This window comes from Pseudomonas sp. NPDC089752, from assembly GCF_044748725.1.
In the GTDB taxonomy this organism is placed as follows: Bacteria; Pseudomonadota; Gammaproteobacteria; order Pseudomonadales; family Pseudomonadaceae; genus Aquipseudomonas.
Genome location: NZ_JBIVGP010000002.1, coordinates 229,114 through 286,600 on the forward strand (window position 1 = coordinate 229,114; position 57,487 = coordinate 286,600).

Sequence of the window (57,487 nt, forward strand, 5' to 3'; positions counted from 1 at the left end):
TTAAAGGTGGCCCTGAGGGAAATAGCCTTGACTGGATGACGCTCGATAGCTTCATGGCAGGCTCTCCCGGTACCGCCCTGCTCTTCGCGGTGATTTGTTTTGCAGGCTTTGAGGCTACTGCGATTTTTCGTGAGGAGACGAAGAACCCGGAGCGCACCATTCCGAGGGCAACATACACCTCGATTGTGTTGCTGACCTTGTTCTACTCGGCGACTGCTGTGTGCGTGATCTGGGCGCTTGGGCCGTCAACGGTTGTGGCCCAGGCATCTGCCGATCCTATCGCCACAGGCATGGCAGCCTTCGAGATCAATTTCGGGAAAATTGGCCACGACCTGGTTGAAGTCCTCGTCTGCACGAGCATTTTTGCATGCCTTCTCTCTTGCCATAACATCCTGGCCCGGTATGTCTACTCGCTGAGTGTGGACGGCGTCTTCCCACGGGCACTGAGCTCCATCCATCCCCGCCATGAATCGCCCTACATTTCTTCCATCCTGATCAGCGTCGTCTCCATTGGCGTGGTGTGTTTCCTGCTGGCCTCGGAGCTGGATGCAACCAAGGGTTACTCCCAACTCTTGGGGGCAGCGAGCTATACCCTGCTGATCTTGCTATCGACCACATCCATCGCGGTGATGCTGTATTTCCGTCGACGCCAGAGCGCTGGCGATAGCGTGTGGAAAACAGTAGTGGCCCCGACTCTGAGTGGAGCCTGCCTCTTTGTGACCACTGGCGTGGCCACAGTCAATCTGTCCTCTCTGACAGGTAACGAGAACCTTACCGACGCCTTGCTCGGTGCGATCGCAGTCGTCGTGGCGTTCGGGATCATTTGGGCTATGAAGCTCCGCGTGACCAAGCCCCATGTCTATCGACGTATCGGTCGACAAAGCCACTGATTGCTCCTCGAAACCACTGGGCCACGCGCGAGCGTGGCTTTTTTATGAACAGACGCATCAAGCAGGTACCACCGAACGCACACGGCGCAGCGTTCCCAGACCCCGAACAGCCTGCCTTCGGTAACGCTTGATACCCACCTAGTTCAAACGCCCTCAATGCCATCGGAGCCCGAGCAGCGAGCCATGATTTCCCTCAAAAATATCGAACTCCGCCTGGGCACGAAAGTGCTGCTTCAACAGGCCAATATGTGGATTAACGCTGGAGAGAAAGCTTCACTGGTTGGGCGAAACGGTGCAGGTAAGTCGACCCTATTTTCGCTTCTCACCGGTCAGATTCGGGAGGATCAGGGCGACTTCGAGATGCCCGTAAAATGGAAGATTTCTCAGGTTTCCCAGGACATGCCGGAAACCACGGACACCGCCCTGGAGTTCGTTCTCCAAGGTGACACCGTTCTGATGCAGGCCCGCGCCGCTTTGCAACTGGCGATCGATCGAGACGATGGGATGGCAATGGCCCAGGCCTATTCCGATCTCGCGGACGCTGGCGACCATGATGCCGCCGCTCGCGCCCAGACGCTTATTCAAGGACTTGGATTCAAGCCCGGCGAGCAGGACAACCCCGTGAACAGCTTCTCAGGTGGCTGGCGAATGAGACTTCAGTTAGCTCGCGCGCTGATGTGTCCATGTGATCTTCTGCTGCTCGATGAACCCACCAACCACCTCGATCTCGATGCCCTGGTCTGGCTCGAAGCATGGCTTGGCCGGTTCGAAGGCACCATGGTGGTGATCAGCCATGATCGTGAGTTCCTCGACACAGTGACCAACGTGACAGTGCACCTTGAGCATGCCGGGCTCAATCGGTACAACGGGAACTACAGCGCCTTCGAAACCCTACGAGCCGAAAAACTTGAGCAGCAGCAAGCCGCTCACGAAAAGCAGCAAGAAAAGATGGCGCACCTGCAGAAGTACATCGATCGCTTCCGGTACAAGGCCACAAAAGCTCGCCAGGCGCAAAGCCGCATCAAGGCCTTGGAGCGTATCGAAAAGATCAGCGCCGTGGTCGCTGATGCCGAGTTCACATTCGTATTCAAAGAACCTGCAAACCTGCCCAATCCGATGCTGGCCATCGACGACGTAGATTTTGGCTACCACATCCAGGACTGTGAAAAACCCAAGGTGATTCTCACCGACGTGCGCAAATCCGTCTTGGCTGGCCAGCGCATCGGGATTCTGGGAGCGAATGGCCGGGGGAAGTCCACATTCATCAAAACCATCGCCAGGGCGCTCCAGCCACTCTCTGGAAGCATCACCGAAGGCAAAGGTCTTGCGATCGGGTATTTCGCCCAACAAGAACTGGACGTCTTGCGGGAAGAGGAGACACCGCTGACTCACATGCTCGATCTTGCCAATACGCTGGCAGCACAATCTGGCCAGGTTGTAAGGGAGCAGGAGCTGCGCAACTTCCTGGGTACCTTCAACATCAGTGGCGATATGGTGAGCCAGAAAGTCGGGACATTGAGTGGGGGTGAGAAGGCGCGCCTAGTGCTGTGCACGATCGTATGGCAGCGCCCTAACCTCCTCCTGCTGGATGAGCCCACGAACCACCTGGATCTCGCGACTCGTGAGGCGCTGTCGATCGCACTGAACCAGTTCGACGGCACCGTCATGCTGGTCAGCCATGATCGAGCGCTGTTGAATTCCGTTTGTGATGAATTCTGGCTGGTGTGCGACGGTGGCGTTGAGCCGTTCCAAGGCGACCTTGGTGACTACCATCGGTACCTGCTGAGTGAAGTCAAACAGCAGCAATTGAACACGCAAAAGATTCGGAAGGAGCCTAAAGCCCCACAGATGCACGCGAGCGATGGCCAGCAAGCGAAGCGGCTAGCGCGACTCCAAAAGGAGCTGGAAACCGTTGAGTCCAACATGACAGAGCTTCGATGGGAGAAGTCGGCACTTGAGCTCAAGCTCATCAGTGCCACTGATCTTGCTGAGCTTCAATCGATCGCACTGCTGGTTCACGACCTAGAGTCGCAAATCACCACGCTTGAAAACAATTGGCTGACCCTTGAACTCGAACGAGAAGAGCTGGGTGCAGCTTAGCCCCCTCTGTTTTTACAGTTCATCGAGGACGCAACCACTGCCGATCTGAGAGACCCGCCTGCTATGAACAGGGCATGCTACATGGTTCTGCGGCTCACCTCGACATGCGGGCGTCCCAAGAAGACCATAATCAACACCGCAAACACAGCGGTCAAAGCCTACAAGGCCAACTAGGAAGGTCTTCTTGCGCCCGACCCGGTCTGCGAACGTTCCAGCGGCGAGCATCGTGCAGTTGACCGTCAGGATGTGCCATTAGTTACCAGGTCAGCTCTATCGCTCCGCCACCGAGCTCCGAGCCAATAACCGGCACAGCGAGAATCCCCGCAGAAAAACACAGAGGCATTGCGAGGAGAGCGATGCATACGCATGCCACCATCCTTCACCCTTGTAAAAGAGTTTCCACGGGCACACCCTCCAAGCGTCGAGCAAAAAAAAGCTGGCCCACTGGAGCCAGCTAAAACGCAGCATGTAGCCTACGAATCTGTATTTGATTCGCAGGCGAGAAGATCAAGCAACAAACCCACCATCCACCACCATCGAGTGACCGGTGATGTAGCTGGCTTCATCCGATGCTAGGAACAGCACCGCAGCAGCAACCTCGTCGGAAGTACCCTTGCGGCGTGCTGGGATGGACTTTTTGTAGGCGTCTGGATCAGCAGCGCCCACGCCACGGTTCATCAGGTGAGCAGCGTTCGGCAGAATCGAGGCGGAGTTACCACGGATGTCAGTGGCAATCAGGCCAGGGCAAACGGTGTTGAAGGTGATACCCGAACCGGAGTGAGTGGTTGCCATCTGGCGGGTCAAGCCGATAACAGCAAATTTCGAGGCGGTGTAAGAAGCGCCATCAGCACGACCGACCAAGCCGCCAATCGAAGAGGTGTTGATCACCCGACCAACGCCGCGTGGAATCATGTGCTTGAGGGCAGCTTGGCAGCCGAAGAAGGTACCCTTGAGGTTGATACCGGTGATCTGATCCCATAGTTCTTCAGTGGTCTCCATGACGTCAGCGAAGCCATCAAAAACGCCCGCGTTGTTCACGATGATGTCCAACTGCCCGTACTTGTCGACAGCAGTCTGAACCAGTGCTTCGACTTGCTCCTTGGAGCGGACGTCCGTGCGGACGAACAGCACTTCGCCACCCAGTTCCTGAATTTCAGCCACTGCCTTCGCACCAGCCTCAGGCTGAATACCGCCGATGACAGTCTTGACGCCGGCCACCGCGAGATTGCGAGAAATGGCCAGACCGATACCAGTCTCACCACCGGTTACGACAGCAACTTTACCCTTCAGATCAAACATGGCTCACCTCGTGTAGATTCAGTTTTCATTTATCGATTGCACTCGATCAGCCCTGCACCGGCTCAATCAAGCTCACGGTTACAGGGTGCTACCGAGCGGCACCGGCTCCGAGAAGCCGGGTGACACAATCCTTCAGTTGGTCAGCGCACTTTGATACATCGGCGGGGTTTGTCGACACGCCCCCCAACATTCCATCAAGCAAGCTCCAGACCGCCTTGATAGCGAACTCATAGCTTGGAATTGTGAAGACTCCAGCCTTCACCCCTCGCTCCAATACCTGATAAATCAGCCGCTCATGACTGAGCAGCAGGGTTTTGAGCCGGGTTGCATCTCCGTCATCCAGACACCGCTTCTCGCGAACGGCGAGCAGATGCAGCTCCTTGTTCCGGGAGGCATGGAGAAAATACTGCTCAACGTATGCCCCGACTTGCGCGACAGGTGTGAGGGTTCCATCCACTGCCTGCTTCAACGCTGCGAACAGATTCTGTTCTGCCTCGTAAATCAGCTCGAACAGCAGCTGCTGTTTGCCATCAATATGGTTGTAGAGCGATCCAACCTGGATGCCACTCATGTCCGCAATCCTTCGCAAACTCACCGAGCCAAACCCTTCTGCGACAAACAATTTCAAAGCAGTCGCCCGGATAACCTGCGCCCTTACGACGGATTTGCTGTCTTTGCCGGAGAGATGCGACATATTCATAAGAGGCCACAACACAAGAAGAAGGCGTTGTTAAAGAGATTGCGAAATCGGGTGACCCACGAAAAGGTCACTGCGAAGCAGCACGTTTTCAGGCATAGCGTCTGCATCACACAGCGCCGCAGCGATGTCCTCACCAACGGCGATCGCAGCAGCAGGGTTCGTACCATGGCCGATACCCAGGTAAAGCCCTTTGAAGCCCTCAGGCCGACCGACATAGGGCACGCCATTCGGAGTCATCGGAACCATGCCAGTGAATACACCAGGGATACCTTGGCGAGCGGAACTGGCACCCAATCTGTTTTCCGCTGCTCTGAGGGGGAGGGTCAGCCCTGCCGAAGTCAGCAGCATCTGGCTTTGCAGACCGGCACACACCACCACTTCATCCGCTGTGATCACGCCACTCGCTGCATCGACTCCACGCACATGGTTATTGATGCCGAGGAGGCAATGGGCAGGATCAGCCTCAAGGACTCGCACGCCAGAATCTCGGCATCGTGCGGCAAGATCCCGAGCAAAATCGGACAGCATCACCGTACGTGGCCCATCCCCCGGTCTCTGATCGGGTACACCCGCCTCGTCGCCGGAGTTGTCGAGGCTTTCGCCGTAACCCAAGTCGATCGCCAAAGCGCGGGCTAACACCACTCCCCTATCGGTGAAGGGGCTGGACTGGGTTTTCCTGCAATAGGTCATTACCTGGCTCAAGCCCAGATTGGGTATGCAATCGCCGACAAAAGATTTGTCGATCAGCGTGACGCTGGCACCTAGTTTCTGAAGAAAGTAAGCCGCCGAAACCCCAATGATCCCCGCACCAACGATCGCAACCTCAAGATTCCCGTGCTTACTCACGTCACCACCTCGTTTATCAGGTGCCCTCACAGGCACGCCACTGCACCCAACTCTTAATCAACCACACCCGAAGCTCGCGAAGCATACCTTTCGTACAATTTTTTAGACCGCCCAGTCAGTATGGTAATTGTACGTCTCATTTGTCAACAGAGCGTGGAAGGTTTGCCAGGGATGAAATGGCCGGCGAGTCAGTATGTTTTCCTCACCTTGCTTTGGATGGGCATAACCGAGCATACTGAAAATACCCATCGGTCAATTTTTAAGATCGAAAGGTCAGTTTAGATGGAAGCGAGGCAGCGCTTCAGTGGAGACTGCACGCCCTTCAGGCCGGCCATCCTCCATGCGAGGCAGATTGAAAAACCTGGATTGGCCCCTGCTCATCTTTTTTTGGCACTCCTATCGGTGGTCGTTACAGAGACGAAACCGCGAGGTCTGCCACCAAACTCACACCAAGCTTCGAGGTCGGTTATGAAGAATGCGGATAAGTTTTTTATCGATGGAGCCTGGGTTGCGCCGTCTCGCGATGAGCTGATCGATGTGATCAACCCGGCCACGGAGAAAGTGGTCGCCCAGATCGCCAACGGTTCATCCGTAGACGTGGATAAAGCAGTCATAGCCGCGCAGAAGGCTTTTGAATCGTTCAGCCAGACCTCGATCGAATCGCGCCTGGAAATGCTGGAACGGATTCGCGAGGGCCTCATCAATCGCACCCCTGAAATTGCTAGATTGATCAGTGTGGAAATGGGGGCTCCCATGAGCTTTGCGCGCGATGCGCAAGCCGCTACCTGCGTTGCTCACGCCGATGCCATGATCGCAGTGCTCAAGGAGTTCAGTTTCGAACAAGTCGTGGGGAACACGCTGATCACGAAGGAGCCGATTGGTGTGGTAGGGCTCATTGCTCCCTGGAACTGGCCCCTCAACCAAGTAGTCTGCAAGGTGCTCCCTGCCATCGCCTCCGGCTGCACCATTGTGCTCAAGCCCAGTGAGGTTGCCCCGCTGGACGCCATTTTGTTCGCCGACATTCTCACCGAGGCTGGCGTCCCCCCAGGAGTGTTCAATCTGGTGAACGGCGATGGCCCGAGTGTTGGGCACGCCATCTCCACTCACCCGGGGATTCACATGGTGTCCTTCACCGGCAGCACCCGAGCCGGGATCCAAGTTGCGAAAGCGGCGGCTGACACCGTCAAACGTGTGACCCAGGAGTTAGGCGGCAAGTCCCCAAACATCATCCTCGACGACGCGGATCTGGCGACTGTGGTGAAGGCTGGTGTCGAGCACTGCTTCAGCAACAGCGGCCAGTCCTGTGATGCCCCTACCCTGATGTACGTGCCTGCTGCTCTCTACGATGAAGCGGTCTCGGTCGCAGCCAAAGCAGGCGCGGCACTCCAAGTGGGTAATCCAGACTCGGAAGATACCGATCTTGGGCCTGTAGCGAACCGTAATCAGTTCAACCGAATTCAAGAGCTCATCAAGTCCGGGATCACCCAAGGTGCCCGTGCGGTGATCGGGGGTGAGGGTCGCCCTGATGATCTGAAAGAAGGCTTCTACGTCAAACCCACCATTTTCGCGGACGCAACGCCCGACATGCGGATTGTTCAGGAGGAGATCTTTGGGCCAGTACTGGTCATCCTCCCCTACGATGACGAGAAGGCCTTGATCGATGCAGTCAACGCAGCCGACTATGGCCTGGCTGCCTACGTTCAATCAGGAAGCCTGGAACGCGCCCGCAAGGTGGCTCGCCAGCTTCGTGCAGGATCTGTCTACATCAACAGCCCAGAGTGGAACTCCCTGGTGCCATTCGGTGGCTTCCGGCAGTCCGGCAACGGTCGCGAATGCGGCGCACACGGCCTGAGTGAGTACCTTGAAATCAAAGCCAGCGTTGGGTACTTCTGACGGAGTTTCAGGGCCAGGAGCCGAGTAAAGATCAAGCAATGAGAAAGCCCCGCCTGAACAGCGGGGCTTTTTGGTGGCCTCAGTTTCGTGGAGCAATTTCGGCCAACGCACCAGGCTCTAATTTGAGCTAAACGACCTACCCTGCTCTGCCCACATCCGTCAGCGTGTTAGAGAACACAAACTCACCCAGGGCATCACGCCATGCTCCTGAATGGGCCTCAAGCGAACGTCGTGCGAACGTCTTGGCGTTTGCTGCAGTAATCGGAGTGGTGAGCGCCTGCATCGCGTTCCCCAATTCGACAAACGCCTTGCGATGCCTCACCCCGCCATTCGCCAGCAATACCCCAATGCGTGATGGTGCGCCGAATTTGAGATGTTCAATGAAAGCCGTCACGCCTTCGTTCACTTCGATACCGCGTTCGAGCAACAGCCGGGCAAGCAGCGAGATGCCCTGTTCGACCAATGTTTGCAACGAGTAGGTAACGGCGCGCGTGTGAATTCCCAGGACATCGTCCATCTCCATACGGGTGGATTCGGCAATCTCTGCGAACGTCGCGCCATGTACCCATTGGCGAACGATCTCGAAGAACCTGGACTTCGCTTGATCAGGGTTTTGGCTATCCTCCAGTCGGAATGCCACACTTACGTCCGACCTTAGCTCCCTGTCCTGCCATGCCCACTCCAGGATGGCAGTCAGCAGTTCGTCAGCTACGGGATCGACTGCAGCAGTCCAATCAACTCTGCTGGGTAGCAGGGTCTGTTCGACGAAATCCAGCAGGCGCACCTTGGCACCCGTATCTTGCAGCCAGGCGATCTTGCCATCAACTCTCAGTCCGATCAGACGCTGCGCTCTCAGCTCAAAAACAGTCCGGAGCGTGACGACGGCAGCGGCAGGTAACTGCTGGGCAGCAAAGGTATGGTCGGACAGGTCGGCAGCCAGTCTCACAAACTCGGCGTCTCCAACCTCCTCTGCCATTAACTCGATAAGCGTCGCGTCCACTCCATCGATGAGCGAATGACTGGCTGGCTGGACTTCCAGGAACTGGTTGCTGAGCACGATGCCGGTTTGTCTCAGATGCTCTTCAAGCGTAACGATCAAATTCCGCAGAGAACCCCTGACTGACTCCCCTGCACCTGCGGTGGCGACGGGTTGCACGATCCACCATTGGTCAGGATTTGCGCATAACACCAGGCCCTTGGTATTGGCGCCGGCACGACCGGCTCGACCCACCAGGTTCTTGATGTCGCGGGCAAGCATGTTCTCGGGCTGCCCGCTGCCAACGCGACGCTGCACCGAATACAGGACAAGTGAGCGGATCGGCAGGTTGACCCCCTCCGCAAGCGTGCTGGTACAGATCACCAACTGGATCTTCCGATCCCGCAATAACTCTTCCAAGACCTCCCGCGTCTCCTGAGGGATGTCTCCGTGGTGCAACACCGCGCCATTACGCAGCGCCTTCGCACCGATCCAGCTGTCACCGAACTCGCTTTCGAGATACTCGATGCGCGACCTGAGAACTTCGAGATCGGCGAAATCCACGGGCTTCGGTAATGGCAGTGGGCACTCTAGCTGTTTGATGAGCTCTTCTGCCAAGCCAATCGCACCCTGATGTCCTCGTTTATTGGCGGCAAAAATCGCCGTCGTCCCCATCGACAACACCTTGCGGGCTGCACCGACGGCCAGGGTCTTGGTGGACGTGAAGGTATAGGTGTTGGTTCGGCGTGTTTGGGGATTCCGGTACTGGAAGTTGCCTCTATCCAGAAAACCATGGATCGAGTACTGCCGCTGCTGTGCGTGTGGGTGCATGTCCAGACGCACAGACTTGTTGACCCCTGCGCCGGATGATCGCAGCACGGAGAATTCCGCGATTGCTGGCCGATAGGTGCTTCTGATGACCGTGTCATCGTCCCCTCCGAGCCAGGCGTTGATTTCCTCGATATTGGGGATGATCGCCGACATGAACACGAAGCGGATCGGGTTGACCAGGCGGGCCTTCATCCGAGCCAACAGCAGCTCAAGGCCAATGCCCCTGCCGGCGCTGTCGAGCAGATGCCCTTCGTCGCAGATGACCAGCGATATCCGCTGAGCGAAGGCTGGGTCGGCACTGAGGATTCCGGACAGCGACTCAGGTGTCGCGATCAGCGCGTTGATGTGATCAAGACCATGTACCTCGTCTCCCGACGGAATCGTGCCGCCATACGCGCACCGCGCCGCAATGCCGAGATCATTCAGATGACGAACCAGTGAGTGTCGAAGCTCCGACGCCAGCGAGCGGTACGGCACGATCATGATCGCGACGTGCGTCGGGTTTCGCTTCAGGTGCCAGTACAGCAGCGTCTCGCAGAGTGTGGTTTTGCCCGCCCCAGTTGGCATCTGTAGCGCATAGCTCTCGGAGATGCTCAGCAGCCCTTCATCGATGGCCTGAATCTGAGAGGGGAAAAACTCCCACGTTGAGGGTTTGCGATCTATGAAGGCGTTGATCAGCGGCGTCCAGAATGCATCTGCGCCATCCGGCAGCACAGCGCGGGTATTCGATGCATCGAAGCGGGCCAGAAGGCGGCTGAGTAAAGCCGCCGCCACCCATTGATCTGGCCCAACCTGCAAGGCGTTGTCCGCCTCGCTAGTGCTCGCCTCCACAATGCGTCGCAGACCAGGAAGATCACCTGTTCGCAGGTGCTCCTGCACCTGGCGTGCCGTTTGAGATACCAGCGTTTCTGGCCGCGCCAGGAAGTCATAGCATGCAGCCCATGGACTCAACGGATCTGCGGGCGGCGACGACTGCCTCATGGCCAAGCAAGCGGACGCGGGGAAATCCCCAAAATAGAACGCGGCAGCAGCAAACAATGCCGCCTCATTCTTTGAGATGCCCATCGCTTCAATTTGCTCAGCCGGCATGTCTTTCGAGAACTGGAGGAAAGCGTTTCCCAGCTGCGCCCAGTCATCGCTTGAGACCGTCGTGGAGTGAAGGCCGTCGAACAGCTCTCCGACAAGCGAAATGTAGTAATCCGTGGATCGATTGCTGATTTGAGCCAGCTCAATGGGCAACGCAGCTACTGAAAACTGGCCCAAATGCCGGGCCTTGTCTGCATCGTTGATCCAGGTCTGCAGGGAAGCTCTCATATCAACGCACCGTCGCCCGCGCAGCCTCGAAGGCCGCGTTGTAAGTGGTATAAAGATTCGGCACGGAGATCACCACAAGGGTGTACTCACTGCTGGCCGTCACCGGGGCATTGGGGAGCTCTGCAGTGAGCAGGCTTTCACAGATGACAGCGACTGCCCGGAAGCGCTGAGTCGTTGGTGGATGATCAACGGCATTGATGAAGCGGTTTAGGAGCGGGATATCGACATCTCCCAGATCCTCAAACAGCGCACGCTCGCGCAACCACACCAATGTGCTCGCAAGCCTACTGGTGCGATCTTTAGCACAGTCAGCGATAGCCGAGGCGATTGGATTTGAGGCAGCGCTGGTAGATTTGACCTTCACCTCAGAGCAAAGAACCTGGTCATCCGCACTCGCAGCAGGTCGGTTGGGCATGATGAAGTGAACGACGTCTGACTTGGGCGCTGGCTTCGTTCTGTCCTGCTTGAGCCGCCATTTCTTGGGGCCAATGGCCGGATCAGGATGCTCCTTGGTGGACTGGTAGAAGTAGCCGAGCACTTCTCCGAAATCCCCCGCCATGGTTGCCCCGGCATCGGGAAGCTTGGCAGCTAGAACATCAGCAGGCGTTACTCCATGGCGTGCTACCGCTGCCGCAAGAGCGCCGTCAGTGATGTAGCAACGGCGCAGCGGTTCGGCCATGGCTGCCTCTAGGAGTGCCACGTTCTGGGCAGTCATCCTCACCAGCACATAGGGCAGCTCCTGCTCATGAGCAAACCACGGCACCGCGTTGGCGAAGTCAAAACCGAGATCATCCATGGCTGATGGTCGTCCTAGATCAAAGCTCGGCAGCAGGCTTAGCAGTCAACCCAGTGCCTAGTTACCGATTGGTGGTTAATGGCCACTACGGTACGCCAAATAACGGGGCACATGTCAACTAGCCGCCGGCTGGCACCATCAAGGTCAGTCGTACTTGCCAAGATGCCGCTCAAGGTAGTTGACGGCCAAGGTGGCCGGGATGCAAATCAAGGCGTACATCAATCCGGTAAGGCTCAGGATCGACATGTATTGGAACGTCTCTGAACCGATGTCGTTGGCGGCGCTGATCAGTTCAGGAAGCGCAATGGTAAAGCAGAGCGACGTCGCTTGAAGGATCAACAAGGCGAAGCCGAGCAAGGGAGGTAAAGCGATCCGCAAGCCCTGCGGAATCACGATGATGCGCAACGTATCAGCACGACTGAGTCCCAGGGTCTGCGAGGCTTCGCGTTGGCCAACGGCGACAGCATTCAAGCCCGCGCGAATGATCTCGCTGGTATACGCGCCCGTACTCCAGGCCAGTGCCGCCACGGACGCGCTCAGCGAAGATAACGTCAACCCGATAGTGGGCAATCCGAAATACAGGAACTGCAGGAGGATCAAGACTGGCCCACCACGCCCCAGCTCAACCAGAACCACACAGAACCAACGGATCGACCTGACCTTGGCCTGGCCACCAATGGCCCAGATCAGACCCAGCGGGATGCCGATGATCAAGCTCAGCGCCGCGACCTGTAGGCTGATGAGGTAGCCGTCCCACAACCGTGGGAACCACTCAACCCAGTCATTGAAAGTGCCTGTCATCGTTCAATCCTCATCCGAAGCCGTGAGTCGACTGCCCGTGACACGTAGGCCATCAGGAAGCTGAGGCTGAAATAGGCCACCGCCGCCCAAGCGTAGATCTGCAGTCCTTGGTAGGTTTGCTGGGTAAGCTGGTTCGCGATCAACGCCACATCCGCCACGCCAATGGCCGACGCAATCGCCGTGTCCTTGAGCAGACCAATGGCGTAAGAACTGGCGGAAGGCAGCGATATACGCAGCACTTGAGGTGCCAGGACATACCGGTACCGCTGCCACGCTGAGAGCCCTATAACATGGCTCGCCTCACTCTGCCCTTTGGGAACCGCTTTGAGTGCCCCGCGATAGATTTCCGCCAGATTGGCTGCGGTGATGATCGACAGACCAATCACAGCAGCAGTAAACGGGCTCAACCGGATCACGTGTTGCCCAATCGCAAAGAACACCGCGAAAAGCCACACGATGGGAGGGATGGAGCGGACGATGAGAATCACCGTTGCGCCCAGGTAGGAAAGCTGCGCGTTGCGAGCCGACCGGAGTGCGCAGAGCGGAATCGCCAAAATCGCCCCGGCGATGAAAGACGCCAGGGTCAAGGCGATTGTCCATGGCAAGCCCGCGCACAGTTTCTGGATCACTGTGAGCATGTCCATTAGCGATCTCGCACAGCGGAAAGAAACTGTTGAACGCGAGGGTGCTGCGGTGACCTCATGACTTGAGCGCTTTTGCCTTGTTCGATGATCTCACCGTCGGCCATGACGATAACCCGGTTCGATACGTTCTCTGCAAACCGCATCTCATGGGTGACGACCATCATGGTCATGCCTTCATCAGCCAACTCCCGCATGACGGCAAGCACTTCCAGACCCACTTCCGGATCCAGGGCCGATGTTGGTTCATCAAAAAGCATGATCTGAGGATCCAGTGCCAGAGCACGGGAAATGGCGATGCGTTGCTGCTGGCCACCTGAGCATCGAGATGGATACAGACCAGCCTTGCTCGCCAGTCCTACTCGTTCCAGCAATTGCATGGAGCGCTCATCCGCCTCTTCTCGACTGCGCTTGAGCACTCGCCGTTGTGCCAGCGAAACGTTTTCTAGCACGCTCATGTGCGGGAATAGATTGAAAGACTGGAACACCATACCGAGTTTACGGTTCAGGCCAGCCAATTGAGCACGCGTAGCGCCGACCGAAGCATCAATCGACAAATCGCCGATGGTCACGGTGCCAGCGGTTGGAGGCTCAAGCTGATTGATGCAGCGCAGTAGCGTGCTCTTACCTGAACCACTGGGCCCGATCAGTGCAACCACCTCACCGCTTTTGAGTTCAAAATCGATGGATTTTAAAACAGTGATATCGCCAAATCGCTTACTGACTCCATCCAGCCGCAAAACAGTGTTTTGGGGAGATAAATCCAGCGCAAGCGAAGATGACGCGAAGGAAATCTCAGCGTTCATATTTTTACCCCTTTACTAAGTTTTATTGTTGGCAGGGCTGTAAAAAAAGGGCTGCTGGCACAGCCCAAAAAATGAGACTCTTTGAGAATTCTTATTACAAATTCAAATTCGAATACAGCTCAGGCCGACGGTCACGCAAGTGGCGAACTTCGCCCTTCTCGCGCGAGAGCCGAAGCCTTGAAAGATCCAGCTCAACATTGAGCAGACCTGGGACATTCAACTCGCCCTCAGCGTAGGTGCCATCAGTCACACCCAACCGGTTGTCGATAGGGCACGCAACGAATGCTTTGCCCATACAGCTCACTGGATAGTCATTGGGGATACCCAGATCCCCGACGAGTGGCGAGACGCACACATACACCTGGTTTTCTAGCGCACGAGCGTGAGCACTGAACCACTCACGCCAGGATCCACGCTCTTCTGTCAGAGCTGGAACGAAAATGACTTCGGCACCAGCGGCGACAAAGCTACGAGTGAGCTCAGGGAATTGAACGTCGTAGCAGATGAAGACACCACACTTCACGCCATCAATCTCAAAAACATCATTTAGCGAGGACGCACCCGAGGTCTGGATGGCCTTCTCCCCACGAGTGAGATGTACCTTGTGCTGGCGTTCGAACGAGCCGTCTGGCTTGAAGACAAAGGCACTGTTGAAGCCTTCGCCATTTTCTTCATGCCAGTAGGTTGCGCCGACGATGTAGATGTCATGAGCCTTGGCCAGCGCGGTCAGGCACTCAACAAAAGCTGGATACATCGGGGTCAGGACGTCCCGGTAAAAAGCCGAAACAGTCTGATTACTGACCTGGGCTGCGTCCGGACTCGTCCACAGCAGACCCATCGGCAAGAATTCAGGGAGCAGCAGTACACGGCTACCTGCCGCCTTGGCTTCAAGGACTACCGACCCAACATGCTGGGCGAAGTCTTGAAACGCTGCATAACGCCTGATCTCAAAAACGGCGACAGATACCTTCAACTGATCAAGCATCTTGTGCTTCCTTCCAAATATTGAATAGCGCCTTCTTGTCGATCTTCGACGTGGATCCCAGTGGCATTTCAGACAGTTGGATGAAGCTGACCGGAACCTTGAACTCGGCAAGTTTTGCTCGGCAGTGAGCCGTCAACTCTTCAGCGCTGACCTGCTTACCAGCCGTGGTCACAAAGTATGCGAACGGTTGCTCACCAAATTTGGGGTCTGGGATGCCGATCACCGAAGCCAGCTGGACAGCTGGATGCTCACAGATGACGTCTTCAACCTCCGCTGGAGCGATGTTCGCGCCGCCTTTGATGATGATGTCCTTGATACGACCGGTCAGGTAATAGAAGCCATCCGCATCGCGGTAGCCCAGATCGCCCGTACGGAAGAAGCCATCAACGAAGGCTGATGCAGTGAGATCTGCGGCCTTGTAATAACCGCTAGTGGTGGCCGGCGCCTTCACCCATACCTCGCCCTCTTCACCATCAGCCGCCAGTTGCCCAGAGGCGGTGACGAACTTCACCTCGACACCAGGCGCTGCTTGGCCGATAGAGCCTTCAGGCAATTCGACTTGGCGAGAGGCGTAGCTACCAAAGACCGGACGAACCTCAGTCAGCGCGTAGTAATCTTCGATTCGCTTGTTGAACCGCCGAGCGAAGCGATCCTTCAGTTCCTTCGACAGAGGTGCACCAGCAGAGATGAACAACCGCATGAAGGATAAATCGAACTGCAGGTCATTTTGCTCGGCATATTCGAGCATCATGCTGAACATGGTTGGGACACCATGGAACACCGTCACACGGTGATTCACGATGGCATTCAACACATCAGCTGGGCGGAATTTACGGAGCAAAATCACTTCCGCGCCGGCCTGCAAGGCCATCGACGCTGCGGTTGAGAGTCCATAGAGGAAACCCAACGGCAGAGCCACCAACACCTTATCTTCGGGCGTTACCCCCCAGAGCTCGATCAAGGAACGGTTTCCCGCAAACTCGGCGGCCTGGGTGTAGCGAACAGCTTTGGGAACCCCCGTGGAGCCAGAGGTGTAAACAATGAGGAAATCCGGATTGATCTCGGACGCCTCCAGTTGCGCCTCAACCGACTCTTTCTGGAGGAAACCACGGGTATCAAAAATGGTGCAGTCACGTTCGCCGACCGCATCCAACGCTGCCGATGCCAGCAGCTCATCCACAAACAGATGTTTGATCTGCGCGTGATCGATGATGTAGGCCGCCTCCGCAGCGGTCAGCACAGCATTGAGCGGGATAAAGGTGCCGCCGATTTTCGACACCGCGTAATACAGAATCATGGTCGCACTGCTATTTTCGCAGTACACGCCTACCGGGGTGTTTCGCCCAATGCCCACACTAACCAAACGCGATACCGTCTGGTTGACCTCGCGCACTAACGCCTCGTAGCTGAGAGCCTCGTTTTCAAAACGAAGGGCGACTCTTTCAACATCGCTACCGGAGAAGGCCTGAATACCGCTAAATATCATGACAAAACCTCAGAGAACGTTAGTGCCGAGCCATGGACGCTTGTTAGGCAGGCTTGCAGTGCATCATCACCTTCCACTCGCCTTCCTGCACCGACTCACCGCGCTGGTTGACCAGAGAAACTTGGAAGTTGACGATACCAACACCTGGCTTTTTCGTCTCACGCTTGGAGCCGACCTTCTGGTTCACATGGATGGTGTCGCCAATCTTGATCGGGCCACGAAGATCCCAAGTCATGCCCAGAAAGGCGATTGCAGTGCCTTCCTTGATGCCCAGGCGGCTTTCCAGACCAGTAGCGATGGCAAAGCCAGCCGGGCCGTGCAGGATGCGGCCACCGAACACGGTGGTTTTCGCGAACTCTTCGTCGGTATGGACAGGGTTATGGTCGCCGGTCAACGCGGCGAACATCACGATGTCGGCTTCAGTGATGGTGCGGCGCGGCGAGTTCCATTCCTGGCCAACTTCCAATTGATCGAAGTACAAGGCGTTTTGGCCAATCCCAGTCAGGCTCTTCGGTTCAACTGCACTATTCATTGTATTTCTCCAGATTAAAGAGCAGCGCTCTTGATGTGTTTCGCAGCGGCACCCATGGTCATGAATTGCACGCCAGGTTGTTGCATGTGCTTGATCAGCTTTTCGAGCATCTCGATGCGCGGGCCACGCCCGATGATTTCCGGGTGGCACGTCAGCGTGAATACGCCATTGACCTTATGGGCATAATCGAACTCGGCAGACCATGCCTTGTAGACATCTTCAGCCAGCCGCAACCCGGTATTTAACGGACGCGGGGAGAACTGGAAGTAGGGATAGTCGTCGAGCTCCCAGGCAACCGGAAACTCAAGTACCTGGCTCTGCTCACCGTGCGTGAATCGCTCTTCCGTGAGTACGTCGTTTTTACGGGCGTAGAACGTATTGAAGTCATTCGACATGAGGCTGCTGTCGTAGATGAGTCCGAACTCTTCGAGCAGATCGATGGTGTTGTCACTCAGATCCCATGCAGGCGAGCGGTAACCGATAGGACGCACGCCCGTGACCTTTTCCAGCACCTCAAGGCTTTGGGTCAGGAGGCGTCGCTCTTCTTCGATCGGCAGCCCCACGGGCGATTCATGAAGATAGCCGTGGCACCCAATCTCATGCCCCGCCGCCACGATGCGCTTCATCTGCTCAGGGTAGGAGGAGGCAGTGTGAGCCGGCACGAAGAAGGTCGCGGGGACTTCGCAACGCTCCAGAACCTCCAGAAGACGGGGAATGCCGACTTCAGCTCCAAATTCCCCCCTAGACAGAGGAGTCGGAGAAACCTGCTTGAAAGTGCTCATCCAGATGGCGACGCCATCAAAATCGAAGGTTAGGCATGCGATGGTCATCAGTGCTCCTCAACAGAAATCAGCAGGTTTGGCATCTCGAACGGTCTCGACCTGCCCCTGGCATCACAACCAGGGCGCCTCCCACGAGCTTCTACGAGCCTGTAACGGGCCAGCCCAGAAAAAAGACCAATCGTAATAAAAATTAGACCGCCCAGTCAGTATGCTTGAATTGGTAAGCATGTCAATAGACCCACGGGTCAGCCATCGCCCGAAAAACTCGCCTCCAAGCTCCGAACCATGGCCTTCACCTTGCGCGGCAAGACTCGCAGGTTTAGAATTAATACCGAACAGTCAGATTTTTAGCCTGACTGTACGGTCTGTCAACCATTAAAAGGTGTCGTCATGATCCAAGCTATAAATGCAGGGCCCGGTTACCCAGGCGTATCGATGTCAATCCGGGTCACCGACGGGGATCTGCTCTTCATCACCGGTCACGCTCCCGTTGACAGTGACGGCGAGGTGATCGAGGGTGACTTCGAAGCACAGGTCGTGGCGGTTTTCGAGAACCTGCGCGGCACTCTTCAGGCAGCAGGGGTGGGCTTTGAGGCCTTGGTACGCATGAACACGTACCTGACCGACGTGAATCCAGAGACCCTCGCAACCTTCAAGGCTGTGCGTAACCGCTTCGTGAACATGGACTGCCCCCCGGCCAACACGTTGCTCAAGGTGAACGGCCTGTACGACGGTCGCATCCGGATCGAAGTAGATGGCGTTGCAGTCTTGCCACGCGCTTGACCGATCGCTTGCCGCCTACCAACCAGGCGGCACTTTTAATCGAACGGCTGTACCGCCTGGCCGACCTATACGAAGGTAAAATTGACTTGGCGGTACAAAAAAAAGACAATTACCAGGCTCCGTCCAATCAGAGGCTTGGTACAGGCTGAATACAGCCCTAGGAAGCAGGAGTACCGATGATCACGTTTCGAGGGGTTGTATATCCTGCGCAGACCGACGCCATGGGCCACATGAATGTGCAGCACTACGTCGCGTCCTTTGACCAGGCCTTCTGGCACTTGGCAGAACACCTTGGATACGACACCGAGTGGCGGCTCAGCCGCAAACAGGGTTGGGCAGATGTTCATTACGAAATCGACTTTCGATCCGAACTGCACGTCGGATCCACTTTTCATATCAAGAGCACGATCGACAAGGTTGGCCGCACGTCGATGGTGACCCACCACTCTCTTTACAACAATAAAGACCAGCTCTGTGCAGAAATCGCCATGACCTCAGTCTATTTCGACCTCGAAGAGCGCAAGGCCATAGAGATACCTGACTTTATTCGTGCGTCTGCATCCTCAATGATCGAGACGCGTACTGCTTAAAAACTATTCGGTGTACCCCATGAATCTAGATCTGCGCGATCAACTCAAACAGAAAAAGCAAGCCTACGTCCAAGACGAAATTCTGTCGTCCGCAGCATCCCTCTTCGCTGAGAAGGGATTTCGAGCAATTACCATTACCGATGTTGCCGCACAGCTGGGTTACACCAAATCTGTTGTCTACTACTACTTCAAGAACAAGAACGAGATCCTGTGGCAAATCTTCAACAGGATGCACGAGAGCTACGAGGCAACCATCGACGAGATCCTGGCCCAGGAGCTCTCCGCTGAAGATGCGCTTCACCGCATCCTTCACAGCCATGCCCTTCACGTGATGAAGAAGAAGGACTGGACTGCTATCTATTTCAGAGACGAAAGCGAGCTGGAGCCCGACCAGCGCCTGCTGATGCGCAAGCGCAAGCGCGAGTACGACGCCAAGATTGAGGTCATTTACCAGCGCGGCATCGATGAGAAGAAATTCAAAGACATTCCTCCTCACATCGCGATCACGGGCTTCATGGGCATGTGCAACTGGCTGCACACCTGGTTCAACGAACAGGGGTCTCATACCCCTGAGCAGATCGCCGATTACTACTGCGACTTGATGTCGGGCGGCTACCTGAAGTAACCGCCAGCAAAGCGGAAGAAGCGCGACTCTCGTCGCGCTTTTTTTCAGTTCGATTTAGCCTGGGCAAAATCTTCAGCAAAGCTGCGGCGCTCACGCGCGTAATCAACCTGATCATCCGGGATAACACGAATACGGACTTTGCTCTGCATCTCTTCGGAAATGTGAGCGATCACACCAGGCATAGTCGAGATCACAGCCAGGCCTGTCATCTCGGCAGGAGTGAACCCCATCTGGGCCAGGATCGCGCCCATCATCCCGACTTCGTTGATGACGATCTCTGGCTTGTTGGCCTGGGTAGTGAACGCCTTGTGAACTGCCTCGTACCACTCACAGGTTTCTCCCCAAACACCCGTCTCGATTGCCAACTGTTTCAGTTGCTGAGCACGAGGGTCGGTGTACTTGAAGGCTGGGTGACCGAGACCTGGAACTCGCTCCTTACGAGCCCTCATTCCCTCTACGAGGCTCGCAGCTGCCTCACCCAGGGATGCCGCTTGCTTGGCAGCAGCAAGGGTTGCATTCAGGAAAATACCCGTCTGATCCGGCGCCAACGAGTACTCACCTGCAGACAGAACGGCGGTCGCCAGGCCAGCAACCATGCTCGGGTTGCTTGACACGCAGAAGCGCGCAGCGGCAGTCCCTGGCTTACGCAGGGAGTAGTCCAGAACAGAACACAGAACCCCTTCAATCATCTTGGCTTGGCCAACTGTGGGCAGCTTGCCGCGAATCAACAGGTAGGTGGCGTCAGCGAAGCTGAGCTTGCCAATCAGGTCGCCCAGATCATAGCCACGGATGTACACAGTGTTGTCTTGGACATCGCTGACAGCGCTGTTCCAGTACTTAGGCGTCTCGTTCATGCTGAATTCCTGGTGAATGGATCAAAGCCAAGCGCGCGGCCCGGCGTCAAATGATGGTATCCGAGCCCAAAACAACTGTCCAGCCAGTCAGTCTTTTTAACTGACCAATCGGTATGTTCTCATCAGCATTTCGTTCTGACCGGGTATCAAAGCCGCGTACGCAGCTGCAGGATTTCAGATGATCCAGGGTATAGATTGGGGCTGTTCTACCAGAGCAGTGTCGGCACACACTGGCACCTGGATGTGCCCGAGATCAGCGCAAGGCCGAACGCTCTCTGCAAATTCCCGAGCGCCCGTGACGGTATGGAAAATGTCTTGGTAGGGGCCGACAGTGATGACCCTCGGATCCTGCGCATGCGCCTCGGCATCTGGCCACGAGGCTCGTCTGTTATTCCCTTCTTTGGAAAAAAAACCACGAATCGGATCAAGGATGGCAGACACTAGTTGGTTCGCAGCCGGGGGTCGGGTCTTGGCCAGGATGTGTGAGGCACGCTCAAAGGAGAGATATCGACCTGTCATAGGTAGCCAAGCATCCGGGCCATTGCCAGGCACCTGTTCTGACTTGGGCTCTTTGGCCTCCCTGCACACCACAACAGTCGCGTAACCGAAAACCTCACCGTTCACCTCAGCCTGGTGATACCCCGTCATTGGGCGCAAATCAGCGAGTGACCTCCCCCTGAGCACCCGACCGCCTCGATTCAAGATGCTTTCGATTAGCTGTGTGGCCAACCGTTTGGGGGATATCGAAATATCCTGGTCGAATTTGGCAACCGCCAAGGTGAAGGGAGGGATATCAAGGTGGGAGACCTGGGTTGAAAACCTCACCAGCAACCCGTTCGCTCTGCGGCTTTCGGCAAACTGCTCCAGCGCCTCTACGTATTCCGGTCGACGTTCGAAAATCATCGTTCCCAATGGGGAAGCGATCACTGTCGCCCCGAGGTCAAGGGCTATGTCACGAAACTCCGCGATGCCTTGCCAAGTGATCCTGGCAGCCTCTGGAGATTGATAGAGACCGAGCCAAGTGGAGACCAATTCATCGGAAGCCGCTTGGGGAAAGTCCAGGTCATCCAGGAACACGTCCGCTTCAAACCCAAACCGCTGCAGGAAGTACGCATGCAGGAGCGCCTCGACGCCGGCTCCCACGACCGCGATACCTCTATCCCGAACACCCATCCCCATATCTTCCCTCCGCATATCGCGCGCCTCGCCTCAAGCACGAGCCCATGACGCATGTACTCGTGGGTATTATTTTAATACCTGACGGTATTTTAATCATTCCTGACCGTCAAGCTGCATCAGCAGCAGCTCATCGGACGGGGCGAGCCCAGAGGCAAGCGCTTCAAAACGCGTTGCAGGGACTGACCGAATTTGCGCTTGCACGGGAGTCAGGCACCGCGACATACTCGCAAATACCCATCGGTTATTTTTATTGACCTACCAGTACAAAAGGTACCCCCACGACAACATGGGGTCTCCGCTCTTGCACATCACAACAACAGCAATGCTCGCCTGAGGACTCATGATGTTGGGGAACGCCTCCATTCGCACCACCATTACCGCGCTGAGCTTGATCAGCATGGTCGGGCTGATCACAGCGATCAGTGCGATCAACATCCAGCAAAATGACTCAACCGGCGCGTTGACCAGTGCAGCGAGTAATGCTGCGATTGAGCGGGCGATCAAAGGACAGTTGGAGAGCACGGCAGCCGGCCAGGCAGCACAAATCGAGGGTATTTTCGGAGAGAAATACACCTCGCTTGCTCAGCTCGCGATCCAGTTCTCAGGCATTCAAACTGTTTTCAGTGCTTATGGCATCGCAGCGAATGCCTCTCGCTTTCAAGCCGACCAGGCAGTGAAAGCAACGTTCGTGGGCGATAAGGATTTGCTCGGCGTATGGGGGATCATGGAGTCCAATCAGTTGGGTGAGGACAAAGACTTCGTCAATTCGCTTCCCTATAGCTCGAACAACAAAGGGCGTTTCGCCAGCTACTGGAATCGCACCACAGGAACAGTTTCGAACGCACCCACCGATGAGCAGATGTTGGTGGATGAGAGGAAAGGTGAGAGCGGCTTACCCTTCAACTACTTCTATAGATGCCCACTGACCACAAACGCCCCATGCCTGGCACCTCCGTTCACTGCGACGCTGGCCGGCCAGGACATCTTGATGACAACACTGGCATACCCTGTACGCAGGGGCGGCATGGTGACAGGTGCGGTAGGGGTTGATGTGGCACTCACAGATCTGCAAAAGCTGGCCATGTCTGCGAAGGAAAAGCTGTACAAAGGTGCCGGTGACATTTCGATTATCACCAGCTCGGGTATTGTTGCCGCCTATACGCCCTCCCCTGCAAAGTTGGGCCAGTCCTATCAAAGCTTGGGGTTACCCGAGATCAAGCAGCTTGGTAGCAGCACAGGCTCAACCAAGTCTGAGTACGTTGAAGATGCTCATTCGGTGAAAGTGATCTCGCCAGTCAGCGTCGGCGACAACATCGCCCCCTGGTGGATCGTCCTCACGCTACCGAAAACAGTGGTACAGGCGGAAGCCCAGAAGCTCCACGAGCTCCACGAGCAACTCCAGGCCGAATCGCTCATCAAGACCTTGGTAGTCGCCGGCATCGCCACCCTCATTGGAGGGCTGTTGATGTGGCTGACGGCAACCCGAATCACCACACCCATCCGCATGGTGTCCACGATGCTGCGCGACATCGCATCGGGCGAAGGTGACCTTACGAAGCGCCTGACCTACACCAAGAAAGATGAGTTGGGTGAGGTTGCGGTCTGGTTCAACTTGTTCCTGGACAAGCTCCAGCCCATGATCAAAACGATCCGTTCGAGCATCGTCGAAACCCGCCAGACGGCGAATCAGTCTTTCAGCATTTCTCAGGACACCAGCGAAGGGATGCAGGCTCAGTTCCGCGATATTGATCAAGTCGCCGCAGCATCCAACGAGATGACCACCACGGCTCATGAGGTGGCCAGTAACGCCGCAATGGTCGCCCAGGCAGCGCAAGATGCCGAGCGATCTGCTCAGACAGGTCATGCCATGCTCAAACGCACTAACCAGGGAATCATTGACCTGACCGGTTGCCTGACGTCATCCATGAAGGACGCCAGGCAGCTTTCCGACAGCAGCGAGCAGATCGGTGATGTATTGGATGTGATCCGTGGGATTGCTCAGCAAACCAATCTGCTCGCACTCAACGCCGCCATCGAAGCAGCACGCGCAGGGGAAAGTGGTCGAGGGTTTGCAGTTGTAGCAGACGAGGTCAGAAGCCTGGCCATGAGAACCCAAGACTCGGTGGAGCAGATCCGAGTTGTCATCGAGCAACTGCAGGCCGGTGCGTTGACGGTTACCACGGCCATCCAAGACAGCCAACAGCGGGCTACAACCAGCTCGCAGCGAATGGACGAAACGGTCGTGTCGTTCAACGACATCACCCAGGCAGTATCGAGAATCCAAGACATGACTCATCAAATTGCGACTGCAGCTGAGGAGCAAAGCGCAGTAGCAGAGGACATCAACTGCAACATCAGCAACATCCGCCTGGTTACTCAGGAACTCAACGAGAAGGCGAGCAGCTCCGCGACGCTCAGTGAGCACCTCAACACCCTGGCCGATAAGCAGCATGCACTGGCTGAACAGTTTCACGTCTAAGTTAAATCTGCCGCCCTATCCAGGGCGGCAATGCGCCTGGGGACGGAGATCTCCAGAACCAGGCCACCCTTTGAGAAACCCAACTGCTGACTGCCATAGCCACTTCCATAGTCATATCAAGCCCATTCCGATGGCTAGGCCGCTTGCCCTCAAATCCACCTGCACGTAAGGATCTCTGACTTCACGCTGGGTGCAAGCCTCCTCCGCTGAAGCTCGGCCCCCACGCCCCCATGGATGCAGCAGGCCTATAGGCTCAGGCCGAAGCCAGTTCAGCACTCTACCCCAGAAGCCAACGCAGCCCTGCGAATGGGATCATGATGTGCGGAGGTGCTTGGCAGGGCCGCTGCCGGCGTTGAAAGGAAAACTCTGTACCTCGAATGCCATAAAGACACGGGTAGCTGACCACAAGGAATGGTTGCAACCAACCTCACAAGCCGTCTATTTCCCGCTGGAGGAAGATGCTGGCCTTGGGCCCGGAGAGGTTGAGGAGTGGCGTGACCCTGCTAGTTCGCTACCAGGGTCACGTGGGAGGCTAGAGCACCCTGTCAGAAGGTTTTTTCAGCACCGAAGATCACAGTACTGGAGCAGACGTCATCAAATCCGTTGAAGCTGGCACATTCCGATTTCGAAAGACTGCTATCTGCGTAAGCGATTGACCATTTGATACCCAGCAGGCTCTTGCTGAGCTTGGCAATCCACGCATTGTAGCTGTCGCGCTCGCCCCCACTGTTACTGAAGAAGTAGTTATCTTTGTAATCTACCTTTCCGTAAGTGAGGTCAAGGGTAGATTCGAACGGCAGATTCGCAGTATATCCCACGAAGCTGTAGAGATAGCTTTGATTACCGTAAAGGTCATCAGAATACCAGCCACCCACATTGAAGCCATACGCCGTCAACTTGGTGTAGTATTCTGAGTAATTTAGGCTGGACTCTCTGGGATACTCATACTTGTAATAGGCAAGATCCCAGGAGACATTTTCCATGGGCTCGAAATAGTAGCCTACATAGTAGTCAAGCTCTTGACGGGTTTTGCTGCCATTACCGAAGTCGACGTTTGACGACCAAACCCCGAGGTATGCACCGCTGGAGTGGGCAAGCGTGACGCTCCCCTGCAGGGCTGGGTCATTTTGAGTTTGCGACACCCCCCGGCTCCAATAGTTGCTGAAAGCCCCCACATTTACGCTCAGAGTAAGATCATGGCCTAGGTCGATCGCATTAGCGAAAGTCCAAGGTGCAAGAAATAGAACAGGAGCAAAATATTTTTTAGTTATTTTCACAGTTTGATCCATTGATTGAAGTGAGACAGTTTTTTGAGCGGGACAGTTTCCCAAGATCGATCTGGTGAATTTATTGTTATTTAATTGAATCAAACCTTAACAATCTGCTTAGGCCGCAATCCTCCACATATCAAAACTGCTTACTCTATGGATCCGTCCAACGTGAAATAACTGGCAGGCCTCGTGAGGCAGTCATGCTTCAGCAGTTTCCAATTACCACACTCCAAATTTTCCCGCCTATACCTGATGGCCATTAAGCAGAAAACCCTGGAGCTCGACGTTATACAGATAAACTCCACTAATCGCGGGCAGGCAACACACATGCTCGCTTTAAACAACTTGAATGCAGACACCCTAGGTTCTACCCCATTTAAATCCGCACTGAACTGTCCCACCAACGGCAAGAGAAGTTTGCTCAGTCAAGGCGGTTCGAGTGCTCGCTCAGTAGTTTTGGCAGTACCTGTCGTCGTGATGGGACTCAAAATGACAGCATTCAAAAAAATAGTCAACCGACCAGGCGGTATTTTTGACCACTCGGTATTCTTTGCGAATTCTTGTGTTAGATACAGAGCCGCGATTTGAGTAAAAAGTCATTTAAATCATGAAGATATGATGCAGGCATAGGTACAGGGCGGCAGCTCATTCGGAGAACTGAGCAGAGGCTGCTCTGGGCGATGACAGTGCTGTTGCTTCCACTCCATGGGTGAGGTTGATTAGGGATAGCCTCAACCTTGCTGATGATCGCATAGAAGCCCGCACCTCCTTTCAGGCACCGTGTGCACCGCCCCGGTCATTGCCAGCTGGGCAGTAAGTGCAGCCAGTTGAGTTGATTCGCATCTGGCAACCCCCGGAAGCTTGAGGAGTCCTGGCCTTCCTGCTCAGGACATCCTTTCCCTTGGGAGTTTCTATGTATCGACTGCACGTTCTGCTTGATCGCCTGTTCCCTTACCCCTCTCGTCGACAAGCGCTGTTCGCCATCACCGCGTGGCCCGTGTTATTCGCGTTCGGCTGCTGGAGAACGCCTCAAATTTCAGAGTTTCTGCAATCACTGGGTATTGAGGTCACCATGTGGCAGGTCTTCCACGCCGCGCTCGGGGCCTACATCCTGCTCCTGATGAACCACGGCGCGCTTAACCGCCGACACTTCAAGCGCCACGCAGCAGATATTGATCGTCACCGCCAATTGATCAAGGTTGGACAGGGGATGGTGGTAGCAGGACTGGCGGGTACAAGCATGAACATGGTAGTGATTCGGGAGGAGGCCAAACTACGGAAGCGACTGGGTTTCCTGGTCGAGGCCGACCGCTTCTATTGCAGCTTGGAAAGCGTGATCCTTGTCTTCAAGTGGCTGTGCAGCAAGCTGAGATAACCCTAGCCGCACTCCCTGCGTCCTCCGAAATCAGGACAGCGTCTGAATTAGCACTGCCTTCGGCACCATCAGCGCTTAGGGGAAAGGTGAGCGAGGGGCTCAATCGGTCTCGCTCACCAAGTAATACACACACGCGAACGACCGCATCCAATCAAGGCTTCAGCGTCCTTGAACTTCGCGCTGCGAGCCAAGAAATATCAGGCTGTCTTCAATGCGAGCTCTGCGAACTGCGTCAAGCAGGAAATAGGCCCCTTCCCCTTTCTGTCCAGGTGGAAGCCGGAGATTCCGGCAGCTCTTGGGCCATCCCGATCGCACTGCACGGAATCCCCAATCATCGCGACACGCTCATCTGAATGCGGCATGTCCAGACCTAGAGTGACTCCAAGCTGGTGACAGATCTCGCGATAAATACCTGGATGCGGCTTCATCACTCCGACGTCATAACTCAAGGCAAACCCATCGACATCGCTGAAATGCTGCCGGAGAACAGGGCCGTACGGGGCGGCCAAGTTCGAGCAAATACCCGTAACCACCCCCTCTGCTTTGAGCAACCGAAGCGCGTCGACTGCATCGGGATACACGCTGATCGAGTCGAGCTCATCTTCCAGGTCATGCTGCAAGGACTTCATCTGACCAGGGCTCAAACAGATACCGAACGTTTCTGCAGCAGCGTCCAGGCTGAGGCTGGAGGTCATCAAACGATGGAGATCAGCAGCACTAGGCCTGCGACCTTGAAGAGCGCCGAGGCGAAGGAGCTGCCTGTAGGGGTGACGCTTCCGTCCGATTTGAACGACTGTTCCGAATGCATCAAAAATCACGGCCACGATCGGCATGGGCTGGACTCCTGTTTGTTTCACCTGCAGCAAGCATACGGGCGTGCCGCGATTGTTAGGTAGCCCACTCCAGGCAAAGCGCGCCGCTGCTTCAACGCCGCCTCGCAATTATCGTGACCAGCCCTCTACGACGTTGATCCCGTGTTGGGAAAAGTCTTGCAGCAGTTGCTTCCGGCTCAACCGAGCCGGAATCCTGAATACTTGCGAATACGCTTGATACAACATAAAGGGAATCAAGGCCAATCCGAGCCCATACGTTGCAATTGCCACAATGACTCCGGCAGGAATTGCGGCAATACCGATAAGAACCCCACTCCAAAAGCCCCCTCGCGATACATTGCGAATTTCATCGAGGTCATACTCAACTGCACCGCTTGGGGTTTCAAATGCTACAAGTACTACTGCCGACCTATGAAGCTTTTTCACATACCAAGTCCTTGGAATGTCTCGGGCAAACGCACCGTGACGCTCAAGGTATTTGGGAATGATCAAGTTCTTATAATAAATAATTTTACCAGCCCCATCTAACATACGAACTTTTTTGTAGAGGCGCGCATGTTCATCCGATGAGGTGGACTCATAATTCTTAACAGTAACAGTGACTTTCTGCAGCTCTGACATCCCGGCTTTCCTTAATGCCTATCCTGTACAGCAAAAATTTTGCTCGACCTGGTCGTCCGCAGGGCGCGTCCATGTGGGCCTCGCCGGTGCCAGGCTTCACTGGCAACCCAGGCAAAATCCTGTCACAGAGGGGTGCGCTCTCCTGCACCAATAATGGCAAAAAGACCACTCGATTAAATATATAGATTTGTTTGGACTCAAGCAAACACGGCATACCGTCTCATTTTGAGATGCTGCAATGATTCAAGATGGCTTCGCCACAGCACTGCGTCTGATTCGTGCCACCAAGGGGCTGACCCAGAAGGATCTGGCGGGCCCGGTGACCGGGTCTCACGTCAGCCAGTTGGAAAGTGGCAAAACCAGCCCGACAGTCAAAGCAGCGGGAGAGCTGGCCCAGGCGCTCGGCCTCTCACCTTCTGCATTGTTGGCTGTTGCCGTGGCCGCTGACTCGGAGGCCACCCCCAAGGATGTGTTGCTGCAGGCAATCGGCGAACTCGAAAACCTTGGGTTGGCTGATCAGATCCCGACAGCCTCGGCTCAGGCGATGAATACCCAACATCCGACCAGCATTCGCGCTGCGGCGACTCGCGCTCAAGTCCAAGCACTGAAGGGGCAGGGTCTGAGGCAAGTCGATGTCGCGAAAGAATTGGGAATTCCAAAAACTACGGTTCAACGGCACTGGCGCTGAAGATCTCGACATTCTGCGTCACGTGTAGAACGCCAACTGATCCAGGGTCAGGATGACTTGCAGCGCCTTCACCAGCGTATAGCTCTCACTGCCGGCATCACCGTGGCCCACCAGATGTCTGGAGACAGTACCTTCGATGAGGTTGTCCGGGTCGTAGCTCGCGAACATGTAATTGAGCAGATAACGGTTAAATTCCGTAGTCAGGAACAAGGTACCGGGGCCTCCCGTGCGTTTTTCTGCGCTCTCAATTGCAAAGGCCAGAAGCGCCTTGGTCTTGCCGGCCTTGCCGGTGTGAGCACGATAGGCCACGTTCAGAATGCCTTCGATCTCAGTCACCAGAACTTTGATGGCCGCGATGGGCCTACCCTGGGCGAACGCCTCGACACCCTCCCTGAGCAACGCCTCCTTGACTGCGAAATGCGGTTTGGCCATCCAGCGGGAGAGCATGTGATCAAGCCTCGCTTGGTCAAACTGGGTGACAATCGATGACTCGACTTCGTCCAGGGCAAGACCGCCCGCGTGATGAACAAGGATGTCGTTAAATTCTCGATGGAGAATCTCAGTAAATGGAAACCACCCCTGGGCCATCAGCCGATCCAAGCTCTCAGGATTGCCGACAGCTTCGTAGAGGTGCCGGAAACTGAGCTGTCTGTAGAGCCGGGCCAATTCTCGGCTAAAGGCCTCTATGTCTAACTCACCCGATGGATTCATATCGAAGGCCAGCCCAAACCCCCAAGCCTCCCGCATGAGGCAAATCACCTTGTCCTGTTTGCCAATCTCAACGCATGGGAACTCCATGGTGAGCATGTCCGCGATTTCATGCTGAAAGACCGCTGCCCCCGCTGCCACGCTGCGCGTTACGACGCATTGCATGGCTACCGCTGCGGTATCCAACCAAAGCTCGGCAGTTTGATCAGGCTTGAGAATCAGCAGGACAACCTTAAAACTACCGATATCAATGGCTGCTAGCGAGTTGCCGCCGCAAGCCCGGATCATGCCAGCAACCGACTTAGCCAGAAGGTGAAAGCCAGGTTCATCGGAGGTAAGGGCTAGGCGCGTGAAGATCTTGACCTGCTGTCCTTTGCCTGCAGTTTCGGCTGCAAACCCGATGTGATCCTCTACCTGGGAAAATCGAAGAGGCTCGCCCCCATTTCCAATACGTCCTACTGGCAGGGGGGCCTCGCCACTTTCGTGCACGTCCGATGTCATCGCTTTTCCCTCAACGATCTTGGTCGGCTAGTCACCAACCGTTCAGATAGTAACCGCTCAACGACTTTGAACACTGACTGAAAGTCAAAAGCTCCTCACGTTATCACCGTGCACTCCACCTGCCCCGACATGACCGCCCCGCTCACCAGCCGACATCTGCCCCGAAGAGCGCATCACGCAGCACCGGCGGCGCTGCATGCTCAAAGACCAGCCGCCGCAAGAGATACTGGTTCAAGTGTGAACGAAGTCGAGAGCGCAGTTCGACGCACAGTTCCCACTGCCCAAATTCAACGTCAGGCCAGCGCACCAACAACGCTTTCCGCAAAATCGGCAGCACCTGATGCCCAGCAGTGGTTGGGATATAGGCGAGTCAAATCGTCCAGCCCAGAACTGCGCTTGTAGCCCGCCAATGCCAGGCTCAGAATCTCGCCCAGAGAATCCCCGTAGACATGCCAAGCCATCTCCCACATCCGCGTCTCGATATCACTGTTCAAATCAAAACCCCACAAGCACTTCGTCACCGCACCATGCTGCTTTCAACCGCAGCCAACCATTTTCCCAGTCCAAGGACGATCAATCATGCACGTGGAACTCGATCTCAACCAAAACGACCTAGAAGCCCTTCTACGACACTGTGAAGCGTTCAAGCCTGCCAGCGGCGACGCTCGCGAGGATCAGCGCTTGGCAGACGCGCTAGAGGCTCTAGAGGAAGCCCTGCAGGCGGTTAACGCATCACGATGAGGCTCGGGGCTGACACAACAGAACAATTTATCGATAACCAGGGCTAACGTTGCCAATCCTACTGACTGAAAGGCGGGTTGATCTCAGCCAACATAGCCGGCGTTGGATGAGATGGGTGCAATTTCAGGCGGAGCGATTCACTCAAAAAAAATCTGGAAATCGCGGTCGTTTGTTTTCAAAACGTAAGGAGGGCCTTCGGCCCTAAAAACCGATCTCCCTGAACACCCCGCATAGCCACACAGAGGGGCAACCTAAAGGCGAAAAAGCGAAAAGCAAAAAACGTTAGGACAGGCCATCAAATAGCGCGTTGATCCTGCATCAGCGGTGGTGCAAGCACCGTTAAAATTCTTTTGCTCTCAAATAATAAAACTCCGTCGCGCAAAAAAAATTTCAAGGGGGTGGGGTGGCAAAAACGTCGCAAACAGACACGTTGCGTCTTAAATGAGCATATTTGTCCGACAGTGTCCGGAAGGGTGGCATTTCGGCAGCTTTCGAACCCCCTGCCCCTTGCCCCTTGCCCCTTGCCCCACAAGGATGCCGTTGCACGACACCGAGATGTAATGGTTGGATGTCGGCAAGGACTCGCCTCGCTAGGCGGTAACAGTTACGTTAAAAGTCTTCCAATGGACGAATACTCCCGCGCCCCGGAGCCCATGTAGATGGACATGATGCGGTTCAACGATTTTTACCTTCGCCTGTATCAAGCCAACCTTGAGCAGGATGGCCAAGCCTTGTTGGAAGAGTTTTATGCGCTGTGGCGCGAAGCGGAAAAATCAGGCGTCGACGCTGAGACACTCAGAGAAGAAGCAAAAGGCTGCCTTCGCCGGATCGCGACTACTGACTTGTTTCTGCTTGCCGCCTGCGCCTGGATCGGCCACAAGGGGCATTACAGACTCAGCAAGGCACTGGCTCATGAGGTGAGCGTTCATTACCTGCAATACCCCAAGCTGGTGCGATTCGCGCTAACCGGCGTGACTGAGCAGTGCGCGATCACCGTTGCGCGCAGGCTGTGTGCGTTGGATGTTCCTGTAGCCGTTTCCTTGGGCTGGGTGCTGAGCTTGAACGAAGACCTGCCACCAAGCCCGCTGATTTCGAGCAACCTAGCCACGGTCGTAAGGTTCCTCACGGTCGAGCACCCATCCACCTGTCAACGGCTTCTGGAAGCAGAATCTTCACCGCTGGCTGAATCGCCACTCGCCCAGCACCTGGCCGAGAAGCTTGCCTCGGAACTCCGTGAGCTGGAGGCCCTGCCCCAGTTGGCCGAGCTTCAAATGTCGTCGGAGATGCGCCGAAGCTTCCGCTACCTGCGCCGGAATGAAAGTCGAGCGGTGACCGAACAGGCTCGGGGGGATTTCTTCTTGGCCGATATGTTCATGGCATCGGAGCATTTCAAGTACGCCAACTATGTGGCAGTGGAGTACCAGAGTGATCAGGAAACCGTGGAGACGATGATTCCCATGTTTAGCCACGAGATGAGCGTGGAACTCCCTCAGACCTGGACTGCTGATCCGCTCCTTTACGTACACATGGTGAACAACCTTTGGGAGGAAGCTGGGCAATGAGCATTCAGCTGGTTCTCTCGCATTACCTCACAGGGCTTCGCGAACGCGACGAACTGGATGCCCTCCTCCCGGATCTTCTGCAAGCAATGGGGCACTCGGTGCAGAGCCGTGCCCAGGTCGGTGTGAACCAGGGCGGCGTCGACGTCATGTCTACGAAGGCTAATGACCAAGGCGAAACCGAAGTCTTCATGTTCATCATCAAATTCGGGAACGTAAGCCGAAATGACTTTTACAGCAGTCAGCAAGCGATCCTACCCTCCGTTCTCCAGGCGTCGACCGAGTACATCCGGAATCGGTTGCCGGAAGCTTTGCGAGGCTTGAAAAAACGGATCCTCCTGGTTTCCAACGGCGTCTTGAAGCAGGATGCCCAGTCGGATTATTCCTCCCTGACAAGTCAGGTTAAGGAGATGGATCCTCTGTGCTCGCTGGATTTCTGGGGAATGGATCAGTTGAGCCCGTTCATTGAGCAGTACCTCTTTGATGACGCGCTGCTGCTCGAAAAGGGGAAGTCTGACCTGAGGGCCGCACTGGCTGGCCTCGACGACACGCAAGCCTCATTCTCTCGGTTCGTGCGGTTCGTCGACGACTGCTTGAGCGCTGTAGAAGACGCCCCGGACGTGTCCGACAATACGCGCCGGAACCGCTTTCACAAACGAGCTGCGGCAGCAGCAATGGGATGGGCGGTTCTGCTCGTATGGGGCGAAAGCGAAGGCAACCAAAAGCCAGGCGTACTCGCAGGTGAATACCTCCTGCTGCGCCTTTGGAGCGAATCGATTACGCAGGGCCTTCAGGATGACGCTCAGTTCCTCAAGCGGTTCGAAACGCTTGCTCAGCTTCATTCCGATGCCCTGCGTCGGTACTACGATCGCGTGATGCCATCGCTTCTCAACCGTCGGAATGTCCTTCGGTATCGCCCAGATCAGGTGCTCTACATCGACTTGATCTGCGATGAGCTTGGGCGCCTGGGCACCGCGCTTCTGTTGCTACTCGCAACAAAGGCAGATCAGTCAAAGGTGTTGGCCATGCACATCAACCTGGTGTCTTTTATCAATGCCCACAACGGCTGCTTGTTGCCGGTATATGACGGTCAAGCAATCGACATTTCGCTCGCCACGGTGGCGATTATGGCTACGGGAGATATCACTAGCACCCAACTCATGGTGCGCGAGTGCATTGACCGTTTTGAGACGGCGCTAGAGCAGAACAGGATCATGCCGGTGGACACCGATGATCTCGAAGACGCCATGGCCCTGCACTACGGAAAGGAAACCCGGAGGGAGGGGTTCTTCCAAACCACCACGTTGGTGCCATTGCTGGGAACCATGGCCGCGCTGATCGGGGATCAGGAAGCTCTTAATCAACTGTCTACGGGGATTGTGCCGAAGTTGAAGCGAGTGACGCTAGAGCGGTGGTTTCCTCAGCAAGCCCTGCAGACGCTGACAAACTCTGGGGCCTATGTGAATGCCGTTGGTGTATCACGCAGCGTGACCGGCTTCATGCAGACGCCGGCAGAGGAAGTCGAAGCTTCGCTGAAAATTCCGACCCATGCCGCTGTCCCAGAGGACTTCGCTTGGCACGACACGCCTTGGGAAGTGCTGATGGCGATTTCGGCTAGGCTGCACCGCCATCCTCTGCCAACGTGGTACCTCGCAAAGCTGGCTGGGATACCGCAAGCGGAGTAACAGCTTCCACCTGATCGACCTGCCGCCCTCGTCATGGACGACGAGGGCTCGCCCGCTCTTGGCCCTCTTGAGATAGACAACGCCAAGGAAATTGATACATTCCAGCAGGTGTTTTGTGTGCCTCAATCCGGCTCATGAGTAGCCGCACGTCACCTCCAAGGAATGTTTCTGATGTCGGTCGATAACATCGTTCAAAAGACCCTCGCACAATGGCTGCTTGCCAACATGGAAAAGGGTAACGGCAAACCACACACCCTCCCACGCCGGGACTCGAAAGAGTTCATCGTTCGGGTACAACTCAGCTATGAGCACCACTACGACCAGATCCACGATCTGATGGAAGAGGCCGGATTTGCTCGGACAGTCACGACTCAAGACGGCATCCGGCGTGATCTACCCCATGCGATGTTTTACCGGCGCACTGAGCGGGAGATCACCAACAAAGCAGTGTTCACAGCCGTAACCTATTTGCTTGAAGAACATGCCAAGCTCGAACACCTGCGCGACCTCAACCCGCAGATCATGGTGATGGACGCCAAGGATGTTTACTTGGCTCTCGACGCGAGCAAGCGCCCATGATCGGTCATACCCATGGCTTTGCGGATTCCGACTGGGCTCAAGCCAAAACCGCTGCCCGAAACCTCCTGGTCAGACGGGCACGTCTTAAAAACCGGGAGCTCGTGACCTACGGCGAGCTTGTCGCCCAGCTTCCGCTGGCCATCTCGCACGACGATCACCGGCTCAGCTATTTGCTCGATGAGATATCGACCGAGGAGTACACGGAGGGTCGAGGCTTTTTGACCGCCTTGGTCGTTCACCAGGACGATTGGATGCCAGGTGCCGGCTTTTTCACCATGGCTCGACGATGCGGCGCTGAGGTTGATAACGAGGAGGCGTTCTACATGGACGCGTTCAACCAGGTGGTCGAATACTGGCGAGCAAACCGGGACTGAATAGAAATGGGTTTGAAAACGGATCCCTAAACGACAGTTAGGAGCCATAACTTGACCATTCAAACGACAGTCCCTTCACCGGTATGCATCTACTGTGAAGGCCCTGGGCCCTTCTCTGACGAGCATGTCATCAGTGCGGGGCTTGGAGCGGATGACGATCGCTACTTGCTGGTAGACATGGTGTGCAAACGTTGCAACACGGATGTCTTGGGCAAGCTGGAGTTGGAGGTGCTACGTTGTTCACCTATTGCCATCGGTCGTGCCTTCATGCAGCCACATGGCCGTGATCGCGGTAAGCGTACCGCTGCGCCAGGTATCCAGGCACGGCGCAAACAGATGGCCAGCTCATCGGGATACCCGCATGAGGTCGACTTCGGACGACACGCCCAGCCGATAGTCCTTCCGCAGTTAAAGATAACCGGCGAGAAAAAATATGACTCCGCCGCCGCAGGCCCTGACGAGCTACGCAGCTTCCTCATGGCTCTGTCGACCCTGCTCCAAGGCAATCAAGTTACCTGCATAAGAAAGCGAGGCCCGGAGCATGAACTCAGGTATGAAGCCATCACCATGCTCCGCTCAGACAAGACCTTCACCCAGGCGGCTGAATCGAGCTTCGAGTCCAAACCCCCTCGTGCTGGCCTTTGGCTGGAGCACTACGGTGCTACTGAAGCAGCAGGCCTGACTCCAGCCGCGACGATTTTCCAGAACCTCAATAAGGGAATCGTGCTCAAGACCTCAAGTGCCACAGTGGAAGACGCCCTCAGTTTCTTCGCCCACGCGGTCGAGCAATTCTCATTCGATACTCAAGAAACAGTCGACACCGAGGGGCCCATTGTATCGGTGGAGATGACGGTGACCGTCGGCGCCATGGAGCGGGTGATCGCGAAAATTGGCATTAATCTGCTCGCCTATTATTTGGGTCGCGACTACGTGACCGATCCCGGTTTCCAGCAGGTCAAGGACAGCATCCTGACGGGAACGCCTCGCTTGAGTGCCGACATCATCGAGGATGCGTCCCTTCAATCGATCCTAGATGCCGCTCCCGAGAATCACCACGTGTTCTGTCTCAGCAAAGCCAGCCATTCCGGAGGGCGAGCAAATATCAGAATGCTCGCCAAACTGTATGGCGCTACTCAAAGCCTGGCCTTAGCGACAGATGTGCCCGAGCCCCACCTGCCGCTCCCTGTGTTCTTTTTGGTCGACTACCTCAATCACAAGGTGAAACAGTGGTCGCTGCATGATTACAGTGAGCACCTGGTTAAAACGGTGATGAGCGAGGTGCAGGCCCGCTATGGGTCAACGGAGTGAGGTCGGCGCCAAATAGAAGCGCAGGGGCGAAGCGGCGGTAACGCTCATGGGCCAATCGAATAGCCCGTCACAGGTCACTCAGGACACCTCCCTATCAGGCTGCCGCTTGATAGGGCTGCGCGAGTTAGATGCATATGCCGTGATCAATTCGCATGAGCACCTCGTGGACATCCTCATAGCCTTTAGGTGTAGACAGGCGCCTACAGGGCGTCAGGTTGGCAAGTCCAACTGCCGGCTTTCCAAGCCACCGTTGTGCAAGTTGGCGATCCCCAAACACGGCGTCCGCGACCGAAAGAATTTGCTCATATCGAGCCAGAAAGCACCGATGCTCAGAACTCCAGCCTCCAATACGCGAGCACGTGCATGGGGCAACTATTCTTGGATTGCTCATGAATTCAACCAGTTGATGCCAGCGTTTCAGGCGTCCAGGGCTTCCTTTGCTGTAACCGAGAACAGGGTGACGATCACGTAGTGGTCTGCTCCGCAAATGCTACGAAGAAGTGTCATGCCATGCTTCTGCGATAGACGAACCACCCTTGGTGTTATCACTGTCATTCCGTCCGACGATTTGCCTGAGCGATCGCAATAAACGGAGCCTGTGAACCGGGAGCCTACTTGGGCAGCGTGCATCAGAAACGCATCAATCATGACCCCCCAGTCCACCGAATTCGCAGCCTCGACCTCCGGAGGTAGATCAGATGCCATGGTTGTATTCATAGAGCTGTAAGACAAAACGCACCCCGTAATCTTCAAAATTCCACTACTTTCCCAGGATCGAAACCGCACCTCTCTCCTGGGTAGCCCCGCTGATTGCAGATCAATCTGCAGCCCGAGAGCACAATATCGATCGAATGATGAGTGTGACCAAAAATCCACCCGTCAGCTCGGTCGACCAGGCCGTACCATGAATTGCAGTAAGCTGCGTTCAGATGACCTTCATGCTCGCTGTCATTCACTTCGAGGATCGGCGCATGATGCGTGATAACAACAGTCTTGCCAGAGAATGGCTTTTCTAGCTCGGCAGCGAGCCATATCTTCGCCCGTTGATTCCTAATCGCGACGTCGACAGGGCGCAGCCGGCGATAGTTTTGATCTGCCCGTATCATTCGGTAGTCGTTCATCATCGACCGCGCCATCGCCATCGCGGCGCTTACGTCGCCAGTCGCGCCGAAATCCGTCCAGCCGGTTGTTCCCAAGAACCGAATTCCACCTGCTACGAACGACTCATTTTCAAGCACATGGACGTGGCTCTGAGCGGCTGCGCGTGCTTTCTCAATCGTCCGGTCGAAGTGACCTGAGTAAAACTCGTGATTCCCAAGGACATACAAGACATCGCATTTGAATGTCTCGTTAGCCCATCGCACGCCTTTATCCGACTTGTGAATGTCACCGGCAAGCACCACCAAATCCAGGCTCCCTGGCGCGAACTCCGGGGGCTGGAAAGCGGTGAATTCCAGGTGCAGGTCGGAGATTATGTACACCCGCATTTCGCCGCCTCTTGATTCGATTTAAGCTTAAATTGACAGCCCTCCTCCACTCGAACCGAGACGCCAGGATGGAACACGTGTGTCCAAGGGGCTTCTTCGGAGCATGCCGTCATTAGAACCCATCATATCCGAGTGGTTCTCATAAGCACAACCCGCGCTATTTATCAGAACCTACGACGTGTGGCTCTATCCTGACTTTTCGGACGATCATGACGCTGAAAAACGAGATAGGTGCAGCGCTCAGGGCGGTTCGACAGCAGCGCGGACTGGGCTACGAAGAGCTCAATGAGGCGACCTTCCGCACCTCGGTGAGCTCCATCGAGCGTGGAAAATCCAAGCTCACGCTCGAAAAGCTATCCTCCCTAGCAAAGGCGCTGGACTTCGATGTCCTAGCTTTCATGGCTCTGTGTGTAGCTCTAGAACGCGGTCAGACACCTGATGACGCCATCGCCGCAGCTCAGAGTGAACTGAATCGTTTCAAGGCGGCTGGTGGCCTGGCGCTGCTGGAGGAGCAGATGCAGGACGGCGAGCTCGTTGCTCGATCACAGGGCAAGCCAGCGAACACGGAAAACAAAGACGCCGTGTTGCGATTAAAGGCTGAGGGAAAGTCTCAGGCCGAGATTCGGCGGCTGCTTGGGCTCTCGAAATCAACGGTGAGTCAGTACTGGCACTCAGGCTCTTGATATGAGTCGATGCGGATAGATGGTCGACCGGCATGCCATGCGACCCATGAGCGATAAACGGGTACCAGTGTAATCAAGGTCGGATACTGATCGACGCTGGTACAGCTACTCGTGCAAAGGCAAATTCAGAAGGGAAGCCAGCTCTCCCCTTCTGGTCATGGCACCATGGAGATCAGATATCTGACGCGTCAACCTGCATCTCCATCATCCGACGACTCAGTTCAGGCTCAGCTCAACCAGGAGTCGACAGTTTCTACACCGTACTGCTCTTTCCAGGCCTTCAGGCCTTTGTGATTCCCGCCTTTGGTCTCGATGAATTCGCCCGTATGAGGGTTTTTATAGACCTTCACAGCGCGAGCTTTGCGAGTGCGCTTCTCAGACACAGTGCTTTTGACTGAGGTGTATGCGAACTGGGGATCGAGAATGGCTACGACTTCTTTCAAGCTCTTGTTGTACTCACCAAGAAGCGAGCGCAGCTTGTTTTCAAACTCCATCTCTTGCTCAAGTCCTTTATCAGACTTCATGGCCTCCAGGGCAGCAAGCTGTTCGGCGAGGTCACGCTCAAGTTTTCGGAATTCTGCAAGCTTAGACATGGTTTTTCCTTAGCAACAAAACAGATGGGTTAGCCCGATTCTCTCTCATAATTCAGCATAACCCAAGTATCATTAAGCTCTCTTTGCTTGCCGCTGCCGTTGCCGGAAACGTTTAATAAAATTAGCGTCGACGAGCTCATCCACGCTCAAGTCCAATCCACAGTTGACGAGTGACGCAAGACCGCTGTCAGAAAGCGCAAAGCTGTCGGGAATGAAACCACACTCCCTCACCCGGTTGTCGTCAATGCGAGCCAGTAGTGCCTTCACGAAATCCGAGCGTCCCGACTTGCGGCTTTCGGTAGCAACCGCTGTGGTCTCGTTGTCGGCAGTAACCTCTGCACTCTCAGCATCGGCACCGATAGCCTGAACAACCTCACTCAATGTTGGCCAATACTTGAGATCATATTGGTATTGGAGACGTTCCACCCCCTCCTTCACGTAGCTCTCGTAGTGGTAATTGTGATCTGAAGCTTCATGCACAATGTCCATAATGTGGTACTGGGTACCCGAGCTGAAACCCGAATGGTTATGAAGGTAATCACGCCGATCGAGCAATGCTGCCATCTGATCAGCGAGCTCGCCGATCCGGCAGTTGATCTCAATCAGTTCATCACGTGCCTGCCTGGCAGCGCGGTTTTTCTCCAGATTCCACCCATCGGCAGCGTGAACGAAAGCATCCCAAAAAATGTAAAAGGCCCTAGGAGTGGAGGCCAGTGCTGCATGAACTTCATCGTAAACGTCGGCGAGTTCGATGCGACGTTTAAGCATGCCGGCGATGATCATGCAGACATTCGGCCAGATACGCTTGGCCTGAAGATCCTCCATCATGGTGCGCAGGAGGGTTTCGCATTTAAGTACGGCTTCGGTGGGTGCGTGCACTCGGTGAGTCCTATTGGATAACGTGTGCCAAGGCTACCTCTCAGAAACCGGGATGGCGGTACCTATTTGAAATTCATTTAGACCTCAATAGGTACCCGCTAACCATCTGGTAGTCCCTTCCTCCCGACATGCCGCTGCAGTACCAGGCATGCTGGTAGCCTCGCTTGGCGACCGCCAAGTCGCATCATGGCACGCTCACCAAAAACGTTTGGATTTCACCGCAGGCCCGCCCTGGTGGCATCATGCCTCATACATGAAAATTGGGTAGGTGGTTAGAATGCTACAAAGGGAGTTTGTCATTGAATCCAGCAGGCCTGCTGTCCTCAAGGTGTTTCTTTTCTCGCCAGCGCTACTACTGGCCGGGAGCGTGCTCCTCTACGTCCCCTGGAGCAGCCCGAATGCCCCAGCATGGGTGCAAGCGGTAGGATCGATCGCTGCAATCATTGCCGCATGGTTAATTCCCTACCACCTTGAACGTGCGCGCGCGCGGAAGCAAAAGGCAGAGCTGCTCGCATCTGTTGGGTGGTTGGCCCTGCGGGTAAAAAATTCCTTTGATCACATGTCCAGTGTGGTCAAAAAATCAGATCCCGCTGAACTGCGTAGATGGCTATTTGTGTCCTCTCCTCTGGAATGGTCGATACATAGAGACGCTGCTCGTGAATTCCCACTCACGGGTTTCACTCGCGACCAGATTTCATGGCTATTATCTCTCCGCTCTATAACAGAGTTCGGAGTTACATGCTCTGAAGCTCTTAGGACATGGGATTTCGAGACAGATCCGAACTTGGCCAGAAACTTTCCACTCAATGATGGAATAAAATTTCACCAACCTCACATCGAGTGGGTTATGGAGCAATTTTCTATCTAGGAGTAGATTTTGAAAACTCTGCCTCCTCTAAAAGCTGTTAGTTGTCGGACAGGTTGGTGGGCTGAGACTCCCCCTCCCCAGGGGAAGCTTGGTGACAAGGAGCTGGCTGAGGACTAGCCACCTTAGGGTGGCGCATCAGCACATGCCATGCTAGAAAGGCATTAGTTGAGCAGATGCTGACTGCCTGCCGCACGCTGGAGAGGCTATGCCTGGAGTTAAAAATTCGGCAAAAACTTGGAAAATCCATATCGAAGAGCCTATGCAGACCTTTGAATTTCTCATCCCTAAACGACCTGTGTCGCACCAAACAAAAAGCAGGACGAATCTTCAAGCCTGGAAAGCTTATGTGCGAGAGGAAGCAGCCAAGCTATGGAACAGTGAGACACCACCGGTGTCGTCACCCTCACTCCGCTTTACGATTGTATATCTGTGCGACAACTCCCCAGCCGACATAGACAACATAATTAAGCCAATTCAAGACGCTCTCGTCGGACTTGTCTTTGAGGACGATTTCTTGGTATCCGATGTCGACAGCCATCGTCGCCCTCTACAAGAGCCTATTGACGTTACAAATTTACCACCACTACTTCAAAGTGGTGTTATCGAGGGCAATGAGTGTGTCTACGTTAGAGTGTGTGACGCACAGGATCTTAGGAGCTACTTATGAGCAACTCGACCAAACTTGCACACGACCAGAAGATAAAATCGCTGATTGACGACTACTTGCAGCAAGGTTTTACAGTAAAAAAAGAACCTACTGCCGAGTCAATCCCTTTCGACTTGGGCGGGTACCAACCTGACCTGATAGCTACAAAGGGAGATACCAAACTAATAATCGAAGTCAAAACCAAAGCTTCTCGTGTCTCCGTCGATAAACTTCAATCCCTTGCTCAAGAAATTTCAAAACACGAAGGCTGGCGGTTTTTACTTGTTACACTGGAAGATGTCGAGTCTTCAAAGACTCCTACTTCAGTAAATGAGCTACCTACGTGGCCACAGCTTGAATCCAAGCTGCAACAGGTTAAAACCCTCATCGCAGAAGGGCTCATTGAACCCGCAACCTTATACCTATGGAGTATATTCGAGGCCACCCTTAGAAAAAGGGCAATTTCTCAAAGCATTCCCGTTGAGAGGCTTCCGGCTCCCATGCTGATAAAACACATGTATTCGCAAGGGGAAATATCCGTCAATGACGTAGATACGCTTCTAGAATTCATGAGCAGTCGGAACCGCTTGGCTCACGGTGCCAATGAATCAATAGATCCGCATCAAGTCTCTTCAACTCTACAGCTTGTCAGCCTTTATTTGTCAGACTGGAGCAGTCAGAACCCGGACTAAATTCGTTACCATACAAGGCTGCGAATAAGCAGAAGGCAAACAGAGCGCGTTTTTTCGAGCCTCCTTCAGCACAGTCACTAGCCTGACCGCGTCTTTGACAGCTTGAGTGTCCATGATGGTGCCCTACGACCTTGCAGGGTTCCAACGCCAGTAAATGTTTGCGGTAATGCCCGCTTCGGGTCGGGGGCAATCCGCTCCCGTCCTGTAACTTACACGCCGTAACGCCTCCAATGTCCTGCTGCCAATTGCCAGCTGCCTGCTGGTGGTAGCATCCAAGCAACGACATCAGCACGAACCCTTGCGCATGCCTCGTACCCAGCAAAACCTCATCAGCCTGAGAGACACCTTCAGCCAGATCCTCGGCAATCAGAAAGACCACTACACGGATACCCGAATCCCTGAATTGCTCTTCAGGCTAGGCCTGGATGATTGCACGGAGTACAACTCCAAGAGGCAGCATCTTGAGAAAGCAGTAGAGGCCGCTGATGATGCTCAAATGGTAGCTGCCGCCCAGAAAGCTCTAGAGCTACTCGGCTTCGAGGTTCATGAGCGAGACCAGCTTCAAGAGCTTGTGTGGGATGATGGCACAGCACCTCTGATCCCTGGTCGCTACCGTCGAGAGCTGGCAGAAAAGCTCAACACCATCGACTTATACATCGACAGGGCTGCATTCGAACAGGTGCTCAGCGAGTTCTGGCGAATCGACACAATCTCGTTCGTAGACTTGCTCCGACCAACCCCAACACTCCGCCAGGAGATTGTCCGTCACTACATTGAAAATCACGATTGGGATGCGGTGACACTCTTCGACAAACTCGGTGCATTTCAATCATCGCATGCCCGGTTTGGCCGATTCGTCGAGGCCCTGGCTTCGTCACGGATGCTACCCAGCGAACCCGCTCAGCGAAAATTTATCGGGTTCGTCGACGGTACCCTCAAGCATGTGGAGTCCACTTTGTCGTGGGAATGGGAGAGGATGCGTTCCTGACCGCCTCCTTGGCCTACGTCGGGTCGGGAAAGCAGTCGTCCCCCAAGAACCTCATCTTCGCTTCCACCAGGAAGCCCGATCTGCGCCTGGGCAATGCGCTGGACAATGATATCGAAGTCGTCACCGGCATCGAGGATGTCCTGATTTATGACCGCCCTATCGGCAGTTCCGGGCTCCTATGGCGCGAACTCCAGGCTTGGTATGCCCAGACCTATAGCATCGATCAAGACCAGGCCAAGAATCGCCTGTATCAACGCCTGAAAGCCTGCCTGCCAAAATCGTCGCCTCCTCAAGCGCTCGCCTTCACCAGCTTCTTCAAAGCCTTCACGACAGCGATTCCGGAGGTTCCGGTTTTGCTGCCGGAGGTCTGCTTTCACTGGGATCCCCTGACGGTCTCACGACGCGGCAAGGAGGCCTTGCTAAGGTCGCGCATGGACTTCCTTCTGTTGCTTCCTGGCGGCGTACGGATTGTCATCGAGGTTGATGGCAAACACCATTATTCTGACCCTGATGGACGCTCAAGCCCCCGCCTATACGCCGAGATGATGGCCGCTGACAGGGCTCTGAGGCTGGTGGGATATGAGGTCTACCGGTTTGGTGCTTCCGAGCTCCTGGAGCCGAATGCCGAGGAGGTGTTGATTGGGTTCTATCGCTCGCTGTTTGAGCGGTACTCACTGTTGCCGGCATCCTGATTAGCTGAGCCCACGAACCGATGATCGCGTTACCGGGACGATGAAAAATTCTCCGCGAAGTAGTCGATCAACGCCGCAGCCTGCGTACCCTTCCTGAATTCACGCTGCTCTTCCAAATCCACGGATGGCAGCATGTGGATAATCTGATCATCGCGATACAACTCAGCAAGACGCTGGGGATCCAACCCATCCGTAATCCTTCCAGTCATACGCTGCGCGGACTCAATCGTGGCTCCGATGAGAACGTCCGCAAGCTGGACGGCTGGACTCGTCTTGGAGTCGACCTGGGTTACCTCGCTGAGCTTCAGCGGATACCGAATACTCGCGAGCGCAGACTGTCGAAATTCAGCCACACCCGTGTGATCGATCTGACGCTGGAGCAGATCATGGTAGGTCAGCAGATTCTTCGACTGATCATGCTCCACCCTATACGGCCCGTCACTCATCAGCTCCATCCGAGTAATGAGTGCCAAGAGAACGGGTAATACCATGTCGGTCGTGACCCCAGGCATTGCAATGGCGCCTAGACAATCAGGATCGGCGTGTACCAGCGGCCCCGTAGCATCTTCCAGCTTTCTCCAATCGGTCTGCCGGGCGGCGGTAACTAGACCGGAAAGCGCTGCGGGGCTTTTGAGCTTCATAGCATTTTGAAATGCACATTCCAGGTGCTTCATCGGCTCCTCACCCAGCAATCGAGCCCCTGCGTAATACAACACACACGCTAAGGCGTAATTTCTCCCGTCCTTGTAGAAATCGATGTTGCGCTCGTAGTAATGAGGTTCAACCGCGTAATCCACAAACTTCAAGAGCAATGCGAAGCGCTTGTCACAGAGGTAGGTAATGCACTTGTGATTAGCCAGCAGATCGCCGATTAGGCCCAAAAGCCTGGGATGGTTACTCGCACGCTTCGAAAGCGACCGGTACTTCAGCTCAGGTGCCTGAAGCTTGGGGAAATACTCACGAACCAGACGCGCGGCCTCTGCGTCATCGATTCCGATCGCTGCCGTCCCCTGGAAGGGTTGCGCTTCGTTCAGCAGATCGAAGCCGGTGTAGCCGCTCTCATCTATTCGAAAGCATTCCATGCAGATCACTCCGTATTGCGATAGCTCAGGTGGGACAAGATTGTGCTATCCATAACCGTCCGTCCACCCAGCCCTGGTGAGCCTCAATCTTGATCAGGCAAGACGGATTATTCACTGAATAGGAAGCGGTCGGAGAGAACGGAGAACGTTCTCTCCCCCTCATGACGGCAACCCAGTCCCATCTTGAAAACGTCGCGACCACGAGCCATCTGAGCAATATTCACCGCTCGTCATTGGAATGCCTTCCATCGGTCAGTCCGTGGTGGTCGATCGCATTCGCAACCGACCGCTTAGAATGGGAGGCATTCATACCCGACTACCAACATGAGGCTGATTCAAACCGGCAGTTCGACCTGGCCATGCAAACCATAATGGGGCTTGGCATGACCCAGCTAGACAGGGTGTAAACCAAAAAAAAGACCTGTAAACCACCAAGGTTAACAAGTCATTTCCTGGGTTTACAGGTCAAGTTCCTTAGACTCGGTTTGCGTCCAAATTGAGTCGCCAACAACCATCCATTTTGCGACACGCCCTGTTCAATCTGGGGAATTTCAATATCGAAGTGGGTGCCCCTGGATCGGTGTGGGCAAATCGTCGGTTTGCGCAGTTTTGCCGATAGCCGGCCAATTGCCATTAGTGGTAGCGTTACGTTATTAGCAGGCTCCGTATTCGTCACCCACGCTGATCAATCGGATGCCCTTCCTGGAAATTTCTCGCGATACAGGGATGTCATGGTGCGTACTACTAGCCCATCCAACAAAGGTGGGCCCGCTGCAAGACAGGGCTTCAAGTATCAAGACCATGTAGCCGTCAGCTTCATTTTCAAGATGCTGCGCGACAACAGCTACACCCAGGTGGAATGCGAGACCGCCGACGATATCGTGGCCGTATTTCAGTACGCTGGGGAGCTCGTCAACGAGTACATTCAGGTCAAGACGACTGAGGGTGACCACAAATGGAATATGGAAGAGGTGACCAAGCTGGATGGCACCAAAGCCGACTCGTCCTTGCTCCATAAATCGCTGAATTGCGATGTTCGCCCCGGCCCTGCCCGCTTCCGAATTGTGACCCAGCGCGACGTTGCGAAGATTCTCAACGGCTTCAAAACCGAGCTGGATAAGCGGAATCTGCCTGACACCACCACGGCCCGAGGCAAGGCCCTGCTCAAGAAATTCAAGACATTTAGTTCCCCACAAAATCGGAATTTTGCCTACTGGGCAGATAACTGCGTCTGGCAGGTCTACGGGGATGTGGAGGCACTGGAAGCCGTCAACATCAAGGCCCTCTCCAAGCTTGCTGAGGATTTCGGGAATCGTCCTAACAATACCCAGATGCAGGCTATTTACGATGAGTTCTTGGAGATGGCTGACAAGGCTGCCACGGCCAACGTGAAAACAGCAGCATCGACGAAGATCATTCTGCGAGCCCCGGCGCTGGCCCACCTCAAGCAGCTACTAGAGGCCGCAGATGACCAGTCAACGGCTACAGCCAAACCTTACAAAAAACGTCCAGATCCCTTCCTGGTCGAGTTTCACGCAAGCACCGATGAAGGCCTGCTGCACTCATTTTCCGGCTTCGACGTGCGCTACGCGCTGAAGGCGTGGCGGCACGATGGTTTTGCTAAACACCTGGTCGAATGGCTCCCAGAATTCTCACTCAAGGCGAGCGAGATCGTGAACATCCTCGCGCACAATGCCGAAGCCATGCTCGCTCGTTCCATCAATGCTTTCAGCGACAGCGAGCTGCCCCGCGACAGACTGATCGCCGAACTGATCCTCCACGCCATCCTGCGCAGCCGCCAAAACAGCGAGCCCGTGGCATGCAAGGTTTTCTATAAATCCAGTGGCAAGCTCTCCGAATTTGGCAACGCCCACATCGTCCAGATACCTGGCCAGGACGATCAGCTATGGCTAGGGCTCGCGCGCCTGATTGAAGCAGGCAAGATGGACGCGACGTTGGCCCAGATCTGCAGCGTCTTGGACGCTACCATTTCGGAAACGGTACTGTCGTCGGAACGCGAAATCATCATCAACCTGCGCGAGCCTCTTCACCATCAACCGAAAGCGGACGCCTTCAACCAAGCACTGCATCGAAACTCGCCAGTCGATGACATGCTGAACGTCCTCTGCTTTCCGATCCTGTTGACCTATGACAGTCACGCACTCTCGTCAGGCTGGCTCGCTGATTACGTGAACCACCTCAGAAAAGAGATCGAAGCCCACTTCAGCACCTTCACCACCCAGTTGCCAGAGAACATCAAGCAAGTGAAGGTCATGGTGTTCCTCGTGCCAATGGAGAGCATCGATAAGCTGACCAATGCTTTCAATGCTCGCTGCAAAACACTGGAAGACTTGCAGGTATGACCTCGGGCTTGTGGTCGATTTGCACAGCTGAAAACACCACAGGGTGAAGGTATTTCTAGTTGGGCAAGCCAGCTTCGGGGATCATAAGGAACGATGCGGTAATGAACTACGAAACGATAAAGAACAGCCTGGCGAACCTTAGTGACGAGGGCGCTTCAACAGTCGATGTACTGCTCGCCATCAACGCCATCGTCAATCGAAGCAATTCCGATTGGGAAGGACGCGACTTGGTGATCCGGGCGCTCGACAAGTTCACACTCTTCGACGCAGTCGAGCAATCGCTCCTGCTCAACATGGTGCGAGCTGTAGGGCTCTTTCCTTACATCACACCACACCTGAGCAACATGGCCCTGTCTGACCGCTTGGCTTACGAGGCTCACAGGGTTGAAGGTGTAGAGCCTGGTATGGTGTTTCATCACCTTCAGGCCCACGTTTTCAGCTTGATCATGCAGGGCCAAAATGTCGTCCTGAGCGCCTCCACCAGCGTCGGTAAAAGCCTGGTCATCGACGCAGTACTTGCCCAGCGCCGGTTCAAAAAAGTGGTGGTAATCGTTCCTACCATTGCGCTGATTGACGAGACCCGGCGCCGCCTGGTCAAGCGTTTCAGAGACTTCAACCTGATCACACATCCCAGCCAGGAAGCTGTCCCCGACGGCACCAACGTTTACCTCCTAACGCAGGAGCGCGTTATTCAACGTCCTGATCTGGATGATGTGGAGTTCTTCGTCCTGGACGAATTTTACAAAATCGATTTGGGGAGTGATAAGGATGAGAGCACGCGCGCCGTCGATCTGAGCTTGGCATTCCACAAGCTCGCAAAAACTGGAGCGCAGTTCTACATGCTCGGGCCACACATTCAGAAGATCTCTGGGTTAGACGGTTACGAGTATCATTTCATCCCGTCCGACTTCAGCACTGTGGCGGTCGATATCCAGAATTTCAATCTGGGCATGCGCTCAGAGGAGCGCACACAGAAGCTCCTGGAGCTGGTGAGGACGCTGGAGTCTCCTACCCTGATCTACTGTCAGGCGCCGGCAAGCGCAAACAGGGTCGCTGAGTATCTGATCCAGGATGCCGGGTTGACCCCGGTGCCAGAGACGCAGGAAATCGCTGCATGGATCTCCGAGCAGTACCACCCAGAATGGAACGTTGCCAGGGCGATCGCCCTGGGCATCGGGATACACCATGGCGGGGTGCCTCGCGCGCTGCAGCAGTATATCGTCAAGCTGTTCAACGAGGGCGTCATCAAGCGAATCATCTGTACATCAACGATGATCGAGGGCGTAAACACGTCGGCTGAGAACGTGATTATTTACGATCGTCGCCTCAAAATGTCGACGCTCGACTACTTCACTTACAAGAACATTTCCGGGCGCGCTGGCCGCATGAACAAATACTTCATCGGCAAGGTGTTCATGCTCGAAGCCCCGCCTATTGAGCAGGGGCTGACGGTCGAGTACCCGATCGGTCATCAGGACGAAACCTCACCTATCGGCCTGTTAATGCAGCTGGAGAACGAATACCTCACGGATATCTCGCGAGGCCGTCTCCAGGAAGCGTATGCCAACCCGGTGCTGTCACCCGCCACCCTGATCGAAAACCGCCACATTCCTATCGAGCGTCAGGTCGAAGTGGCGAAAACGATCATCAGTGACCTTCCTGACAGTCAGGAGTTGTTAGGCTGGAAAGGGATTCCTGAGCCGAACCAACTGAATTATTTATGTAAGCTGGTCTGGATCTTAGAAGACAAGAATCTGATGGACTATCTGATCTCGTCCAGCTCCCAGTTGGCCTGGCACATCAACGAACTTCGAAATCAAAAAAATCTGCCGGCGTACCTAAGCGAAGCGGTGGAAAAACGGTGGGAGGATGTCTCGGCGAGTGAAGCCATTAACCTGCGCCTGAAATTCATGAGGAACATTGTGTGCTTCAGATTACCTCGGGACATCATGGCGATTCACAAAATACAGGTCGACGTGCTGGAGCAACATGGGTATGAGCCTGGAGACTTTAGCTTCTTCGCTGAGCAACTGGAAAACATGTTCCTTGACCCCCTGCTCACCGCACTGGACGAGTACGGAATTCCCACTCAGATCTCAACCAAGATCAAGCACCTGATTTTGCCATCAGAGCACCTGAACGATTTGCTGGCAAAACTACGATCGCTTGCCCCTCGGGTGGAGAGTCTTCAGCTCACCGCCTTTGAGAAAGGACTCATGCAATGGGCGGTCGCTGAAATGTAGTGCTGGAAAACTATGGAAGCGAGCGGTGCAGTAAAGCGCGCCGAGCTTCTGGTCTTTCAGCGATTGACGTGTTTGCCGACTAACCCTACGGAGTGGAACGACAATGCCAAATCAACTGGTCATCAAAGGTCAACTTTTTTCATCTCAGACGGAGGCGGAGCGCTTTTTTTATGCAATGCGTGACAAAAATCTCGTTGAGGGTGGAGATATTCAAGGCTCAACTGAATTCGAGCTGCTCGAAGAGCTGTACGTCCGGTATTGCAAAGCGACAAACTGGCCAACGCCCGGACATCCTGTTGCCTTTTACGCGCGCAATATAGCGCGTGGGGTTGGCGCCCACGGTGGCACTACGCAGGGCTTTGTCGTGAAATTCAGTGATGGTAGCGAGCAGGAATTTTCCGTAAAGAAAGCAGTTAAGGCTGTGGCAAAGTAATTACTCCTCCCACATCAACGAATGTTCTTCTGGCCATCTCAAGACAAGACTACCAAGCCATGACGTACGCACTGATCGACAATGCCACACTCACAGCCGTCCAGCGCGCTACCGGGGCGGTAGCAGTTAAGACCAGCGACACGATCAACGGAGATCTGTGTGCTTTGGAGAACTTTCTGCAAGGTAATCTCTTCTACGATGATCTTCTTTGCATAGACAACTACAAGCCTGAGCATAGAGACAATCGGAAACAGCAATTTCCTTACCTTCGGTTCTTGGCGCCTACTGAATTTGGTCTTGAGGAGGTGGATGCGGTCGCGCACAAAGAAGCGGCATCAATCCGCCCCGAAATTCGGGGAGGAGAGTTTGTGGATGACGACTTCAGCGCCCTTTTGGAGCAATTGAAAATGAACATGGTCTGCACCTGGGATCAAGCCTCCAGCGTGTATTACCTGACCATGAGGATGTTAGGCTACCGTGGCTCTGACGAATACAGCAAGTACAGCGCTTTAAGTGCGGCTATCTTTGCAGAGTTGAGTGATGCAGGCGAAACACGCGGGCGCTGGTCGAAGGACGTCAAGCTTGTAAGCTCGGATGGGCACGTGTTCAGTAAGTCAGAATTCTCCGAGATCAGCCGGGGCGACTATGGTGGCCCCACAAGGCAGTTGGAAATGTTCATCGCCTCCCTAAATTGGCTTGCCTACAAATCAATTTATTACTCGACTGCTGCCAAACACTTGAAAGCTGACTCGTTCATCCACCCCATCAGGCACGCTTATCAGTTGCACTGGATGAAGAAAGTGGGCGCCTTTGGCCATGATTTCACTGCCCGCCTACTAACCAACCTCGCGGACAAGACAAGAACAAGCATTTCAGAAATCCAATCGCACGGAGCAACCCAGACTGTCGCATTGGATCTGCCCTTGTTCTCGGCGTGGCTGACTCAATCCTCTGGTAGCGTCTCCAATGCCATTGAGGCTGCCAGGCAGTTACGCAACGAAGGCCACTTCGTCACCATGCGTGAAACGCTCAAAGCCATTCGCATTGCGTTCGACGAGCAGGGCATTGCGAGCGGCAACAAGCGGATTACGAAGCTCATGGACGACGTCGACAAGATTTGCGGTGACCTTAGACGGAGCTACGGTGTGCGGTCTACTCAGGGCATTCAGGGCAGCTTTCTCATTAAAACGGCAAGCTCAGTCACCAGTCTATTCGGGATTTCACTACCTGACCGCGATTTCGCTCTCTCGACACCTGTGTTCATGAAGTCAGCATCGACCAAAGCGTTCACAACCGTCGTCAAGGACATCACCAAGGAGCTCACCTCGATGGAGCGCCTGGGTGGAATAAGAGATCTCATGGCCAAGTCATTCAGGATCGAGGGCGAGGATCTCGGTGGCCCCAAGGTTCAGGAACCAAGGTTCCGTTACGTGAAGTCGGGATGGCAAAAACCCATGTGAGAGGTCTCCCCTGAATGCGAAGCCGCCCAGAGTGCTCCTGACCAGAAACGCTCGAAGCGCCATCGCTGCGGTTCGCTATCCGCTGCTGATGGCGTGAACGGTCAGCCGGTGCTGGAAATGCTCAGTCAGCGTGCGGAGCTTCCAGCATTACACCAGGATTAAGCCAGCGATTATCCGGAATGTAGAAACGGGTATCGGCTTTGACAACCGGGTCAAGCTCCAACCCCAGCGCCCAATGCGGGATCGACAAACTGATAGCAATGTCGTCCACGATGTCTTTTGCCCGATAAGACATTCGATACCGAACAAACCAGTCATCAGCTCCTGGCTCCGCAGCCACCAAAATCTCCTGACCATCCAAGGTAATCGAGGTCAGCATCCGCTTTTCATCATCTTCAGCGTCTTGCCCATTTACGGGTTCTGAGCGCACTTCGACAAGACAACGCCGTTGATCCCCAGGCGAGAAAAAGAGGTTTGCGTGGGCAGCATCAAGCTTGGTGCGAATAAAGGCTCTCACATCCGCGTAGTCATCCTTGGCAACGAGGGCTAACGGCCTAGCGAGCTCCCCCGCCTTGGGCGTTTCACGCAACTCCCCCTGGCCATTGAAGTAGATCTCATAAACGATGCCTGCCAAGATATATTTCGAAACTGGATCGGGGAATTTCTTAAGCCGCAAGTCAAGGTTTAGCATGAAGTCCATGGCTTTCTGAGCGTTGCCGCATGCAGCCTGATAGATATTTCTCCCTAAAACAAACCACGACGTTGCCGGATACTCCTCGTGAAGAATGGTACCGATCTTAAGAATTGCGGGATTCTGTTCGTACCAGTTGTGCGACTGTAGCTTGCTAATTATGCCGTTGAGTGCATCGGGGCCGTCTGAATGGTAGTCAGCGTCACGATACCCCTGGACTTCGATCGCAAGCGCGATTGCGTCACCAGGGTTGACCTCCTCCAGTGGCAAGGGCTGATTTTGAGCAGGATCTGGCTGGCCCGGCTGTTCTGGGACTACCTCGTGTTCGACAGGGTCGTCAGCAGCTTCTGCCCCCCCCTCTACCTCTGCCTCAGGTTCGACATTAGAAGCGTTGACGGCTTCAGCAATTGATTTGGAAGCAGAATTGTCACTCGCGACTAGCTCGATCTGGATCGCTGCGGCCAACTGCCCCACAGTCAATGGATCGGTCTTCGACAGACCCTCGACCAAGCTGAATAAGGTACAAATTGAAACATGCTCATGCCCAACTGCTTGTTTGAATTCAGAAACCAAGCGCGGGTCGATGATTTTTAGAACAGGGGCTTTATTCGGTAACGGCTTTACAGTCCCCCGCACAGAATCAAGCCGCTTAGACGGCGCATATACCCAGTCCGACTTCTCATCGTTTGTCAAAAACAGCACGTGGGTGAAGTCGTTCTTACGCGCCTCGCTGTAACCAAGAATCTCAAGCCAAATGATTAAATCACCGAACCGATTTTCAGGCTTTCCATCGTCCTTGAAGCCAGGCGGCAAACGGTGTTCTATCCGCGAAGGGCCTTCTTTGTTAGCACGTTCGCATAGCGTGGCTACTGGCGATTCCAGCACGACTGGGCCGAAGATGTCCTCGATCTCAGCATGGATCTTGTCGAAGTCGAACTGGTGCTTGAAGGCCCGCGTGTACTGTTTCAGGCCGTCGATTGCTTGACGAAACCCAGCCAAGAAGTCAGTCCGCGTACCTGGGAAACCTGAAGCAGCCAGAACATCTGTGTCGACAAAAAGCGAAGCAGTTTCCAGCATCGCCTCAAGCTGATTTCTCGGCTGATCGTCCTTGCTTTTCGGCGTGTAGGTATGAAGCTGATTCTCTTTTAATCGGGACAGATACTCCGTAGCGCACCAGGCTGGGAGAAAAAGCCGCCCCTCGCCGATCGCCTTCGCCGCCCAATCAAAAAACTCCTGCCGTGCAGCAGCATGCAGCTTGAACAGGTAGGCGATGATGTTGGTGTCGATGAAGATCAGCGTGCTTCGGGCCTTCGCCAGGGTCGCAAGATCAGTGAGGAAGTCGTCTTTGGTCTGCTTCAGAAGGTTTTGCCCGAGCAACATCGCATAATCCTTGGCGTTGGGTCAGCAAAGGATAGCCGGACTGCACTCAAGTGGCTACCGAGGTTGGGCTCAGTCCTTTGTAGGGAGGAAGAAGTCCTAGATTCGATGATGCTTAGGCCAGAGCATCACGATCTACATCGCCAGCCTCCACTGGCGGTGTCCATTTCTGGCTGAAATTTATGGACGCGGTGCAGAAAGGCGGAAGGAGCGGTTTTACTGGGGTTGAGGTGTCCATTTGTCCAGATTGGTCACTACTACCTTCCTTCGACAAGACCATCGTTTCCATCCCTACCTGGCGCTTGATGAGCGAGTCGTTCCGCAACTACCGCGGCATGCAGCAATCGGGTGGGCGACGGATCAAGCGCAGTTTGTTCATCGACGCGGCCGGTGTGCGTTTCCTGACCCGCGAAGAAGAGCAGCGTCTTAGTGGTGTGCGCCTGTTGGAGGACTACCTGGCCGGCAAGCGCCAGGAGCTGCAGACCTGGAACGAAGCTTTAGGCCCGGTGGCAGAGCTGTCGGCCAACCGCCGCAAGCTGACCAATATCGGCACCTTCCGCGCGTTTGCCCTGGCGTATCTGCAGAACCACCCTAACGTGCACCAGCACATGACTTGCATGGTCCGGCAGATGCAGACCGGCGCCGAGGGGATACCGCTGGAGATCTACTGCTTTACCACCACCACGGTGTGGGCCGAGTACGAGCGTATTCAGGGGGATATCTTTGACTACCTGCTGGCGGTGTTGCCGGAGTTTGGGCTGAGCCTTTATCAGCAGCCGAGTGGCAATGACATGCGAGTTGGGTTGGCTGGGCGAGTGCCGCATCGGCAGGAAGAATTCAGCGAGGCTTGAGCGTGTTGGGGCCGCTTCGCGGCCCATCGCGGATGAATCCGCTCCTACGGATTGACGTACCCCTGTAGGAGCGGATTCATCCGCGATGAGGCCCTCATCTACCCCGCATATCCCAACAGGTATAACAACCCGGTCAAGGTGACCAAGGACGCCACCGTCGACAACAAAATCGTCCGCGATATCAACCCCGCCTCCCGGTTGTAATACTCCGCCAGCATGAACGGCCCGGTCCCAGTCGGCAGCGCCGCCAACAGCACAGCCGAAGCCGCCCACATGGTCGGCAGGCTGAACACCTTGAACGCCAGCACCCAGGTCAGCGCCGGCTGGCCAACCAGCTTCAACGCCACCAGCGGCCAAGGGCTGGCCTGGGTACCCGTGCGCTTCTCAGCCAAAAATGCCCCCAGCGAGATCAATGCACAGGGCGTGGTGGCCAACGCCAGCATGTCGATAAAGTGCATGACCGGCTCTGCCAGCCCCAGGCCGGACATGGCCCATGCGGCCCCGACCACAGGCGAAACCACCAGCGGATTCTTCGCCAGCGCCTTGCTCACCACCCACATCGCACGGCCGATCCGCCGTTCCTCCTGCAAGCCGATCTCGATCAGCGTCAGCGAGATCGCGAACACCAGGCAGACCACGATCAATGACGAAATCAGCGCTGGCTGCAGCCCCGGCTGGCCGAACAACAACAGGCACAGTGGAATGCCGATATAACCGGTATTGGCATACCCCGCACTCAGCCCATCGATGCTCGCCGCGACCAGCCCATGGCCGCTGTACAGCCGCCACCCCAGGGTGATCACGAACATCGCCAACGCCCCTGCACCAAACGCCACGATAAACCCTGGGTGCCAGATTTCACTCCAGGTCGCGGTGGCGGTCACCTTGAACAGCAAGGCTGGCAGACAAAGCCACACCACCATCTTGTTGATTTCGGCGGCGGCCTTGTCGCCGAGCTTGTCGGTGCGGCGGCACAGGTAGCCGACCAGGATCAGGGCAAAGATCGGCGCGAGGATGACCAGAAGATTATGCATATCAGGCTTTGCCGGTCAGCGCAGCTTCAGCACGGCTGCCCAGTCGGCTCAGCCACACCGACGCGAGGATGATCGCACCACCGATGAACAGCCGCCCCAGTGGCTCGTGCTGGTTCCAGATCAGCAGGTTGAGCAACAGGCCCACCGGCACATGCAGGTTGTTCATCACCGCCAACGTGCCACCGGAAACCAGGCACGCGCCCTTGTTCCACCAGTACAGCCCCAATGCCGTCGGGCACAGGCCGAGGAACAGCAGCACCAGCCATTGCACGTCGGTGCTCGGCAGGTGCTGGGTGTTGCCAAACAGCAGGAAGGCCGGCAGCACCACCATCAACGCGCCCAGGTAGAAATAGCCGAAGCGCTTGTAGTGCGGCAGGTCGCTGGGGTGGCGGGCGACCAGATGACGGTATAGCACCTGGCCCGCGGCATAGGTGAAGTTGGCCAGCTGCAGCAGCAGGAAGCCGATGAAGAAGTCGCCGCTGATGCTGTCGAAGCGGATCACTCCCGCGCCCGCGACCGCTACCAGGGCGGCAAGCAGCGCCCAAGGGTTGAAGCGGCGGTTCAGGGCGTCTTCGATCAGGGTCACGTGCAACGGCGTGAGGATGGTGAACAGCAGCACTTCCGGCACCGTCAGCACACGGAAGCTCAGGTACAGGCAGACATAGGTGATGCCGTACTGCAGCGCGCCGATCAGCAGCATCGAGCGCATGAAGCGCGGCTCGACCTGGCGCCAGCGCGTCAGCGGCAGGAACACCAACCCAGCCAGCACTACCCGCGCGAGCACGGCAAAGTAGCTGTCGACGTGCCCGGCCAGGTACTCGCCGATCAAGCTGAAGGAAAACGCCTGGATCAGCGCGACGATTATCAGGTAGCCCATGGTTGCCTCTCGTAAATCAAGGCGGCGACCTTAGCGGGTTGCGGCAGATGAGTTCAACCATGAGGAATGTGGGGAGTACATTCCGGCGCACAAACAAAAAGCCCCCGAACTTTTCAGCTCGGGGGCTCTTCGTAGAATGTGGCGGTGAAGAAGGGATTTGAACCCTTGATACGATTTCTCGTATACACACTTTCCAGGCGTGCTCCTTCGACCACTCGGACACTTCACCGTTTTCTCTTCAAGCTGTTCAGCCTGTCGAGGCGGCGTAATTTAGTAGAAGAGCTTTTCTTTGGCAAGCATTTTTTTCAGTTTTTTCATGCATTTAAGCCAACCCGCTGAAAAACCGAGATAACCAAGGCAATGCTGCCAATCTCGCCTGCGCTTTTTCCGGCAGCCTACGCCCTGCCCCGGCAGCGCAAGGCACGGCGCCCTGACGCTGACTGGCCAGTCAGCCTTGCTGCTTTACCTGGCCCGCGGCGCTGGGTAACGTCATCGCCACGCCCCCTAAAGGACTCTGCCATGAGCGAGCTGATTACCTACCACGCCGAAGACGGCATCGCCACCCTGACCCTCAACAACGGCAAGGTCAACGCCATCTCGCCGGATGTCATCACCGCCTTCAATGCCGCCCTCGACCGCGCCAAGGAAGAGCGTGCCGTGGTGATCATCACCGGTCAGCCGGGCATCCTCTCCGGCGGCTACGACCTTAAAGTGATGACCGCCGGGCCCAAGGAAGCTGTAAGCCTGGTCACCGCCGGTTCCACCCTGGCCCGACGCCTGCTGTCGCACCCGTTCCCGGTGATCGTCGCCTGCCCTGGCAATGCCGTCGCCAAAGGCGCCTTCCTGTTGCTTTCGGCCGATTACCGCATTGGTGTCGAAGGCCCGTACAAGATCTGCCTGAACGAAGTGCAGATCGGCATGACCATGCACCACGCCGGCATCGAACTGGCCCGCGACCGCCTGAGCCGCGCCGCCTTCCAGCGCTCGGTGAACAATGCCGAGATCTTTGACCCGCAAGGCGCGGTGGAAGCTGGCTTCCTTGACAAGGTGGTGCCTGCAGAACAGCTGCACGATACCGCCCTGGCCGCTGCACGCGAGCTGAAGAAGCTGAACATGC

General features: G+C 55.3%; 50 protein-coding genes, 1 tRNA gene and 3 pseudogenes (2 of these 54 running past the window's edge). 26 read left to right on the forward strand and 28 right to left on the reverse strand.

Annotated elements, in window-relative coordinates:
* Both ACIPZF_RS03865 and ACIPZF_RS03870 read left to right on the forward strand, forming a co-directional pair.
* Window positions 1-890: the 3' portion of an APC family permease gene (locus tag ACIPZF_RS03865; protein ID WP_400795398.1), read on the forward strand. Its footprint begins 571 nt before the window's first position; the window shows 890 of its 1,461 coding nt (coding positions 572-1,461); its start codon lies beyond the left edge, outside the window; it ends in the stop codon at window positions 888-890.
* A 183-nt stretch (window positions 891-1,073) separates the two neighbouring features.
* On the forward strand, window positions 1,074-2,990 hold the full coding sequence (locus ACIPZF_RS03870) for an ABC-F family ATP-binding cassette domain-containing protein (protein ID WP_400795400.1): 1,917 nt from the start codon (window positions 1,074-1,076) through the stop codon (window positions 2,988-2,990).
* 507 nt (window positions 2,991-3,497) lie between these two features.
* Here the strand turns inward: ACIPZF_RS03870 and ACIPZF_RS03875 are convergent.
* From ACIPZF_RS03875 to ACIPZF_RS03885, 3 genes are all read right to left on the reverse strand, one after another.
* Window positions 3,498-4,289 carry an SDR family NAD(P)-dependent oxidoreductase gene (locus ACIPZF_RS03875; RefSeq protein WP_400795403.1) on the reverse strand — a complete coding sequence of 264 codons (792 nt, stop codon included), beginning with the start codon at window positions 4,287-4,289 and terminating at the stop codon, window positions 3,498-3,500.
* Window positions 4,290-4,377: 88 nt separating this feature from the next.
* Window positions 4,378-4,989 (reverse strand): TetR/AcrR family transcriptional regulator, encoded by a 612-nt coding sequence (locus ACIPZF_RS03880; RefSeq protein WP_400795406.1) that lies wholly within the window; start codon window positions 4,987-4,989, stop codon window positions 4,378-4,380.
* 30 nt (window positions 4,990-5,019) lie between these two features.
* Window positions 5,020-5,835, reverse strand: a complete 816-nt coding sequence (locus ACIPZF_RS03885) for an NAD(P)/FAD-dependent oxidoreductase (RefSeq protein WP_400795409.1) — start codon at window positions 5,833-5,835, stop codon at window positions 5,020-5,022.
* A 468-nt stretch (window positions 5,836-6,303) separates the two neighbouring features.
* On the opposite strand from ACIPZF_RS03885, the gene ACIPZF_RS03890 reads away from it, so the two are divergent.
* Window positions 6,304-7,728 (forward strand): aldehyde dehydrogenase family protein, encoded by a 1,425-nt coding sequence (locus ACIPZF_RS03890; RefSeq protein ID WP_400795412.1) that lies wholly within the window; start codon window positions 6,304-6,306, stop codon window positions 7,726-7,728.
* Between the two features lie 136 nt (window positions 7,729-7,864).
* Here the strand turns inward: ACIPZF_RS03890 and ACIPZF_RS03895 are convergent, their stop codons facing one another.
* The 9 genes from ACIPZF_RS03895 to ACIPZF_RS03935 form a co-directional block, all read right to left on the reverse strand.
* Entirely contained in the window at window positions 7,865-10,849 is a 2,985-nt protein-coding gene (locus ACIPZF_RS03895) for a DEAD/DEAH box helicase (RefSeq protein ID WP_400795414.1), read from the reverse strand.
* A gap of 1 nt (window position 10,850) precedes the next feature.
* Window positions 10,851-11,645, reverse strand: coding sequence for a Hachiman antiphage defense system protein HamA (locus ACIPZF_RS03900; RefSeq protein WP_400795417.1), 795 nt, complete (start codon window positions 11,643-11,645; stop codon window positions 10,851-10,853).
* Window positions 11,646-11,789: 144 nt separating this feature from the next.
* Window positions 11,790-12,446 (reverse strand): amino acid ABC transporter permease, encoded by a 657-nt coding sequence (locus ACIPZF_RS03905; protein ID WP_400795420.1) that lies wholly within the window; start codon window positions 12,444-12,446, stop codon window positions 11,790-11,792.
* Window positions 12,443-13,084 (reverse strand): amino acid ABC transporter permease, encoded by a 642-nt coding sequence (locus tag ACIPZF_RS03910; RefSeq protein ID WP_400796092.1) that lies wholly within the window; start codon window positions 13,082-13,084, stop codon window positions 12,443-12,445. The genes ACIPZF_RS03905 and ACIPZF_RS03910 overlap by 4 nt, the downstream gene beginning before the upstream one ends.
* 5 nt (window positions 13,085-13,089) lie before the next feature.
* Entirely contained in the window at window positions 13,090-13,893 is an 804-nt protein-coding gene (locus ACIPZF_RS03915; protein ID WP_400795423.1) for an amino acid ABC transporter ATP-binding protein, read from the reverse strand.
* A 94-nt stretch (window positions 13,894-13,987) separates the two neighbouring features.
* A complete protein-coding gene (locus ACIPZF_RS03920; RefSeq protein ID WP_400795426.1) occupies window positions 13,988-14,878 on the reverse strand; it encodes a nitrilase-related carbon-nitrogen hydrolase in 891 nt (296 codons plus the stop codon).
* Window positions 14,871-16,364: a class I adenylate-forming enzyme family protein gene (locus tag ACIPZF_RS03925; protein ID WP_400795429.1), complete on the reverse strand. Its 1,494-nt coding sequence runs from the start codon at window positions 16,362-16,364 to the stop codon at window positions 14,871-14,873. The genes ACIPZF_RS03920 and ACIPZF_RS03925 overlap by 8 nt, the downstream gene beginning before the upstream one ends.
* 43 nt (window positions 16,365-16,407) lie before the next feature.
* Window positions 16,408-16,896, reverse strand: a complete 489-nt coding sequence (locus ACIPZF_RS03930; RefSeq protein WP_349975136.1) for a MaoC/PaaZ C-terminal domain-containing protein — start codon at window positions 16,894-16,896, stop codon at window positions 16,408-16,410.
* A 14-nt stretch (window positions 16,897-16,910) separates the two neighbouring features.
* Window positions 16,911-17,726 (reverse strand): polysaccharide deacetylase, encoded by an 816-nt coding sequence (locus tag ACIPZF_RS03935; protein WP_400795432.1) that lies wholly within the window; start codon window positions 17,724-17,726, stop codon window positions 16,911-16,913.
* 387 nt (window positions 17,727-18,113) lie between these two features.
* Between ACIPZF_RS03935 and ACIPZF_RS03940 the strand changes: the two genes are divergently transcribed.
* The 3 genes from ACIPZF_RS03940 to ACIPZF_RS03950 all read left to right on the forward strand — a co-directional run bounded on the left by ACIPZF_RS03940 (window position 18,114) and on the right by ACIPZF_RS03950 (window position 19,676).
* Window positions 18,114-18,461 carry a RidA family protein gene (locus ACIPZF_RS03940; RefSeq protein ID WP_349975138.1) on the forward strand — a complete coding sequence of 116 codons (348 nt, stop codon included), beginning with the start codon at window positions 18,114-18,116 and terminating at the stop codon, window positions 18,459-18,461.
* Between the two features lie 176 nt (window positions 18,462-18,637).
* Window positions 18,638-19,051, forward strand: a complete 414-nt coding sequence (locus tag ACIPZF_RS03945; protein ID WP_400795435.1) for an acyl-CoA thioesterase — start codon at window positions 18,638-18,640, stop codon at window positions 19,049-19,051.
* A 19-nt stretch (window positions 19,052-19,070) separates the two neighbouring features.
* The gene (locus ACIPZF_RS03950) at window positions 19,071-19,676 is read left to right on the forward strand and encodes a TetR family transcriptional regulator (RefSeq protein WP_400795438.1); all 606 of its coding nucleotides are present in this window, start codon (window positions 19,071-19,073) and stop codon (window positions 19,674-19,676) included.
* A gap of 44 nt (window positions 19,677-19,720) precedes the next feature.
* Here the strand turns inward: ACIPZF_RS03950 and ACIPZF_RS03955 are convergent, their stop codons facing one another.
* Both ACIPZF_RS03955 and ACIPZF_RS03960 read right to left on the reverse strand, forming a co-directional pair.
* The gene (locus ACIPZF_RS03955) at window positions 19,721-20,530 is read right to left on the reverse strand and encodes a citryl-CoA lyase (protein WP_400795440.1); all 810 of its coding nucleotides are present in this window, start codon (window positions 20,528-20,530) and stop codon (window positions 19,721-19,723) included.
* A 174-nt stretch (window positions 20,531-20,704) separates the two neighbouring features.
* Window positions 20,705-21,703 carry an FAD-dependent oxidoreductase gene (locus ACIPZF_RS03960; protein WP_400795443.1) on the reverse strand — a complete coding sequence of 333 codons (999 nt, stop codon included), beginning with the start codon at window positions 21,701-21,703 and terminating at the stop codon, window positions 20,705-20,707.
* 730 nt (window positions 21,704-22,433) lie between these two features.
* Here ACIPZF_RS03960 and ACIPZF_RS03965 point away from each other — a divergent pair.
* A pseudogene (locus ACIPZF_RS03965) lies at window positions 22,434-23,282 on the forward strand (chemotaxis protein); the annotation flags it as partial.
* A gap of 393 nt (window positions 23,283-23,675) precedes the next feature.
* Window positions 23,676-24,188: pseudogene (locus ACIPZF_RS03970) on the forward strand (methyl-accepting chemotaxis protein); the annotation flags it as partial.
* A 545-nt stretch (window positions 24,189-24,733) separates the two neighbouring features.
* Here ACIPZF_RS03970 and ACIPZF_RS03975 read toward each other — a convergent pair.
* The gene (locus tag ACIPZF_RS03975; RefSeq protein ID WP_400795445.1) at window positions 24,734-25,465 is read right to left on the reverse strand and encodes a TorF family putative porin; all 732 of its coding nucleotides are present in this window, start codon (window positions 25,463-25,465) and stop codon (window positions 24,734-24,736) included.
* Between the two features lie 907 nt (window positions 25,466-26,372).
* On the opposite strand from ACIPZF_RS03975, the gene ACIPZF_RS03980 reads away from it, so the two are divergent.
* The gene (locus tag ACIPZF_RS03980; RefSeq protein WP_400795447.1) at window positions 26,373-26,834 is read left to right on the forward strand and encodes a hypothetical protein; all 462 of its coding nucleotides are present in this window, start codon (window positions 26,373-26,375) and stop codon (window positions 26,832-26,834) included.
* A gap of 197 nt (window positions 26,835-27,031) precedes the next feature.
* On the opposite strand, the gene ACIPZF_RS03985 is transcribed toward ACIPZF_RS03980, so the two are convergent.
* Together ACIPZF_RS03985 and ACIPZF_RS03990 are read right to left on the reverse strand one after the other, a co-directional pair.
* Window positions 27,032-27,667 carry an HAD family hydrolase gene (locus ACIPZF_RS03985; RefSeq protein ID WP_400795449.1) on the reverse strand — a complete coding sequence of 212 codons (636 nt, stop codon included), beginning with the start codon at window positions 27,665-27,667 and terminating at the stop codon, window positions 27,032-27,034.
* A 108-nt stretch (window positions 27,668-27,775) separates the two neighbouring features.
* Window positions 27,776-28,288, reverse strand: a complete 513-nt coding sequence (locus ACIPZF_RS03990) for a hypothetical protein (protein ID WP_400795452.1) — start codon at window positions 28,286-28,288, stop codon at window positions 27,776-27,778.
* Window positions 28,289-28,526: 238 nt separating this feature from the next.
* Here ACIPZF_RS03990 and ACIPZF_RS03995 point away from each other — a divergent pair, with 238 nt between their 5' ends.
* On the forward strand, window positions 28,527-28,976 hold the full coding sequence (locus ACIPZF_RS03995; RefSeq protein WP_400795453.1) for a helix-turn-helix domain-containing protein: 450 nt from the start codon (window positions 28,527-28,529) through the stop codon (window positions 28,974-28,976).
* Between the two features lie 18 nt (window positions 28,977-28,994).
* On the opposite strand, the gene ACIPZF_RS04000 is transcribed toward ACIPZF_RS03995, so the two are convergent.
* Both ACIPZF_RS04000 and ACIPZF_RS04005 read right to left on the reverse strand, forming a co-directional pair.
* Window positions 28,995-30,185 carry a hypothetical protein gene (locus ACIPZF_RS04000; RefSeq protein WP_400795456.1) on the reverse strand — a complete coding sequence of 397 codons (1,191 nt, stop codon included), beginning with the start codon at window positions 30,183-30,185 and terminating at the stop codon, window positions 28,995-28,997.
* 293 nt (window positions 30,186-30,478) lie between these two features.
* Window positions 30,479-30,679: a hypothetical protein gene (locus ACIPZF_RS04005; RefSeq protein WP_400795459.1), complete on the reverse strand. Its 201-nt coding sequence runs from the start codon at window positions 30,677-30,679 to the stop codon at window positions 30,479-30,481.
* A 906-nt stretch (window positions 30,680-31,585) separates the two neighbouring features.
* On the opposite strand from ACIPZF_RS04005, the gene ACIPZF_RS04010 reads away from it, so the two are divergent.
* The 5 genes from ACIPZF_RS04010 to ACIPZF_RS04030 all read left to right on the forward strand — a co-directional run bounded on the left by ACIPZF_RS04010 (window position 31,586) and on the right by ACIPZF_RS04030 (window position 36,431).
* Entirely contained in the window at window positions 31,586-32,488 is a 903-nt protein-coding gene (locus tag ACIPZF_RS04010) for a hypothetical protein (RefSeq protein ID WP_400795462.1), read from the forward strand.
* A complete protein-coding gene (locus ACIPZF_RS04015; protein ID WP_400795465.1) occupies window positions 32,485-34,170 on the forward strand; it encodes a hypothetical protein in 1,686 nt (561 codons plus the stop codon). The genes ACIPZF_RS04010 and ACIPZF_RS04015 overlap by 4 nt, the downstream gene beginning before the upstream one ends.
* A gap of 171 nt (window positions 34,171-34,341) precedes the next feature.
* Window positions 34,342-34,749, forward strand: coding sequence for a hypothetical protein (locus ACIPZF_RS04020; RefSeq protein WP_400795467.1), 408 nt, complete (start codon window positions 34,342-34,344; stop codon window positions 34,747-34,749).
* Complete coding sequence (locus ACIPZF_RS04025) at window positions 34,746-35,123, forward strand: hypothetical protein (RefSeq protein WP_400795470.1); 378 nt, start codon at window positions 34,746-34,748, stop codon at window positions 35,121-35,123. The genes ACIPZF_RS04020 and ACIPZF_RS04025 overlap by 4 nt, the downstream gene beginning before the upstream one ends.
* 51 nt (window positions 35,124-35,174) lie before the next feature.
* Window positions 35,175-36,431 carry a hypothetical protein gene (locus ACIPZF_RS04030; protein WP_400795472.1) on the forward strand — a complete coding sequence of 419 codons (1,257 nt, stop codon included), beginning with the start codon at window positions 35,175-35,177 and terminating at the stop codon, window positions 36,429-36,431.
* A gap of 124 nt (window positions 36,432-36,555) precedes the next feature.
* On the opposite strand, the gene ACIPZF_RS04035 is transcribed toward ACIPZF_RS04030, so the two are convergent.
* Both ACIPZF_RS04035 and ACIPZF_RS04040 read right to left on the reverse strand, forming a co-directional pair.
* Entirely contained in the window at window positions 36,556-36,822 is a 267-nt protein-coding gene (locus tag ACIPZF_RS04035; protein WP_400795475.1) for an antitoxin Xre/MbcA/ParS toxin-binding domain-containing protein, read from the reverse strand.
* Between the two features lie 358 nt (window positions 36,823-37,180).
* A complete protein-coding gene (locus ACIPZF_RS04040) occupies window positions 37,181-37,918 on the reverse strand; it encodes a metallophosphoesterase (RefSeq protein WP_400795478.1) in 738 nt (245 codons plus the stop codon).
* A 209-nt stretch (window positions 37,919-38,127) separates the two neighbouring features.
* Between ACIPZF_RS04040 and ACIPZF_RS04045 the strand changes: the two genes are divergently transcribed.
* Complete coding sequence (locus ACIPZF_RS04045) at window positions 38,128-38,601, forward strand: helix-turn-helix domain-containing protein (RefSeq protein ID WP_400795481.1); 474 nt, start codon at window positions 38,128-38,130, stop codon at window positions 38,599-38,601.
* A gap of 227 nt (window positions 38,602-38,828) precedes the next feature.
* On the opposite strand, the gene ACIPZF_RS04050 is transcribed toward ACIPZF_RS04045, so the two are convergent.
* The gene (locus ACIPZF_RS04050; RefSeq protein WP_400795484.1) at window positions 38,829-39,194 is read right to left on the reverse strand and encodes a histone-like nucleoid-structuring protein, MvaT/MvaU family; all 366 of its coding nucleotides are present in this window, start codon (window positions 39,192-39,194) and stop codon (window positions 38,829-38,831) included.
* 72 nt (window positions 39,195-39,266) lie between these two features.
* Window positions 39,267-40,073 carry a hypothetical protein gene (locus ACIPZF_RS04055; RefSeq protein WP_400795486.1) on the reverse strand — a complete coding sequence of 269 codons (807 nt, stop codon included), beginning with the start codon at window positions 40,071-40,073 and terminating at the stop codon, window positions 39,267-39,269.
* Window positions 40,074-41,200: 1,127 nt separating this feature from the next.
* Here ACIPZF_RS04055 and ACIPZF_RS04060 point away from each other — a divergent pair.
* The 4 genes from ACIPZF_RS04060 (at window position 41,201) to ACIPZF_RS04075 (ending at window position 43,959) form a co-directional block, all read left to right on the forward strand.
* Window positions 41,201-41,608: a RusA family crossover junction endodeoxyribonuclease gene (locus ACIPZF_RS04060; RefSeq protein WP_400796095.1), complete on the forward strand. Its 408-nt coding sequence runs from the start codon at window positions 41,201-41,203 to the stop codon at window positions 41,606-41,608.
* Entirely contained in the window at window positions 41,605-42,279 is a 675-nt protein-coding gene (locus tag ACIPZF_RS04065) for a hypothetical protein (RefSeq protein WP_400795488.1), read from the forward strand. Before ACIPZF_RS04060 ends, ACIPZF_RS04065 begins: the two co-directional genes overlap by 4 nt.
* A gap of 304 nt (window positions 42,280-42,583) precedes the next feature.
* Window positions 42,584-43,267, forward strand: a complete 684-nt coding sequence (locus tag ACIPZF_RS04070; protein WP_400795491.1) for a hypothetical protein — start codon at window positions 42,584-42,586, stop codon at window positions 43,265-43,267.
* Window positions 43,240-43,959: a hypothetical protein gene (locus ACIPZF_RS04075; protein ID WP_400795493.1), complete on the forward strand. Its 720-nt coding sequence runs from the start codon at window positions 43,240-43,242 to the stop codon at window positions 43,957-43,959. The genes ACIPZF_RS04070 and ACIPZF_RS04075 overlap by 28 nt, the downstream gene beginning before the upstream one ends.
* Window positions 43,960-43,988: 29 nt before the next feature.
* On the opposite strand, the gene ACIPZF_RS04080 is transcribed toward ACIPZF_RS04075, so the two are convergent.
* A complete protein-coding gene (locus ACIPZF_RS04080) occupies window positions 43,989-45,041 on the reverse strand; it encodes a DUF3800 domain-containing protein (protein WP_400795496.1) in 1,053 nt (350 codons plus the stop codon).
* Between the two features lie 731 nt (window positions 45,042-45,772).
* Here ACIPZF_RS04080 and ACIPZF_RS04085 point away from each other — a divergent pair.
* From ACIPZF_RS04085 to ACIPZF_RS04100, 4 genes are all read left to right on the forward strand, one after another.
* Entirely contained in the window at window positions 45,773-47,404 is a 1,632-nt protein-coding gene (locus tag ACIPZF_RS04085; protein ID WP_400795499.1) for a dsDNA nuclease domain-containing protein, read from the forward strand.
* 101 nt (window positions 47,405-47,505) lie between these two features.
* Window positions 47,506-49,647, forward strand: coding sequence for a DEAD/DEAH box helicase (locus ACIPZF_RS04090; protein WP_400795502.1), 2,142 nt, complete (start codon window positions 47,506-47,508; stop codon window positions 49,645-49,647).
* Window positions 49,648-49,750: 103 nt separating this feature from the next.
* Complete coding sequence (locus ACIPZF_RS04095; protein WP_400795504.1) at window positions 49,751-50,080, forward strand: hypothetical protein; 330 nt, start codon at window positions 49,751-49,753, stop codon at window positions 50,078-50,080.
* A gap of 59 nt (window positions 50,081-50,139) precedes the next feature.
* Window positions 50,140-51,540 carry a hypothetical protein gene (locus tag ACIPZF_RS04100; RefSeq protein ID WP_400795507.1) on the forward strand — a complete coding sequence of 467 codons (1,401 nt, stop codon included), beginning with the start codon at window positions 50,140-50,142 and terminating at the stop codon, window positions 51,538-51,540.
* 121 nt (window positions 51,541-51,661) lie between these two features.
* On the opposite strand, the gene ACIPZF_RS04105 is transcribed toward ACIPZF_RS04100, so the two are convergent.
* Entirely contained in the window at window positions 51,662-53,611 is a 1,950-nt protein-coding gene (locus ACIPZF_RS04105) for a PIN-like domain-containing protein (protein WP_400795510.1), read from the reverse strand.
* A 260-nt stretch (window positions 53,612-53,871) separates the two neighbouring features.
* Between ACIPZF_RS04105 and ACIPZF_RS04110 the strand changes: the two are divergent.
* Window positions 53,872-54,459 (forward strand): annotated as a pseudogene (locus ACIPZF_RS04110) (mechanosensitive ion channel family protein); the annotation flags it as partial.
* Between the two features lie 98 nt (window positions 54,460-54,557).
* Here the strand turns inward: ACIPZF_RS04110 and ACIPZF_RS04115 are convergent.
* The 3 genes from ACIPZF_RS04115 to ACIPZF_RS04125 all read right to left on the reverse strand — a co-directional run bounded on the left by ACIPZF_RS04115 (window position 54,558) and on the right by ACIPZF_RS04125 (window position 56,599).
* Entirely contained in the window at window positions 54,558-55,493 is a 936-nt protein-coding gene (locus ACIPZF_RS04115) for an AEC family transporter (RefSeq protein WP_400795512.1), read from the reverse strand.
* Between the two features lies 1 nt (window position 55,494).
* Window positions 55,495-56,370: a carboxylate/amino acid/amine transporter gene (locus ACIPZF_RS04120; protein ID WP_400795515.1), complete on the reverse strand. Its 876-nt coding sequence runs from the start codon at window positions 56,368-56,370 to the stop codon at window positions 55,495-55,497.
* A 139-nt stretch (window positions 56,371-56,509) separates the two neighbouring features.
* Window positions 56,510-56,599: transfer RNA gene (locus ACIPZF_RS04125), tRNA-Ser, on the reverse strand.
* Between the two features lie 290 nt (window positions 56,600-56,889).
* Between ACIPZF_RS04125 and ACIPZF_RS04130 the strand changes: the two genes are divergently transcribed.
* On the forward strand, window positions 56,890-57,487 hold the 5' portion of the coding sequence (locus ACIPZF_RS04130) for a crotonase/enoyl-CoA hydratase family protein (RefSeq protein WP_400795517.1). Its footprint extends 92 nt past the window's final position; the window shows 598 of its 690 coding nt (coding positions 1-598); it begins with the start codon at window positions 56,890-56,892; its stop codon lies off the right edge, out of view.

Coding starts and splice junctions, on each gene's coding strand:
- ACIPZF_RS03870 (WP_400795400.1), top strand. CDS start 1,074: ATGATTTCCCTCAAAAATATCGAACTCCGCCTGGGCACGAAAGTGCTG.
- ACIPZF_RS03875 (WP_400795403.1), bottom strand. CDS start 4,289: ATGTTTGATCTGAAGGGTAAAGTTGCTGTCGTAACCGGTGGTGAGACT.
- ACIPZF_RS03880 (WP_400795406.1), bottom strand. CDS start 4,989: ATGAATATGTCGCATCTCTCCGGCAAAGACAGCAAATCCGTCGTAAGG.
- ACIPZF_RS03890 (WP_400795412.1), top strand. CDS start 6,304: ATGAAGAATGCGGATAAGTTTTTTATCGATGGAGCCTGGGTTGCGCCG.
- ACIPZF_RS03895 (WP_400795414.1), bottom strand. CDS start 10,849: ATGAGAGCTTCCCTGCAGACCTGGATCAACGATGCAGACAAGGCCCGG.
- ACIPZF_RS03900 (WP_400795417.1), bottom strand. CDS start 11,645: ATGGATGATCTCGGTTTTGACTTCGCCAACGCGGTGCCGTGGTTTGCT.
- ACIPZF_RS03905 (WP_400795420.1), bottom strand. CDS start 12,446: ATGACAGGCACTTTCAATGACTGGGTTGAGTGGTTCCCACGGTTGTGG.
- ACIPZF_RS03910 (WP_400796092.1), bottom strand. CDS start 13,084: ATGCTCACAGTGATCCAGAAACTGTGCGCGGGCTTGCCATGGACAATC.
- ACIPZF_RS03915 (WP_400795423.1), bottom strand. CDS start 13,893: ATGAACGCTGAGATTTCCTTCGCGTCATCTTCGCTTGCGCTGGATTTA.
- ACIPZF_RS03920 (WP_400795426.1), bottom strand. CDS start 14,878: ATGCTTGATCAGTTGAAGGTATCTGTCGCCGTTTTTGAGATCAGGCGT.
- ACIPZF_RS03925 (WP_400795429.1), bottom strand. CDS start 16,364: ATGATATTTAGCGGTATTCAGGCCTTCTCCGGTAGCGATGTTGAAAGA.
- ACIPZF_RS03930 (WP_349975136.1), bottom strand. CDS start 16,896: ATGAATAGTGCAGTTGAACCGAAGAGCCTGACTGGGATTGGCCAAAAC.
- ACIPZF_RS03935 (WP_400795432.1), bottom strand. CDS start 17,726: ATGACCATCGCATGCCTAACCTTCGATTTTGATGGCGTCGCCATCTGG.
- ACIPZF_RS03940 (WP_349975138.1), top strand. CDS start 18,114: ATGTCAATCCGGGTCACCGACGGGGATCTGCTCTTCATCACCGGTCAC.
- ACIPZF_RS03945 (WP_400795435.1), top strand. CDS start 18,638: ATGATCACGTTTCGAGGGGTTGTATATCCTGCGCAGACCGACGCCATG.
- ACIPZF_RS03950 (WP_400795438.1), top strand. CDS start 19,071: ATGAATCTAGATCTGCGCGATCAACTCAAACAGAAAAAGCAAGCCTAC.
- ACIPZF_RS03955 (WP_400795440.1), bottom strand. CDS start 20,530: ATGAACGAGACGCCTAAGTACTGGAACAGCGCTGTCAGCGATGTCCAA.
- ACIPZF_RS03960 (WP_400795443.1), bottom strand. CDS start 21,703: ATGGGTGTTCGGGATAGAGGTATCGCGGTCGTGGGAGCCGGCGTCGAG.
- ACIPZF_RS03980 (WP_400795447.1), top strand. CDS start 26,373: ATGTATCGACTGCACGTTCTGCTTGATCGCCTGTTCCCTTACCCCTCT.
- ACIPZF_RS03985 (WP_400795449.1), bottom strand. CDS start 27,667: ATGCCGATCGTGGCCGTGATTTTTGATGCATTCGGAACAGTCGTTCAA.
- ACIPZF_RS03990 (WP_400795452.1), bottom strand. CDS start 28,288: ATGTCAGAGCTGCAGAAAGTCACTGTTACTGTTAAGAATTATGAGTCC.
- ACIPZF_RS03995 (WP_400795453.1), top strand. CDS start 28,527: ATGATTCAAGATGGCTTCGCCACAGCACTGCGTCTGATTCGTGCCACC.
- ACIPZF_RS04000 (WP_400795456.1), bottom strand. CDS start 30,185: ATGACATCGGACGTGCACGAAAGTGGCGAGGCCCCCCTGCCAGTAGGA.
- ACIPZF_RS04010 (WP_400795462.1), top strand. CDS start 31,586: ATGGACATGATGCGGTTCAACGATTTTTACCTTCGCCTGTATCAAGCC.
- ACIPZF_RS04015 (WP_400795465.1), top strand. CDS start 32,485: ATGAGCATTCAGCTGGTTCTCTCGCATTACCTCACAGGGCTTCGCGAA.
- ACIPZF_RS04020 (WP_400795467.1), top strand. CDS start 34,342: ATGTCGGTCGATAACATCGTTCAAAAGACCCTCGCACAATGGCTGCTT.
- ACIPZF_RS04025 (WP_400795470.1), top strand. CDS start 34,746: ATGATCGGTCATACCCATGGCTTTGCGGATTCCGACTGGGCTCAAGCC.
- ACIPZF_RS04035 (WP_400795475.1), bottom strand. CDS start 36,822: ATGAGCAATCCAAGAATAGTTGCCCCATGCACGTGCTCGCGTATTGGA.
- ACIPZF_RS04040 (WP_400795478.1), bottom strand. CDS start 37,918: ATGCGGGTGTACATAATCTCCGACCTGCACCTGGAATTCACCGCTTTC.
- ACIPZF_RS04045 (WP_400795481.1), top strand. CDS start 38,128: ATGACGCTGAAAAACGAGATAGGTGCAGCGCTCAGGGCGGTTCGACAG.
- ACIPZF_RS04050 (WP_400795484.1), bottom strand. CDS start 39,194: ATGTCTAAGCTTGCAGAATTCCGAAAACTTGAGCGTGACCTCGCCGAA.
- ACIPZF_RS04060 (WP_400796095.1), top strand. CDS start 41,201: ATGCAGACCTTTGAATTTCTCATCCCTAAACGACCTGTGTCGCACCAA.
- ACIPZF_RS04065 (WP_400795488.1), top strand. CDS start 41,605: ATGAGCAACTCGACCAAACTTGCACACGACCAGAAGATAAAATCGCTG.
- ACIPZF_RS04070 (WP_400795491.1), top strand. CDS start 42,584: ATGCCTCGTACCCAGCAAAACCTCATCAGCCTGAGAGACACCTTCAGC.
- ACIPZF_RS04080 (WP_400795496.1), bottom strand. CDS start 45,041: ATGGAATGCTTTCGAATAGATGAGAGCGGCTACACCGGCTTCGATCTG.
- ACIPZF_RS04085 (WP_400795499.1), top strand. CDS start 45,773: ATGGTGCGTACTACTAGCCCATCCAACAAAGGTGGGCCCGCTGCAAGA.
- ACIPZF_RS04090 (WP_400795502.1), top strand. CDS start 47,506: ATGAACTACGAAACGATAAAGAACAGCCTGGCGAACCTTAGTGACGAG.
- ACIPZF_RS04095 (WP_400795504.1), top strand. CDS start 49,751: ATGCCAAATCAACTGGTCATCAAAGGTCAACTTTTTTCATCTCAGACG.
- ACIPZF_RS04100 (WP_400795507.1), top strand. CDS start 50,140: ATGACGTACGCACTGATCGACAATGCCACACTCACAGCCGTCCAGCGC.
- ACIPZF_RS04105 (WP_400795510.1), bottom strand. CDS start 53,611: ATGTTGCTCGGGCAAAACCTTCTGAAGCAGACCAAAGACGACTTCCTC.
- ACIPZF_RS04115 (WP_400795512.1), bottom strand. CDS start 55,493: ATGCATAATCTTCTGGTCATCCTCGCGCCGATCTTTGCCCTGATCCTG.
- ACIPZF_RS04120 (WP_400795515.1), bottom strand. CDS start 56,370: ATGGGCTACCTGATAATCGTCGCGCTGATCCAGGCGTTTTCCTTCAGC.